Annotated in this window: 65 protein-coding genes (2 of these 65 only partly in view); 11 read left to right on the forward strand and 54 right to left on the reverse strand. The window is 59.2% G+C overall.

The features are described 5' to 3' along the window. Positions 1-1845, reverse strand: partial view of a potassium transporter Kup gene (locus tag AB7M22_RS20510; RefSeq protein WP_008010134.1) — the 5' portion only. 57 nt of this gene lie to the left of the window's left edge; only the first 1845 of its 1902 coding nucleotides appear in the window; it begins with the start codon at positions 1843-1845; the stop codon falls past the left edge of the window. A 289-nt stretch (positions 1846-2134) separates the two neighbouring features. Here AB7M22_RS20510 and rimO point away from each other — a divergent pair, with 289 nt between their 5' ends. The 6 genes from rimO (at position 2135) to tsaA (ending at position 7346) form a co-directional block, all read left to right on the forward strand. Further along, entirely contained in the window at positions 2135-3472 is a 1338-nt protein-coding gene (rimO, locus tag AB7M22_RS20515) for a 30S ribosomal protein S12 methylthiotransferase RimO (RefSeq protein WP_007907296.1), read from the forward strand. A 112-nt stretch (positions 3473-3584) separates the two neighbouring features. Continuing rightward, positions 3585-4058 carry a GNAT family N-acetyltransferase gene (locus tag AB7M22_RS20520; protein WP_454187622.1) on the forward strand — a complete coding sequence of 158 codons (474 nt, stop codon included), beginning with the start codon at positions 3585-3587 and terminating at the stop codon, positions 4056-4058. A 191-nt stretch (positions 4059-4249) separates the two neighbouring features. After that, on the forward strand, positions 4250-4960 hold the full coding sequence (locus AB7M22_RS20525; protein WP_007907293.1) for an rRNA pseudouridine synthase: 711 nt from the start codon (positions 4250-4252) through the stop codon (positions 4958-4960). 75 nt (positions 4961-5035) lie between these two features. Beyond that, positions 5036-5506: a YehS family protein gene (locus AB7M22_RS20530; protein ID WP_008010137.1), complete on the forward strand. Its 471-nt coding sequence runs from the start codon at positions 5036-5038 to the stop codon at positions 5504-5506. A gap of 179 nt (positions 5507-5685) precedes the next feature. Beyond that, positions 5686-6456, forward strand: a complete 771-nt coding sequence (locus tag AB7M22_RS20535) for an SDR family oxidoreductase (protein WP_454187623.1) — start codon at positions 5686-5688, stop codon at positions 6454-6456. Positions 6457-6641: 185 nt separating this feature from the next. After that, positions 6642-7346: a tRNA (N6-threonylcarbamoyladenosine(37)-N6)-methyltransferase TrmO gene (gene tsaA / locus AB7M22_RS20540; protein ID WP_454187624.1), complete on the forward strand. Its 705-nt coding sequence runs from the start codon at positions 6642-6644 to the stop codon at positions 7344-7346. Between the two features lie 98 nt (positions 7347-7444). On the opposite strand, the gene fpr is transcribed toward tsaA, so the two are convergent. After that, positions 7445-8224 (reverse strand): ferredoxin-NADP reductase, encoded by a 780-nt coding sequence (gene fpr / locus AB7M22_RS20545; protein ID WP_003443014.1) that lies wholly within the window; start codon positions 8222-8224, stop codon positions 7445-7447. A gap of 121 nt (positions 8225-8345) precedes the next feature. Here fpr and AB7M22_RS20550 point away from each other — a divergent pair, with 121 nt between their 5' ends. Further along, positions 8346-9272, forward strand: a complete 927-nt coding sequence (locus AB7M22_RS20550) for a LysR family transcriptional regulator (RefSeq protein WP_007907288.1) — start codon at positions 8346-8348, stop codon at positions 9270-9272. Here the strand turns inward: AB7M22_RS20550 and AB7M22_RS20555 are convergent. From AB7M22_RS20555 to AB7M22_RS20565, 3 genes are all read right to left on the reverse strand, one after another. Beyond that, positions 9269-9631, reverse strand: coding sequence for a diacylglycerol kinase (locus AB7M22_RS20555; protein ID WP_019580981.1), 363 nt, complete (start codon positions 9629-9631; stop codon positions 9269-9271). The genes AB7M22_RS20550 and AB7M22_RS20555 overlap by 4 nt on opposite strands. Positions 9632-9706: 75 nt before the next feature. After that, positions 9707-10357 carry a response regulator transcription factor ErdR gene (erdR, locus tag AB7M22_RS20560; protein WP_007907284.1) on the reverse strand — a complete coding sequence of 217 codons (651 nt, stop codon included), beginning with the start codon at positions 10355-10357 and terminating at the stop codon, positions 9707-9709. A gap of 240 nt (positions 10358-10597) precedes the next feature. Continuing rightward, entirely contained in the window at positions 10598-11341 is a 744-nt protein-coding gene (locus AB7M22_RS20565; RefSeq protein WP_008010147.1) for a tRNA-uridine aminocarboxypropyltransferase, read from the reverse strand. A 189-nt stretch (positions 11342-11530) separates the two neighbouring features. Here AB7M22_RS20565 and AB7M22_RS20570 point away from each other — a divergent pair, with 189 nt between their 5' ends. Continuing rightward, positions 11531-11956 (forward strand): PA3611 family quorum-sensing-regulated virulence factor, encoded by a 426-nt coding sequence (locus tag AB7M22_RS20570; protein WP_008010148.1) that lies wholly within the window; start codon positions 11531-11533, stop codon positions 11954-11956. Here AB7M22_RS20570 and AB7M22_RS20575 read toward each other — a convergent pair whose 3' ends face one another. Then, positions 11957-12151 carry a hypothetical protein gene (locus AB7M22_RS20575; protein ID WP_007907277.1) on the reverse strand — a complete coding sequence of 65 codons (195 nt, stop codon included), beginning with the start codon at positions 12149-12151 and terminating at the stop codon, positions 11957-11959. It abuts the gene before it with no gap. 488 nt (positions 12152-12639) lie between these two features. Here AB7M22_RS20575 and AB7M22_RS20580 point away from each other — a divergent pair, with 488 nt between their 5' ends. Next, positions 12640-13758: an LOG family protein gene (locus AB7M22_RS20580; protein ID WP_008010151.1), complete on the forward strand. Its 1119-nt coding sequence runs from the start codon at positions 12640-12642 to the stop codon at positions 13756-13758. Positions 13759-13800: 42 nt separating this feature from the next. Here AB7M22_RS20580 and recX read toward each other — a convergent pair whose 3' ends face one another. The 41 genes from recX to AB7M22_RS20785 form a co-directional block, all read right to left on the reverse strand. Further along, entirely contained in the window at positions 13801-14268 is a 468-nt protein-coding gene (recX, locus tag AB7M22_RS20585) for a recombination regulator RecX (protein ID WP_454187625.1), read from the reverse strand. An 8-nt stretch (positions 14269-14276) separates the two neighbouring features. Then, the gene (gene recA, locus AB7M22_RS20590) at positions 14277-15329 is read right to left on the reverse strand and encodes a recombinase RecA (RefSeq protein ID WP_007907270.1); all 1053 of its coding nucleotides are present in this window, start codon (positions 15327-15329) and stop codon (positions 14277-14279) included. A gap of 83 nt (positions 15330-15412) precedes the next feature. Beyond that, positions 15413-15913 (reverse strand): CinA family protein, encoded by a 501-nt coding sequence (locus AB7M22_RS20595; RefSeq protein WP_454187626.1) that lies wholly within the window; start codon positions 15911-15913, stop codon positions 15413-15415. Positions 15914-15993: 80 nt separating this feature from the next. Further along, positions 15994-16512 (reverse strand): lysis protein, encoded by a 519-nt coding sequence (locus AB7M22_RS20600; RefSeq protein ID WP_454187627.1) that lies wholly within the window; start codon positions 16510-16512, stop codon positions 15994-15996. Beyond that, on the reverse strand, positions 16494-17057 hold the full coding sequence (locus AB7M22_RS20605) for a glycoside hydrolase family 19 protein (protein ID WP_454187628.1): 564 nt from the start codon (positions 17055-17057) through the stop codon (positions 16494-16496). Before AB7M22_RS20605 ends, AB7M22_RS20600 begins: the two co-directional genes overlap by 19 nt. A 39-nt stretch (positions 17058-17096) precedes the next feature. Further along, on the reverse strand, positions 17097-17345 hold the full coding sequence (locus AB7M22_RS20610; protein WP_454187629.1) for a hypothetical protein: 249 nt from the start codon (positions 17343-17345) through the stop codon (positions 17097-17099). Beyond that, on the reverse strand, positions 17345-18505 hold the full coding sequence (locus tag AB7M22_RS20615; RefSeq protein WP_454187630.1) for a glycine-rich domain-containing protein: 1161 nt from the start codon (positions 18503-18505) through the stop codon (positions 17345-17347). Before AB7M22_RS20615 ends, AB7M22_RS20610 begins: the two co-directional genes overlap by 1 nt. A gap of 150 nt (positions 18506-18655) precedes the next feature. Next, complete coding sequence (locus AB7M22_RS20620; RefSeq protein ID WP_454187631.1) at positions 18656-19234, reverse strand: hypothetical protein; 579 nt, start codon at positions 19232-19234, stop codon at positions 18656-18658. A 9-nt stretch (positions 19235-19243) separates the two neighbouring features. Continuing rightward, complete coding sequence (locus AB7M22_RS20625) at positions 19244-19966, reverse strand: phage tail protein (protein ID WP_454187632.1); 723 nt, start codon at positions 19964-19966, stop codon at positions 19244-19246. 8 nt (positions 19967-19974) lie between these two features. Beyond that, the gene (locus tag AB7M22_RS20630; protein WP_454187633.1) at positions 19975-20484 is read right to left on the reverse strand and encodes a phage tail protein; all 510 of its coding nucleotides are present in this window, start codon (positions 20482-20484) and stop codon (positions 19975-19977) included. Further along, complete coding sequence (locus AB7M22_RS20635) at positions 20481-21629, reverse strand: phage tail protein (protein ID WP_454187634.1); 1149 nt, start codon at positions 21627-21629, stop codon at positions 20481-20483. Before AB7M22_RS20635 ends, AB7M22_RS20630 begins: the two co-directional genes overlap by 4 nt. Positions 21630-21640: 11 nt before the next feature. Further along, entirely contained in the window at positions 21641-22240 is a 600-nt protein-coding gene (locus AB7M22_RS20640; RefSeq protein WP_454187635.1) for a YmfQ family protein, read from the reverse strand. Continuing rightward, positions 22231-23271, reverse strand: a complete 1041-nt coding sequence (locus tag AB7M22_RS20645) for a baseplate J/gp47 family protein (RefSeq protein ID WP_454187636.1) — start codon at positions 23269-23271, stop codon at positions 22231-22233. The genes AB7M22_RS20640 and AB7M22_RS20645 overlap by 10 nt, the downstream gene beginning before the upstream one ends. Continuing rightward, the gene (locus AB7M22_RS20650) at positions 23261-23659 is read right to left on the reverse strand and encodes a phage GP46 family protein (RefSeq protein WP_038979177.1); all 399 of its coding nucleotides are present in this window, start codon (positions 23657-23659) and stop codon (positions 23261-23263) included. The genes AB7M22_RS20645 and AB7M22_RS20650 overlap by 11 nt, the downstream gene beginning before the upstream one ends. Further along, positions 23659-24168, reverse strand: coding sequence for a phage baseplate assembly protein V (locus AB7M22_RS20655; protein WP_123501200.1), 510 nt, complete (start codon positions 24166-24168; stop codon positions 23659-23661). The genes AB7M22_RS20650 and AB7M22_RS20655 overlap by 1 nt, the downstream gene beginning before the upstream one ends. Before the next feature lie 135 nt (positions 24169-24303). Beyond that, positions 24304-25347, reverse strand: coding sequence for a phage baseplate assembly protein (locus AB7M22_RS20660; RefSeq protein WP_454187637.1), 1044 nt, complete (start codon positions 25345-25347; stop codon positions 24304-24306). Between the two features lie 3 nt (positions 25348-25350). After that, positions 25351-26589 (reverse strand): DNA circularization protein, encoded by a 1239-nt coding sequence (locus AB7M22_RS20665; protein ID WP_454187638.1) that lies wholly within the window; start codon positions 26587-26589, stop codon positions 25351-25353. Beyond that, entirely contained in the window at positions 26576-28351 is a 1776-nt protein-coding gene (locus AB7M22_RS20670) for a phage tail protein (RefSeq protein WP_454187639.1), read from the reverse strand. Before AB7M22_RS20670 ends, AB7M22_RS20665 begins: the two co-directional genes overlap by 14 nt. After that, complete coding sequence (locus AB7M22_RS20675; RefSeq protein WP_105340307.1) at positions 28351-28536, reverse strand: hypothetical protein; 186 nt, start codon at positions 28534-28536, stop codon at positions 28351-28353. Before AB7M22_RS20675 ends, AB7M22_RS20670 begins: the two co-directional genes overlap by 1 nt. Further along, complete coding sequence (locus AB7M22_RS20680; RefSeq protein WP_007907223.1) at positions 28482-28778, reverse strand: phage tail assembly protein; 297 nt, start codon at positions 28776-28778, stop codon at positions 28482-28484. The genes AB7M22_RS20675 and AB7M22_RS20680 overlap by 55 nt, the downstream gene beginning before the upstream one ends. Beyond that, positions 28775-29122, reverse strand: a complete 348-nt coding sequence (locus AB7M22_RS20685) for a phage tail tube protein (RefSeq protein WP_454187640.1) — start codon at positions 29120-29122, stop codon at positions 28775-28777. The genes AB7M22_RS20680 and AB7M22_RS20685 overlap by 4 nt, the downstream gene beginning before the upstream one ends. Before the next feature lie 67 nt (positions 29123-29189). Then, complete coding sequence (locus tag AB7M22_RS20690; protein ID WP_454187641.1) at positions 29190-30686, reverse strand: phage tail sheath subtilisin-like domain-containing protein; 1497 nt, start codon at positions 30684-30686, stop codon at positions 29190-29192. Further along, entirely contained in the window at positions 30686-30868 is a 183-nt protein-coding gene (locus tag AB7M22_RS20695) for a DUF2635 domain-containing protein (protein WP_007907211.1), read from the reverse strand. The genes AB7M22_RS20690 and AB7M22_RS20695 overlap by 1 nt, the downstream gene beginning before the upstream one ends. Then, positions 30865-31449 (reverse strand): phage tail terminator protein, encoded by a 585-nt coding sequence (locus AB7M22_RS20700; protein WP_008010176.1) that lies wholly within the window; start codon positions 31447-31449, stop codon positions 30865-30867. Before AB7M22_RS20700 ends, AB7M22_RS20695 begins: the two co-directional genes overlap by 4 nt. Positions 31450-31708: 259 nt before the next feature. Then, positions 31709-32725 carry a phage late control D family protein gene (locus tag AB7M22_RS20705; protein WP_454187642.1) on the reverse strand — a complete coding sequence of 339 codons (1017 nt, stop codon included), beginning with the start codon at positions 32723-32725 and terminating at the stop codon, positions 31709-31711. Positions 32726-32734: 9 nt separating this feature from the next. Continuing rightward, positions 32735-32947: a tail protein X gene (locus AB7M22_RS20710; RefSeq protein WP_454187643.1), complete on the reverse strand. Its 213-nt coding sequence runs from the start codon at positions 32945-32947 to the stop codon at positions 32735-32737. Beyond that, positions 32940-33323: a phage tail protein gene (locus AB7M22_RS20715; RefSeq protein ID WP_454187644.1), complete on the reverse strand. Its 384-nt coding sequence runs from the start codon at positions 33321-33323 to the stop codon at positions 32940-32942. Before AB7M22_RS20715 ends, AB7M22_RS20710 begins: the two co-directional genes overlap by 8 nt. Beyond that, the gene (locus AB7M22_RS20720; RefSeq protein WP_454187645.1) at positions 33323-35491 is read right to left on the reverse strand and encodes a phage tail tape measure protein; all 2169 of its coding nucleotides are present in this window, start codon (positions 35489-35491) and stop codon (positions 33323-33325) included. Before AB7M22_RS20720 ends, AB7M22_RS20715 begins: the two co-directional genes overlap by 1 nt. Positions 35492-35619: 128 nt before the next feature. Further along, a complete protein-coding gene (locus AB7M22_RS20725; RefSeq protein WP_454187646.1) occupies positions 35620-36201 on the reverse strand; it encodes a phage tail assembly protein in 582 nt (193 codons plus the stop codon). A gap of 178 nt (positions 36202-36379) precedes the next feature. Then, positions 36380-36886, reverse strand: a complete 507-nt coding sequence (locus AB7M22_RS20730; RefSeq protein ID WP_347929098.1) for a phage major tail tube protein — start codon at positions 36884-36886, stop codon at positions 36380-36382. Further along, positions 36886-38052: a phage tail protein gene (locus AB7M22_RS20735; protein ID WP_454187647.1), complete on the reverse strand. Its 1167-nt coding sequence runs from the start codon at positions 38050-38052 to the stop codon at positions 36886-36888. Before AB7M22_RS20735 ends, AB7M22_RS20730 begins: the two co-directional genes overlap by 1 nt. 2 nt (positions 38053-38054) lie before the next feature. Next, entirely contained in the window at positions 38055-38264 is a 210-nt protein-coding gene (locus AB7M22_RS20740) for a hypothetical protein (RefSeq protein WP_454187648.1), read from the reverse strand. 101 nt (positions 38265-38365) lie between these two features. Next, on the reverse strand, positions 38366-38788 hold the full coding sequence (locus AB7M22_RS20745) for a phage tail assembly chaperone (RefSeq protein ID WP_454187649.1): 423 nt from the start codon (positions 38786-38788) through the stop codon (positions 38366-38368). 2 nt (positions 38789-38790) lie between these two features. After that, positions 38791-40656, reverse strand: coding sequence for a phage tail-collar fiber domain-containing protein (locus AB7M22_RS20750; RefSeq protein ID WP_454187650.1), 1866 nt, complete (start codon positions 40654-40656; stop codon positions 38791-38793). Next, entirely contained in the window at positions 40657-41292 is a 636-nt protein-coding gene (locus tag AB7M22_RS20755; protein ID WP_454187651.1) for a phage tail protein I, read from the reverse strand. It abuts the gene before it with no gap. Then, positions 41289-42284, reverse strand: coding sequence for a baseplate J/gp47 family protein (locus AB7M22_RS20760; protein WP_454187652.1), 996 nt, complete (start codon positions 42282-42284; stop codon positions 41289-41291). The genes AB7M22_RS20755 and AB7M22_RS20760 overlap by 4 nt, the downstream gene beginning before the upstream one ends. Next, on the reverse strand, positions 42281-42613 hold the full coding sequence (locus AB7M22_RS20765) for a hypothetical protein (protein ID WP_008010194.1): 333 nt from the start codon (positions 42611-42613) through the stop codon (positions 42281-42283). The genes AB7M22_RS20760 and AB7M22_RS20765 overlap by 4 nt, the downstream gene beginning before the upstream one ends. Positions 42614-42623: 10 nt before the next feature. After that, the gene (locus tag AB7M22_RS20770) at positions 42624-43235 is read right to left on the reverse strand and encodes a phage baseplate assembly protein V (RefSeq protein ID WP_454187653.1); all 612 of its coding nucleotides are present in this window, start codon (positions 43233-43235) and stop codon (positions 42624-42626) included. Positions 43236-43238: 3 nt separating this feature from the next. Next, the gene (locus AB7M22_RS20775; RefSeq protein ID WP_454187654.1) at positions 43239-43757 is read right to left on the reverse strand and encodes a hypothetical protein; all 519 of its coding nucleotides are present in this window, start codon (positions 43755-43757) and stop codon (positions 43239-43241) included. Positions 43758-43804: 47 nt separating this feature from the next. After that, complete coding sequence (locus AB7M22_RS20780) at positions 43805-44155, reverse strand: phage holin family protein (protein ID WP_008010200.1); 351 nt, start codon at positions 44153-44155, stop codon at positions 43805-43807. A gap of 522 nt (positions 44156-44677) precedes the next feature. Beyond that, the gene (locus AB7M22_RS20785; protein ID WP_454188842.1) at positions 44678-45412 is read right to left on the reverse strand and encodes an XRE family transcriptional regulator; all 735 of its coding nucleotides are present in this window, start codon (positions 45410-45412) and stop codon (positions 44678-44680) included. Positions 45413-45624: 212 nt separating this feature from the next. Here AB7M22_RS20785 and mutS point away from each other — a divergent pair, with 212 nt between their 5' ends. After that, on the forward strand, positions 45625-48192 hold the full coding sequence (gene mutS, locus AB7M22_RS20790) for a DNA mismatch repair protein MutS (protein WP_177318844.1): 2568 nt from the start codon (positions 45625-45627) through the stop codon (positions 48190-48192). A 142-nt stretch (positions 48193-48334) separates the two neighbouring features. Beyond that, the gene (fdxA, locus tag AB7M22_RS20795; protein ID WP_003222178.1) at positions 48335-48658 is read left to right on the forward strand and encodes a ferredoxin FdxA; all 324 of its coding nucleotides are present in this window, start codon (positions 48335-48337) and stop codon (positions 48656-48658) included. Positions 48659-49162: 504 nt separating this feature from the next. Here fdxA and rpoS read toward each other — a convergent pair. The 7 genes from rpoS to fghA all read right to left on the reverse strand — a co-directional run. Then, complete coding sequence (gene rpoS / locus AB7M22_RS20800) at positions 49163-50170, reverse strand: RNA polymerase sigma factor RpoS (protein WP_007907200.1); 1008 nt, start codon at positions 50168-50170, stop codon at positions 49163-49165. A 106-nt stretch (positions 50171-50276) separates the two neighbouring features. After that, positions 50277-51134: a peptidoglycan DD-metalloendopeptidase family protein gene (locus AB7M22_RS20805; protein WP_007907198.1), complete on the reverse strand. Its 858-nt coding sequence runs from the start codon at positions 51132-51134 to the stop codon at positions 50277-50279. A 211-nt stretch (positions 51135-51345) separates the two neighbouring features. Next, complete coding sequence (locus AB7M22_RS20810; protein WP_177318845.1) at positions 51346-51981, reverse strand: protein-L-isoaspartate(D-aspartate) O-methyltransferase; 636 nt, start codon at positions 51979-51981, stop codon at positions 51346-51348. A 41-nt stretch (positions 51982-52022) separates the two neighbouring features. After that, entirely contained in the window at positions 52023-52772 is a 750-nt protein-coding gene (gene surE, locus AB7M22_RS20815; protein ID WP_007907194.1) for a 5'/3'-nucleotidase SurE, read from the reverse strand. Next, positions 52760-53818 (reverse strand): tRNA pseudouridine(13) synthase TruD, encoded by a 1059-nt coding sequence (truD, locus tag AB7M22_RS20820; protein ID WP_454187655.1) that lies wholly within the window; start codon positions 53816-53818, stop codon positions 52760-52762. Before truD ends, surE begins: the two co-directional genes overlap by 13 nt. Further along, on the reverse strand, positions 53815-54288 hold the full coding sequence (ispF, locus tag AB7M22_RS20825) for a 2-C-methyl-D-erythritol 2,4-cyclodiphosphate synthase (RefSeq protein ID WP_007907189.1): 474 nt from the start codon (positions 54286-54288) through the stop codon (positions 53815-53817). The genes truD and ispF overlap by 4 nt, the downstream gene beginning before the upstream one ends. 53 nt (positions 54289-54341) lie before the next feature. Further along, positions 54342-54982: the 3' portion of an S-formylglutathione hydrolase gene (gene fghA / locus AB7M22_RS20830; protein WP_454187656.1), read on the reverse strand. It continues 205 nt past the right edge of the window; the window shows 641 of its 846 coding nt (coding positions 206-846); its start codon lies off the right edge, out of view — the gene reads right to left on this strand; its stop codon occupies positions 54342-54344.

Below are 54982 nucleotides of genomic sequence, written 5' to 3' on the forward strand. Positions count from 1 at the left end.
CCGCAGATTGCCGTTGGCGTTCTTCAACATGAAGGCGAACAACGCCTCGCGCCAGCGGGCCATGCCTTCGAGTTTGGAGGCAATAACCGTCTCGCGGCTAAGGAAGTAAGTGGTGCGCATCGGGCTGAAATTCAGGTCATCCAGATGGCACAGTTTCAAGGCCTCGGGCACGTCCGGCTCGTCGGTGAAACCGAAGTGCAGGATCACCCGGAAGAACCCTTCGCCGTAGGAATCGACGTCGAAACGCCGTTGCGGCGGGACGCGCGGGATGTCTTCGTACACCACTGTCAGCAACACGACTTGCTCGTGCAGCACCTGGTTATGCAGCAGGTTGTGCAACAGCGCGTGAGGCACGGCGTCCGGGCGAGCGGTAAGGAACACAGCCGTGCCCTGGACCCGATGCGGCGGTTGCACGCGGATACTGCTGATGAAGATCGGCAGCGGCAACCCGCCTTCGTCCAGTCGATCCACCAGCAGTTGCTTGCCGCGTTTCCAGGTGGTCATCAACACGAACAGCGCGATACCGGCAATCACCGGGAACGCCCCGCCCTGAATGATTTTCGGCACGTTGGCGGCGAAGTACAGACCATCCACCAACAGGAAACCCAGCAACACCGGAACCGCGAGGATCGGTGGCCACTTCCACAGCAGCAGCATCACCGCCGACACCAGGATAGTGGTCATCAGCATCGTGCCAGTCACCGCCACGCCGTAGGCCGAAGCCAACGCGCCGGAGGACTCGAAGCCCAGCACCAGGAGGATCACGCCGACCATCAGCGCCCAGTTCACCGCGCCGATATAGATCTGGCCTTGCTCGGCACTGGACGTGTGCTGGATGTGCATCCGCGGGATGTAGCCGAGTTGGATCGCCTGACGGGTCAGGGAGAACGCACCGGAAATCACCGCCTGAGAGGCGATTACCGTGGCCAGGGTCGACAACCCCACCAACGGAATCAGCGCCCAGCTCGGTGCCAACAAGTAGAACGGGTTACGGGCGGCTTCCGGATCACCAAGCAGCAACGCGCCCTGACCAAAGTAGTTCAGCACCAGGGCCGGCAGCACCAGAATGAACCAGGCCCGGGCAATCGGCTTGCGACCGAAGTGGCCCATGTCGGCGTACAACGCCTCGGCACCGGTCAATGCCAGCACCACCGCGCCAAGAATCGCGATCCCCATGCCCGGGTGGACCATGAAGAAACGTACGCCCCACACCGGATTCATCGCCTGCAACACTTCTGGATGCTGATTGATGCCATACACGCCCAGCGCGCCCAGCACCAGAAACCAGGTGACCATGATCGGCCCGAACAGAATGCCGATCCGCGCCGTACCGTGACGCTGAATCAGGAACAACGCCACCAGCACGATCAACGACAGCGGCACTACCCAATGGTCGATGCCTTCAAATGCCAGCCCAAGGCCTTCAATCGCCGAGAGAACGGAAATCGCCGGCGTGATCATGCTGTCGCCATAGAACAGCGCCGCACCGATCAGCCCGCAGACCACCAGCAACGTGCGCAATTTTGGATGGCCGGCCGCTGCTCGTCGGGCCAGGGCGGTCAAGGCCATGATTCCGCCCTCACCCTGGTTGTCGGCACGCAGCACGAACATCATGTATTTGATCGAGACGACCCAGATCAGCGACCAGAAGATCAGCGCCAGAATGCCCAGCACGCCGTCATGGTTGACCGGCACGCCATAGCCACCGGAAAACACTTCTTTGAGGGTGTACAGCGGGCTGGTGCCGATATCGCCATAAACCACCCCAACCGCCGCGACCAGCATACCGATCGGCTTCGCCGCCGAATGCTCGGCGCCTGCCACCTGACTACTTGCCTGCCCCATCCAAAACTCCTACTACTCAGACTCGGACTTCTTATAGGAAGCACTATGCTTTGTGGTGCAGCATGCGCTGTTTTACGTATTGTTACAGACGTTTTATTGACTATAGAAAATCGGTAAAGCGTAACGGCGCGAAGCATAGCGCAGCACTCGTCGTATTTCCCTGCATAAAGCTGGTCAAGTGCGCCTCTCATCGCTAGAATTGCGCACTTTTTGACCAGAGGCGCAACATAGCGCCCGTCAGTCGCCTTGCCGTCTTCGGCTGGAGGCGTCCCAAATACCGAGGTTAGACATGTCCACCACTCCTGCGCCGGCCAATCCAAAGGTTGGCTTCGTATCCCTGGGTTGCCCGAAAGCACTGGTCGACTCCGAGCGCATCCTTACCCAGCTGCGCATGGAAGGCTATGACGTTGTGTCCACTTACGAGGACGCCGACGTCGTGGTGGTCAACACCTGCGGCTTCATCGACTCGGCCAAGGCTGAGTCCCTGGAAGTGATCGGCGAAGCCATCAAGGAAAACGGCAAGGTCATCGTGACCGGCTGCATGGGCGTCGAAGAAGGCAATATTCGCAAGGTGCACCCAAGCGTATTGGCCGTGACCGGTCCGCAGCAGTACGAGCAGGTGGTCAACGCCGTGCACGACGCCGTGCCTCCGCGCCAGGATCACAACCCGCTGATCGACCTGGTGCCGCCGCAAGGCATCAAGCTGACCCCGCGCCACTACGCCTACCTGAAGATTTCCGAAGGCTGCAACCACAGCTGCAGCTTCTGCATCATCCCCTCGATGCGCGGCAAACTGGTCAGCCGTCCGGTCGGTGATGTACTGGACGAGGCTCAGCGCCTGGTCAAGGCCGGCGTCAAAGAGCTGTTGGTGATCTCGCAAGACACCAGCGCCTACGGCGTCGATGTGAAATACCGCACCGGCTTCTGGAACGGCGCGCCGGTGAAAACCCGCATGACCGAACTCTGCGAAGCCCTCAGCACCCTCGGTGTCTGGGTGCGTCTGCACTACGTTTACCCGTACCCGCACGTCGACGAGCTGATCCCGCTGATGGCCGCCGGGAAAATCCTGCCGTACCTGGACATCCCGTTCCAGCACGCCAGCCCGAAAGTCCTGAAAGCCATGAAACGCCCGGCCTTCGAAGACAAGACCCTGGCGCGGATCAAGAACTGGCGCGAGATCTGCCCGGACCTGATCATCCGTTCGACCTTCATCGTCGGCTTCCCTGGCGAAACCGAAGAAGACTTCCAGTACCTGCTGAACTGGCTGACCGAAGCCCAGCTGGACCGCGTTGGCTGCTTCCAGTACTCGCCGGTCGAAGGCGCACCAGCCAACCTGCTGGACGCGGCCATTGTGCCGGACGACGTCAAGCAAGACCGTTGGGACCGCTTCATGGCGCACCAGCAGGCCATCAGCTCGGCGCGCCTGCAAATGCGCATCGGCCGTGAAATCGAAGTGCTGGTCGATGAAGTCGACGAGCAAGGCGCGGTTGGCCGCTGCTTCTTCGATGCCCCGGAAATCGACGGCAACGTGTTCATCGACAACGGCAGCAACTTGAAACCAGGCGACAAAGTCTGGTGCAAAGTGACCGACGCCGACGAATACGACCTGTGGGCTGAACAGATCTAAACGCAAAAAATATAAAAAGCCCCGCTCTCCTGACGAGATGCGGGGCTTTTTTACGTCTATCGTTTTGTGAGAGAAAGAACTCGCGTCATCCACGCAAGAGAGGCCAGCGGGCATGCGCCAACACTCGGTCATTCACACGCCGAAACAAAGCGACTACGAAGAACTCACCCAAGTGTGGGAAGCCTCGGTGCGCGCCACCCATGACTTTCTGCCCGACAGCTACATCGACCTGCTGAAGAACCTGGTGCTGACCCGCTACCTCGACGCGGTGATGCTGATCTGCACCAAAGACTCACGCCAGCGCATCACCGGGTTCGCCGGCGTGGCGGCGGGCAAGGTCGAAATGCTCTTCATCGACCCGGCGCATCGCGGCAAAGGCCTGGGCAAGCAATTGCTGCGCTATGCCCTGGAACACCTGAACGCCGATGAGCTGGACGTCAATGAGCAGAATCCGCAGGCCTTGGGGTTTTACTTCAAACAGGGCTTTGAGGTAATCGGTCGCTCCGAGCACGACGGTATGGGTCAGCCGTATCCGTTGTTGCACATGCGTTTGCGTCAGGCGCAACAAAAGACACGCAATGGCTGACACAACATGAAACCCTTGTGGGAGCGAGCCTGCTCGGGAAAGCGGCCTATCAATCGACATTGATGTTGAAGCTGATGACGCTTTCGCGAGCAGGCTCGCTCCCACATTAAAAGCACATGCGGCAAATGGAGCCGGGATTAACCGGCGCCCAGCAGGTACAATGCCCACCCCTTTTTTGTTACGGCCCTGTCATGACTGACCCGATTCGTCTCTCCAAACGCCTCATCGAACTCGTCGGCTGTTCCCGTCGGGAGGCTGAGCTGTTCATCGAGGGCGGCTGGGTCACCGTGGACGGCGAAGTCATCGACGAGCCGCAGTTCAAGGTCGACACCCAAAAAGTCGAGCTCGATCCCGAAGCCAAGGCCACTGCGCCGGAGCCGGTGACCATTCTGTTGAACGTCCCTGCGGGCATGGACGCGGAAACGGCCATGGCGACCATCAGCGCCGAGACCCTGAGCGAAGAACACCGCTACGGCAAACGCCCGCTCAAGGGCCACTTCCTGCGCCTGACCGCCAGTACCGATCTGCAGGCCAATGCCAGCGGTCTGCTGGTGTTCACCCAGGACTGGAAGATCCTGCGCAAACTCACTGCCGACTCCGCCAAAATCGAGCAGGAATACGTGGTGGAAGTTGAAGGCGACATGGTGGCTCACGGCCTCAACCGCCTGAACCACGGCCTGACCTACAAGGGCAAGGAACTGCCGCCGGTCAAAGCCAGCTGGCAGAACGAAAACCGCCTGCGTTTTGCGATGAAGAACCCACAACCGGGCGTGATCGCCCTGTTTTGCCAGGCCGTGGGCCTGAAGGTCGTCGCCATCCGCCGCATCCGCATCGGCGGTGTGTCCATCGGCAAAGTGCCGTTGGGACAATGGCGCTACCTGTCCGGCAAAGAGAAGTTCTAAGACTTTTCACGCCGCCATACATTTCGGCGCCGCGGCTTATGCGGCGCCCACTGCTGAATATCAGGATTGCACACCATGATTCATAACGACGTACTGCGCAGCGTGCGCTACATGCTCGACATCAGCGACAAGAAAGTCATCGAGATCATCAAGCTCGGCGGCATGGACGTGTCCATGGAAGACCTGCTGACGTACCTCGACAAGAAAGAGGAAGACGAGGAAGGCTTCGTACGCTGCCCGGACGAGGTCATGGCGCATTTCCTCGATGGCCTGGTGATCTTCAAGCGCGGCAAGGACGAAAGCCGTCCGCCGCAGCCGATCGAAGTGCCGGTGACCAACAACATCATCCTGAAAAAACTGCGCGTAGCCTTCGAGCTGAAGGAAGACGACATGCACGCGATCCTCAAGGCTGCCGAGTTCCCGGTGTCCAAGCCTGAGCTGAGCGCGCTGTTCCGCAAGTTCGGCCACACCAACTACCGCACCTGCGGCGACCAGTTGCTGCGCAATTTCCTCAAGGGCCTGACCCTGCGCGTTCGTCCACAGTAAATCGCCCACGAACCTGTAGGAGCACAGCTTGCTGGCGAAGGCGATATTCAAAACGCCATCGCCAGCAAGCCGTGCTCCTACAGGGCTGTATAGCCCCTCATTCCTCGCAAAAATAGTGGCTCCGCTTCCAGCGGCTGACGGCTAGGGTGTTCTGACCCTCCGCCCTCAGGACTCGCCCTATGCACCCGTATTTTTCTCTCGCAGGCCGCACCGCTCTGGTGACCGGCGGCACCCGCGGTATCGGTAAAATGATCGCCAAGGCTTATGTCGAGGCTGGCGCCACCGTTTACGTGTGTGCCCGTGATGCCGACGCCTGTCAGCAAACTGCCAACGAACTGAGTGCATTCGGGGTTTGTCACGCGGTAGCTGCCAACCTGGCCCACGAAGAAGGCGTCCAGCAATTGGCTGCGCAATTGAGTGAACAGATCGGTCAGCTGGATATTCTGGTGAACAACGCCGGCACCACCTGGGGCGCGCCGCTGGAGAGTTACCCGGTCAAGGGCTGGGAAAAGGTCATGCAGCTCAACGTGACCTCGGTGTTCAACTGCATCCAACAGTTTCTGCCGCTGCTGCGCAAGGCCGGTTCGGCGGCGAATCCGGCACGGATCATCAACATTGGTTCGGTCGCCGGGATTTCGTCCTTCGGCGAACAGGCGTATGCCTACGGCCCAAGCAAGGCTGCCCTACATCAACTGTCGCGGATTCTGGCGCGGGAATTGGTGAGTCAGCACATCAACGTTAATGTGATCGCACCGGGTCGTTTTCCGAGCAAGATGACGCAGCACATTGGCAATGATGAGCAGGCGCTGGCGGAGGACACGGCGCTGATTCCGATGAAGCGCTGGGGGCGGGAGGAAGAGATGGCGGCGTTGGCGATCAGTCTGGCGAGTACGGCCGGGGCGTATATGACTGGGAATATTATTCCTTTGGATGGTGGGTTCAGTCTCTAGATCGGCGGTGCGGCTATCGCGGGCAAGCCACGCTCCCACAGGTTTTATGCCGTACACAAAACTTGTGTTCACTCGAGAACCCTGTGGGAGCGTGGCTTGCCCGCGATGAGGCCGGCTCTGCCACCACCAGACTTGAGGCCCGTCGGGTTATCATGCCCGCCTCAACTCCGCCTCGACCCCAAACCATGACCTACAGCGTTTCCCCCATCGGTTTCGTGCGCTCCTGCTTCAAGGAGAAGTTCGCCATTCCGCGCCAACCGCAACTGGCCCCGGCCGCTCGAGGCGTGCTGGAGTTGGTGGCGCCGTTCGATCAGGGTGATGCGGTGCAGGGGCTGGAACAGGTCAGCCATGTCTGGCTGCTGTTCCTGTTCCATCAGGCCCTGGAAGAAAAGCCACGCCTGAAAGTCCGCCCTCCCCGCCTGGGTGGCAACAAATCCATGGGCGTATTTGCCACTCGGGCGACGCATCGACCCAATGGCATCGGTCAATCGGTGGTCAAACTGGACAAAATCGAAGCCAATCGGCTGTGGATCTCCGGCATCGATTTGCTGGACGGCACGCCGGTGCTCGACATCAAACCCTATGTGCCTTATGCAGACATCATCGATACGGCGTCCAACAGCATCGCCAGCGCCCCGCCATCGCTGATTCCCGTGCAGTGGACAGACTCAGCACTGCAACAGGCTCACAGCCACGCTCAGCGGCTTGATGAGCCCTTGGTCGAGCTGATCGAACAATGCCTGGCACAAGACCCACGCCCGGCGTACCAGATTCCTACGCCAGAAAGGGAATACGGCGCGCAGTTCTGGGATGTGGATGTGCGCTGGCATTACCCCACGCCTGACCTGATCCGCGTCCTCGAAGTCATTCCCGTCTCCAATCCGGCATAAAAAAGCCCCCATTGCCTGCACAGGCAATGGGGGCTGATCGTTCCCACGCTCCGCGTGGGAATGCATCCAGTGACGCTCTGCGTCACCCAAACAACGGCTTACTTCTCGACGAACGCACGCTCGATCAGGTAATCACCCGGCTCGCGCATCCGCGGCGACACTTTCAGGCCGAAGCTGTTCAACACTTCGCTGGTCTCGTCGAGCATGCTCGGGCTGCCGCACAGCATGGCGCGGTCGTCCTGCGGGTTGATCGGTGGCAGACCGATGTCGCTGAACAGCTTGCCGCTGCGCATCAGGTCGGTCAGGCGGCCTTCGTTCTCGAATGGCTCGCGGGTCACGGTCGGGTAGTAGATCAACTTGTCACGCAGCGCCTCGCCGAAGAACTCGTTCTGCGGCAAGTGCTCGGTGATGAACTCGCGGTAAGCGACTTCATTGACGTAACGCACGCCGTGGCACAGGATCACTTTTTCGAAACGCTCGTAGGTTTCCGGGTCCTGGATGACGCTCATGAATGGCGCCAGACCGGTACCGGTGCTGAGCAGGTACAAATGTTTGCCAGGCTTCAAGTCATCCAGCACCAGGGTGCCGGTAGGCTTTTTGCTGATGATGATCTCGTCGCCTTCCTTCAGATGCTGCAGCTGGGAAGTCAGCGGGCCATCAGGCACCTTGATGCTGAAGAACTCGAGATGCTCTTCCCAGTTCGGGCTGGCAATCGAGTAAGCGCGCATAAGCGGGCGGCCATTGGGCTGTTGCAGGCCGATCATCACGAACTGACCGTTCTCGAAGCGCAGGCCCGGATCGCGGGTGCACTTGAAGCTGAACAGAGTGTCGTTCCAGTGGTGAACACTGAGGACACGCTCGTGGTTCATGTTGCTCATGTACGTGGGACTCCTGGAGATTTGCCTGCGCCGATGATGTGCGCAATTGCATCGCATTCTAATGGCAGCGACAATATCTGTTAAATGGATTATTAAGATAAGGGTTATCGGTTATATCGATATGCGATTTACTCTCCGTCAACTTCAAGTATTCGTCGCCGTCGCCCAGCAGGAAAGCGTATCCCGTGCTGCCCTGACGCTCAACCTTTCGCAATCGGCGGCGAGCACCTCGATCACCGAGCTAGAGCGTCAGTGCAGCTGCCAGCTGTTCGATCGCGCCGGCAAACGGCTGAGCCTCAACGCCCTCGGCAAACAACTGTTGCCGCAAGCGGTGGCGCTGCTCGATCAGGCCAAGGAGATCGAAGACTTGCTCAACGGCAAGTCAGGTTTCGGCTCCCTGGCGGTCGGCGCGACCCTGACCATCGGCAATTACCTCGCCACCCTGCTGATCGGCAGCTTCATGCAGCGCCATCCGGAAAGCCAGGTGAAGCTGCATGTGCAGAACACCGCCAACATCGTGCAACAGGTCGCGCATTATGAAATTGACCTGGGTCTAATCGAAGGCGACTGCAGCCATCCGGACATCGAAGTGCAGAGTTGGGTCGAAGATGAACTGGTGGTGTTCTGTGCGCCCCAACATCCGCTGGCCAAACGTGGCATCGCGACCATGGAGGAGCTGAGTCATGAGGCGTGGATTCTCCGCGAGCAAGGCTCGGGGACACGGCTGACGTTCGACCAGGCCATGCGACACCATCGCAGCGCGCTGAACATTCGCCTGGAGCTGGAACACACCGAAGCGATCAAGCGCGCGGTGGAATCAGGTTTGGGGATTGGTTGCATTTCGCGCCTGGCGCTGCGCGATGCGTTCCGCCGCGGCAGCCTGGTGCCAGTGGAAACACCGGATCTGGATCTGGCGCGGCAGTTCTATTTCATCTGGCACAAACAGAAATACCAGACATCGGCGATGCGCGAATTCCTCGAACTGTGCCGCGCGTTCACCGCCGGGGTTCAGCGCAGCGACGAGATCGTCCTGCCCACCATCGCTTAAAGCAGAATCACCGCCCACACCAGCGCGATCATGCTCAACGCCACGAGTTGAGCAGCGCTGCCCATGTCCTTGGCATTCTTGGACAGAGGGTGCAACTCAAGGGAAATGCGGTCGATGGCCGCTTCCACCGCCGAGTTGAGCAATTCGACGATCAACGCCAACAGGCAGACTGCAATCAGCAGCGCCTGCTCGACACGGCTGACATTCAGGAAGAACGACAGCGGAATCAGGATGGCATTGAGCAACACCAGTTGCCGGAAGGCCGCCTCGCCAGTGAAGGCCGCGCGCAGGCCGTCAAGGGAATAGCCGGAGGCGTTGAGGATGCGTTTTAGGCCGGTCTGGCCTTTGAAAGGTGACATAGAGTAGGCAACTGACCAAAAAGGAATGGGGAAACTAGATTAAGCAAAGTCAAAAAAGCGTGAACACGTAGCGCCTTAGTTGCTCGAAATTGACTCAAGTTGTTGCAAGAGCAGCGCTGCCTGAGTCCGGGTCCGCACATTAAGCTTACGGAAAATGGCCGTGACGTGGGCCTTGATCGTCGCTTCGGAAACGCTCAACTCGTAAGCAATCTGCTTGTTCAGCAAACCTTCACAGACCATGGTCAATACCCGGAACTGCTGGGGTGTCAGGCTGGCAAGGCCTTCGCTGGCGGCCTTGGCTTCGGCGGAAACGCTGACCGCTTCGAAGGCCTGGGGCGGCCAGAAAACGTCGCCATCGAGCACCGCGCGTACGGCTTTCTGAATGACGCTCAAATCACTGGACTTGGGAATGAAACCGCTGGCGCCGAACTCACGGGATTTCACCATGATCGACGCTTCTTCCTGAGCCGAGACCATCACTACCGGAATCTGCGGGTACTGCCCACGCAACAGCACCAGCCCGGAAAAACCGTAAGCCCCCGGCATGTTCAGGTCCAGCAATACCAGATCCCAGTCGGCCTTTTCGTCCAGACGGGTTTCCAGCTCGGCAATGCTCGCCACTTCCACCAGACGGACATCCGGGCCCAGGCCCAGGGTCAACGCTTGATGCAGGGCGCTACGAAAAAGAGGATGGTCATCGGCAATCAGGATTTCGTATGTGGCCATTTTTCAAATGATCCTGTTTTTTTATGGGACGCCTGATGCATTCAGGCCTCGCCAAAACAACTCGAGGTGCAGCCACGCAGCGGCACCAACAGGGCACGTTCAACGCCAATTACGTAAAAAAAGCAGCGTTTCAAACCTTGGCCGCGCCCTAATCGGCGCCAAGCATGCCCAGCGAAGCCGGGGTGGTCAAGTTGCGTGGCCCTGCCAGCAAGCCTGGTTCTTTTGCAGTATGGGCGACTCTCAGCAAACGACGGGCGCCGCGTGCTGCACAAAGGGCATCAGCTCGGCGTGGGCCGGTGTTGCAACATTCATATCCAGCTGATGTTTAGCGTCCAGGTAATGCTGGCTGAACACATCAAAATAAGCGTCCAGCGCCGAGGCAGCGTCTGTATCACCGGCAAGATCGAGACACAGCGCCGCCACTTCGGCCGTGCACAGGTGCTCACTGCGAGTGGACCTGCGCAATCGGTACCGTGAAAGTTTCTCAGGAAGCAGGCTCAGAATCGGGAACGCATCAAAATAGGGGCTTTTACGGAAAATCTTCCGGGCCTCAGTCCAGGTGGCGTCCAGCAGAATAAACAGTGGGCGCTTGGTGCTATCGACCTCGACGCTGTGGGTAACTCGCTCGGGCTCGACGTATTCGCCAGGAAACACCAGATACGGCTGCCATTGCGGGTCGGCCAACAACGCCAGAAGTTGTTCATCGACTTCCGTGCGCGACCAGATGAATGCATGGTTGTCGCGCACCACATCGGCAATCAGCCAACCGGTATTGCTCGGTTTGAACACTTCTTTATTGGTCATGATCAGGCACACGCCGCTACGGGTGTCGACCTGCGGGCGCCAGGCGCATAGGCAGTGACTCTCGATCACACGGCAGGCACGGCAACGGGTTGCTCGCCAGCCACGGGCCTGAATCGGCTTGATGCCCTCTTCCTCTCGCTGATCACGCAAGCGGGCTACGGCGTTGGGGGCGTGGTTCATCGTGAGCAACACCGGCAGACAGGAAAACTCGACACAAACGGCACTCGGCAAGGCAATAAAGGCCAGCAGTTTACCAGAGCGGCCAGCGCAAGCCTGTACCGTCCAGGCGGGCTCCCCTATAATTCGCCGCCACTGAACGCACAGCCACGTGGCTGGTCGAACCACCAGTCACTGAACCAGGAGAGTTTCATGCTGCGCCTTATCGTTCCCACCGCTGCCATTCTGCTGGCGTCGTCCTTCAACGCTCAGGCTGCGTCCTTGAGTGAGCAGAATCTCAACAGAGAGCTGCGAAACGTCGCCGTACAAAGCAGTGTCGGCACTCCACGGGCGATCAACGAAGACATTCAGGATCAGGGTTATACCGTCGAAGGCAATCAACTGATCAACCATCTGAGTGTTCAAAGCAGCCACGCCGACAAGATGCGCGCCGATCCGAAAGCCGTGTACTTCCAGCTTGGCGCCTCCGTCTGCCGAAACGACGGGTTCCGCAAGCTGATGGCCAAGGGCGCGATCATGCGTTACGACTTCACCGAAGTGAAAACCAATCGCCCGGTCGGCTCCGCAAGCTTCCAGGAATCGGATTGCCCGAAAGCCACACCGGCCAAGAAAAAGTAATCAACGGGAATTGGCGCGCCGCTGTTCATCCTCGGCGCGCAATTCTGCCAACAACGCCTGCAAATAGCGCGAACGTCGCTCCCCGCCCTCCAGACGTCGGCAGCACTCCTCTTCGAGACTCAAATGATTGGTCTCGGCTGATAATTTCAGCAATCGATACAGTTGCGCATCGATCTCCAGAGTGACTCTGGGCATGGTTTCCCGCCTCCCTGCACGCATCGATCATCGTTTATCGCGCGAAAATCCCTGAATTGCTTGAACGTTGCGTCCTGCCATTGACGCAAAGTTGTCGTGTCACGCCTGTAACTTAGTAAATCAGAGCGCAGGACATATGGCTTGCGTTCAGACGAGCGGTGAAAGCACCTTGCAAATCGTCAATAAGCGGTTGCCAGGAAAGACTTTGCGGCGCAATGATCGAGCAGCAAAAATCGTTGCGAGGGTCTAAATTCAAAGTGTTCACGTTGTTTTTTTTCAGGGCAGAAAAGGGGCTGCCCATTGCGTGTCTTATTGTGCGAACGTTTCTTTCATTCAAGGGATAAGCAGAGCCCGTATGGATGGCTCGATTGCAACCGAGTCAGGTGGAGCGCCCAGGCAAGGGCTTGGGCAGACAGCGACACAAGGAGTGTCGCGGCGCCGACGATTGTTTTGTCGGGCCAAGGGTTCTGTGCAGAAGGAGAAGTTGAATGCCTTACCAACCGAATGACCTCCTGAGCCGTCATTTTCAAGAAAGCGGCCACGACCTCACCAGCAAGGTCGAAGAACAACTCAACCTGGTTTCACCCAACAGCCCCAACATCCCGATTTACCGCGACATGATCCTGACTGTGCTGCGCATGGCCCAGGAAGATCACAACCGCTGGAATGCCAAGATCACCCTGCAAGCCTTGCGCGAACTCGAACATGCCTTCCGTGTGATGGAGCAGTTCAAGGGACGACGCAAAGTCACTGTTTTCGGCTCGGCCCGCACGCCGATAGAACACCCGTTGTATGGTTTGGCCCGAGAACTTGGCGCCGCTCTGGCGCGCTCGGACATGATGGTCATCACCGGTGCCGGCGGCGGCATCATGGCGGCGGCCCACGAAGGCGCCGGCCTGGAACACAGCCTGGGATTCAACATCACCCTGCCCTTCGAGCAACATGCCAATCCCACGGTCAATGGCACCGGGAATCTACTGCCCTTCCACTTTTTCTTTACCCGCAAGCTGTTCTTCGTCAAGGAGGCCGATGCGCTGGTCCTGTGCCCAGGCGGTTTCGGTACGCTGGATGAAGCGCTGGAAGTGCTGACCCTGATCCAGACCGGTAAAAGCCCGCTGGTGCCTGTGGTGCTACTGGATGCGCCGGGCGGCAAGTTCTGGCAAGGCGCGCTGGACTTCATTCATCAGCAACTGGAGGAAAATCGCTACATCCTGCCAACCGACATGAAGCTGTTGAGTCTGGTCTACAGTGCCGAAGAGGCAGTGGAGCAGATCAATCAGTTCTACAGCAACTTCCACTCCAGCCGCTGGCTCAAGCATCAGTTCGTGATTCGCATGAACCACAAACTCAGCGACCGGGCGCTCGAACACATGCAGGAGGCATTCGCCGACCTGTGCCTGAGCGACCATTTCCATCAGCACGCCTACAGCGGTGAGGAGCACGACGAAGCACAGTTCAGCCATCTGGCGCGACTGGCCTTCACCTTCAACGCCCGTGATCATGGCCGTCTGCGGGAGCTAGTGGACTACATCAACCTGCCGGAAAACTGGGCCCAGTCCAAACCCCAGGCGCAACAACGCACACGGGAACCGTCCAAGGTAACGTGAGGCAAAAAAAACGGCCCGCTATCGAAATAGCGAGCCGTTCATTCAATCGTCCATCCCTCGGCCGCTGAACAAGCGGCTGATCATTTCCATGGAATATCCCCGATAACTCAGGAACCTGCCCTGTTTGGCACGTTCCCGGGCGTCTATCGGTAAGTGCCCGGAGAATTTTCGCCGCCAGGTGTCTTCCAGCTGTTCCTGCCAGTTGATACCGCTCTCGCGCAAGGCGAGTTCGATATCGGTACGTTGCAGACCGCGCTGGCTCAACTCTTCACGAATTCGCAAAGGGCCATAACCGGAACGGGCACGGTAGGAAACGAAGCTTTCGAGGTAACGGGATTCGGACAACAGGCCCTCTTCCGTCAAACGGTCGAGTGCTGTGTCGATCATTTCAGGGAGGGCGCCGCGCTGACGCAGTTTACGCGTCAGCTCGACTCGACCGTGCTCGCGTCGCGCGAGCAGGTCCATTGCGGCTCGCCGCACCGCGACGAGTGTATCGAGTACGGCGGTCATCGGATCAATCAGATATCAGCGTCAGCCAGGTCATCAGCAGTCTCTTTGACTGGCGATGCTTTAACGTCCGGCGCTGGAGTCAGCAACTTGTCACGCAGTTGCTTCTCGAGCTTGGCGGCGATTTCCGGATTGTCTGCCAGGAACTTGGCCGAGTTAGCCTTGCCCTGACCGATCTTGGTGCCTTCGTAGGCATACCAGGCGCCGGACTTCTCAACGAAACCGTGCAGCACGCCCAGGTCGATCATCTCACCGTTGAGGTAGATGCCCTTGCCGTAAAGAATCTGGAACTCAGCCTGACGGAACGGCGAAGCCACCTTGTTCTTCACAACCTTGACGCGGGTTTCGCTACCGACGACTTCATCACCTTCTTTCACCGCGCCAGTACGGCGGATGTCCAGACGAACCGATGCGTAGAACTTCAGCGCGTTACCACCAGTAGTGGTTTCCGGGCTGCCGAACATCACGCCGATTTTCATGCGGATCTGGTTGATGAAGATCACCAGGCAGTTGGCGTTCTTGATGTTACCGGTGATTTTACGCAGCGCCTGGGACATCAGACGGGCTTGCAGGCCCACGTGCATGTCGCCCATTTCGCCTTCGATTTCAGCCTTTGGCACCAGAGCGGCCACGGAGTCGACGATGATCACGTCTACCGCGTTGGAACGCACCAGCATGTCGGTGATTTCCAGGGCCTGCTCGCCGGTGTCCGGCTGGGAAACCAGCAGGTCGTCGACGTTAACGCCCAATTTGCCGGCGTACTCAGGATCGAGGGCGTGTTCGGCATCGACGAATGCGCAGGTCGCGCCGGCTTTTTGAGCCTGGGCGATGACCGACAGTGTCAGCGTGGTTTTACCGGAGGATTCAGGACCGTAGATTTCAACGATACGGCCTTTTGGCAGACCGCCAATGCCGAGCGCGATGTCCAGACCCAGAGAGCCAGTGGAAATAGCCGGGATCGCCTGACGGTCCTGATCGCCCATACGCATTACGGCACCCTTGCCGAATTGACGTTCGATCTGACCCAGGGCCGCAGCCAAGGCTTTCTTCTTGTTGTCGTCCATTAAAGTCCTCACGTAATCAATAAGGCCTGACGGCCAACACCTGTATAAGTAGCCAGTATTATTCCACAGCGTTTCAGGATCGCCTACCCCTGATTTGAGATTTCTCCAGCGGCATGGCGCAGCAGCCCCTCTAGCGCGGCCTTCACCGTTTGTCGGCGGACCTCGTCACGGTTACCGGGAAAGTACTGCACCTCGCTGAACACCTGCTCGCCGATGCCCCAAGCCAGCCACACCGTGCCCACGGGCTTGCTCGGCGAACCACCATCCGGCCCGGCTACACCGCTGACCGCCACGGCAAAACGCGCCCGGCTTTTTTCCTGCGCGCCGCGGACCATGGCCTCGACCACCTCGCGACTGACCGCCCCGACGGTTGGAAACAACTCGGCCGGGACATCCAGTTGCTGGGTTTTCTGGCGGTTGGAGTAGGTGACATAACCGGCCTCGAACCACGCCGAACTCCCCGGAATACGGGTGATCGCCTCGGCAATCCCGCCACCGGTACAGGACTCGGCGGTGGTGACGTGGGCATTGAGAACCTGCAAGCGTCTGCCAAGTTCAGCGGCCAGCTGAGTGATATCTTTCACGGCTCTCTCCTGATCGAGCGGAATGAGGCCTACCGTACACGAGCCGATCACGCTTGCAAGGTTCAGGATCGATCAAAATGTTAGCGAGCGAGGGCTCTGACATAGGCCTGACACGCCTGCAGGGCAATCAGTCCGCTATCGCCTGCGTCGGTGATGGCGATAATTCGTTGAGCATGCGCCGCGTCAAGTCGGGCTCGCGGGGCGCCATGATCCACGCCGCCGGCGCTGGAGGCGGCTGGCACTGCACAGGTTGAGGCAGCGTCATTGGTATCGAGGAGGACTGACAGGCGCACATCAGCAGTGGCAAGACGATCGCGCAGGCGACCTTGATCACGTTCGGCATCGCTAAGTGCTCGATAATGGGTTTGCTCACTGGCCGAAAGCCGCTGCTCCAGGGCCAGACGCTTGTTCTGCTCGGCCTGTTGCTGCGTGGCGGCCGTCTGAGTCAGTTGATTAAGGGTCTCGGCGTGCAGCCTGGCCTGCTCCGCCAGTTGCCGGCCATAGCGCCAATCCTGAAACTGCCAGGCCAGCGCCGCCGAACAACCGGCCAGCACCAGCAGACCGATCAGTCGCCAACCGATCAGACCGACGGCTGGCATAGCACCGCCCTCGCCCGCGCCCAGATTTCCAGTCGATCCTGCAAGCCGTTCAGTCCGCCGTTGATACGACGAGTGATGCTGTTGAACTGGTCGCGGTCGGCCAATTCATTCAAGCCGTTCTGCTCCCAGAACCATGCCGCTGATTCAGCGGCCCATTGGGGTTGTTCCAGCAGTTCAGGCAGAGACAGCAGACGTTCATCGCCGAACAAGCCGAGACTGCATTGACGGTAGTTGTTGCGACCGGTGATCTGGATCAGGCCACGGCCACGGTACTTTTGACCGTCGCCGTCGGGTTCTGGAGTGTTGCCCAAGCGGGCGGCCAGGGTGCCGGTGTCGTATTTGCTCAGGTATTGAGTGCTGCCCAGTTCACGTACGTACTGCAACTGCCCCGACTCGTGACCGACTTGCGCGAGGAAGGCGGCGATGCGTTTTGGGGTGTTGATGTTGCGGTGAGACATGGCGGTGTTCAGGGCGAAAATGAAAACGCCCGCTTGGGAGCGGGCGTTGGGCATTATTCTTACAAGACTGTTTTCAGTGACTGACATAGCGTTCAATCCTGCCTGCATTTTCCGGTCGAGTCATGGTTAGCGGCCTCGACCTGTCAGCCATTTCTTTGCCAGGGCTTTGAGGGTGTTGTTCGGCCCCGCCACTTCGTGCGGCGAATATAGCCATCCGAGAGTACCGAAGTTCGCCGTCCACTCGAGTTGCGGAGCCGGTGTTACATCGGTGATGTCGACCCACAGAAGATCCGGATGAAACATCTCGGCCATATTGCCTTCGGTCGAAAAGAGTTCGACCACGGTGTTCTTAACGATGCGTGCGTAAGTTCTCATCAGGCGTACTCGTAAATGATCACGACACCCGGCGCGCCGGCGCCGCCGGGTCTTCCCGGCTGATTGGGAGCGTTAGCAATTCCACCCGCACCAGAACCGTAGCCGGTTCCCGGTGCCGCAAGTGCCATCGCAACACTGCTGCCGAAACCGCCGCAACCCAGTGGTGAATTACCACCATGACCGGCAAGGGTTGATCCGTTGACGGATATCCCGGGACTACCGGCTGCTCCCGCACTGTTGAGGATGTTTGCGCCCGTGGATGGCGTGCTTGGGAAACCGCCCACGAACAAGCCGACTGCGGGGAATGTGATACTGCCGATCCAAGGCGAACCACCACCTCCGGGAGCAGAAACCAATGAACCGAAAGAACTGGTGCCGCCCGATCCGGCATTCGCCGCAACAGGCCCCGCCGCTCCGCCAGCCCCTACGGTTATGACCTGACTGGCGCCTATCGTTGCAGAGGAAAGCAACGCTTCGGCGTAACTGCCGGAGGCACCACCACCCGTAAGGGAAGCCTGATTGGTCGTCGTTGTCCCGATCCCCGCACTCCCCCCGCCGCCACCCATCACCTTGACCAGCACATTCTTCATCCCGACCGTCGGCACATAAACGCCGGACGAGGTGAACGTGCGCACACTCAACAACCTGCCGCCCGTGGCATTGCCGCCACTTGCATAGACCAGCAGCCAACTGTCCAGCGCTGCGCAATACACCACCGAACACAGACTACCGCCGACAATTTCAGCAGGCCGCAATGCACTTGAAGCCAGATTGACAAGCGGCTTGGGCAACAAGCCATTCGGCGCAAACGTGCTAGCGCCGGTATTGGCATTGCCAGCAGTGAAGCGCAGGACCAAACCGTCTTTCAGCATGGTGATGGCCGGCACGTAGTTGGCCATGTAGAGGTTGGCAGAGCCCACATCCGGGGCATGTTTGTCCTCGCCTGCCTGACTGAGTTTTTTGACTGCTTGCAGCAATTGCGTCGCGTCCGTTTCACTCGGCTCAAGGCCGGCGGATTTGACGACATTCAATAACTCATCAGTAACGTCATTGCCCCAAGTGGCGGGAATCAAGGATCCCGGCAACCCTGCAACGACGTCTTCATTGACAAACTTTCCATTCACCAGCCCTACGCTGGGAACACTTTTTGGATAATCCAATTTCTCTTCTTCCTGTTATTGGGCAAGGCAGACAAACTGCCGTCACACGCGAGAGCGGAAACGAAAACGCCCGCTTGGGAGCGGGCGTTGGGCATGATTTCTTTTAGCTGAATATCCGAGATGCGCATCCTTTGATCCCTAATGAACGCTTCAGTGGATTTGCGGCACAAGCCAGGCAGGAACCACCGGACGATGCTGTGAAGCCGGAAACAATTCCAACTGAGGCCAATCCCGCAGAGCCTGTACGTAAGCAAGCAGCTCAATAAATGCATTCGAGTCCAACGTGTGCACCCTCCCCATCCCACTCTCATCGCGATGGCGCTCAAGCAACCACTGAACACGTCCAATTTCAGTGTTGCGCCATGCCCTCTCAGCCTTGCAAAGCTCAGCCAACTCGAAAGCATCGTTTTTTGCCCATTCCTTACCATTCCAGGCATGAAACTCTGTCGGTCGAGGTTCAAGGGTAAACTCCAAAGGCAAGTCGCCCAGCAGATCCAGTTCGACAGCTTCTCCGTCTTCAGTTCTATACGCAATGCAGTGATGCTCAGGAACAATTTTCCATTGCCCACTCTCTCGAATAGCGCATTCGCCTGCTCTGACAGGAGGCGGAGGGTCAAGATAGGCATCTGCAGGAATTAGCCAGACACCCTCTTCCATAGGAGAGGGGTCCGCCTGACTTGAGAATAAAAACTTCCCCGTGACCGGATCGCAGTTATAAATAATCCTCACAAATCCTCCTTAATACTTAATACAAGCGAGCAGCGCTATATTACGTGGACGGGTTTCCGCACCTCCCACACTGGATGTCGAAAAGGTATAGGGCCCGCTATAAAAATCATCCGTCGACGTAATCCCACCTCCCGCATTGAAGTCGTTTGCCTGGTAGCCCACAACAGTGTGCGCATGGCTTTGAATGGCATAACTCTGAGCGCTCCCAAATAGCCGCCCACTGTCCACCGCACGACCATCGTCCCAGCAGCGTAGAAACTCACCACGTAAATCCGGAAGTTTGAAGGTACTTGTTCCATCCCCCGCCCCATGAGTTGTACCAATAGCCGCAAATAAGGAGGCGTAGGCGACTCGACTGACCAGCGCGCCATTTGCCTTCAACCAACCACCAGGAGGTCCAGGCATTGCGAAATAGGCGACCATGCCCTGCGGAGCCAATATCGTTGCCTGACTGGCCTCAAGCGCGTCGGTTATTCCATAACCATTCAACGTAGTCGGCTTGTTTTTCATTTTAGTGAAATCAACAAGTACACCAACAGCCGAAACCAACTGATCCTCTTTCGTCTCGTCAGGCGTTAATCCCGCAGCCTTGACTACGTTCAAAATTTCCTGCGTAACCGTATTCCCCCAACTGGCCGGGATCACTGATCCCGGCGTGCCGACTTCCGGGTTCTCATCCGCAAACCGACCATTAACCAACCCGACACTAGGCACGCTTTTTGGGTAATCCATACTCCCCCCTACAGGTCGCTAACTAACGTTCGAATAGCCACAATGGCCTCTTCCATGACTTCTTTCGCCAAGTCCATCTTGCCCTTGACGACATGAGCCTTGATTTTCTCTTTGGCCTTCAATCGGAGAGTACGGAGCGTCAGTAAACTTTTATTGAACTGAGCCGTTTTTACGAGAATCTCGTCGGCAGCCTGTTTAGCTGTCCGGCCTTTGATAACCCATGCGGAGACGGCCAGCGGCACGTCTTTTTTCGGGTAACCCGCATCCTGAAAGGCTTGGGCGTCGACGGCGGCCTGGGCGTACTCCATGGCTTTGAGAGGATCACCGGCCAGAGCAGTGCGCGCGCTGTCTGCGGCAGCATCGACTTTGGCGCACAGGCGTTCGGTTTCCTGTTGTTCCAGCAGGGCGACTTTCGCGGCGTCCAGCACCCATTGTTCACCGTCCCAGTCATGGGCGGCGGAAGGCTGTGCGGGACGTAGTCCGTCCTCGAACTGATGAAGCTCTTGAATAACGTTCATCGAATCAACTCCCAGGAAAGACTGACATTGACTGCCGCCGAGAAGTTGACCGCGATCCCAGTGGCGTAATCAGACACGGGGTGGTTTTTGATCCCCATACTGAACAGCAATTCATCGCTGACGGCGCTGGTCGAACCGAGCATGTGTTCGGCCTGGTAGGACTGCCACAACGAGCGCAATTGCAAATGGTCGAAACTGGCGGTCAGGGTCGTGACCGTGGCGTCGTTGACAAAGTTATTGGTAAAGATCACGCACGGCATCGGGTTCGTCCAACCACCATCGTGATTGGAGCTTGTGGTCAGCACCGGAGAGAGAAAGCAGTAATTGCCGCCAACCCAACCCGTTGGCGCAAACGACACCCCAGTGATCTCGGTCGCCGAAGGCGTCGGGTTCCCCACCACCAGACGTGTCGCCCGGGCATGAGGATCCAGAGGCAGGTAAACCACACCGCTGCCGTTGACGGTTTGCGTCCACGCCAATCGGTTACGGTTGTAGATCGGCCTGACGACTGGAACGGACCCCGGTGCTCCCGTCATTATCCAGGCAATGCAGATGTCCAGCGGCGTGGATTGAAAACCGCCCCCCGCTCCGCCATTGACAGTGCCCTTCAGACCTTCGGGCGCGACGTCATAGATTGTTCCTCGTTGCGCGTAGAACGTCAGCGCACCACCGATCACCTGCGCCCGCAGGAAGTAGCTGGAGGTCGCCAACAAATCACTGCTCCACGCTTGGGTGGTAAACGTCCGCGCCCTCCCCAACTGCCCCGCGACGACTTCCTGCCCAATGCTGACCAATACCCCCGCCGGAATCGACACCCGGCCGCCGCTGGTCGAAACTGCCGCCGGGGTTACCGCCAAACGCCCATCCGCTGTAGCCACCGTGGCCGGCGGCAACGAGCCGATCGGCAATGCCGAATCCAGATTCCAGCCCTTGGCGGACACGCTCTGAATTGCTTGCAGCAACTGATCGTACTTCGTCTCGTCCGGAGTCAGATCCCCGGCCTTGATGACGTTCACAATTTCCTGCGTTACCCCATTCCCCCAGTCCGCCGGAATCAACGACCCCGGCGTCCCGGTCAGCGGGTTCTCATCCACAAACTTCCCATTCACCAACCCGGCGCTGGGCACACTGTTCGGATAATCCATCTCTCTACCCCCTAGTCATAATTGATGTGCACCTTGGTATGCGCCGGTGCGCTGCGATGGATCTGGCATTCCAGGGCCGAGCCCGGGTTCATGCCGAAGCGTTCGCCCCAGTAGCTGGCGCCGAAACGTCGGCCCAGCAGCAGGCGGCCACCGGTGTTGAGCGTCCACATGAAATGCGCCTGCCATGTTCCGAAGTGCGCCTGGCCAAACCGGGCCCGTCCCATGCGCGGGACTTCAAGCTCGGTGATGGTGGCGTTCGGATAACCCTGGCTCTTGGCGATCTCGACGTAGTAGCTGATGGCTTGGCTGCCAACAGCGAGCAGTCGCCGGCGTACGGCAAGGCGGCGGTCGTCGAACAGTGGCGTCGCGCCCAGGCACGGGTCGGGCAGGTTCATCACCCGCTCCCAGTCCGGCACCAGTTCACTGACGCCAGCCGGGTCCATTTCGTTGAGCAGGTCAGCGGCGCGAGCGTCGAGGAGGGCCAGTTCCTGGGCGACGCCTTCAAGGACTTCTTCGAGTTCCGGGACCCGCTCGGGGTCCCACGCCGGGCCGCTGGGCAGCAGGCTGCGCAGTTGGGCGTGGTATTGCGCGGCGGTTCTGATCACTGCCATACGCAACCTCCGAAGGTCAGCAACTGGTTGCTCTCGGCTCCGACGTCGGCGGTAGGTGACTTGAGATCGTGATCACTTTCGCCGGTCGCGCTGCTGATGGCTTCACGGATGTGACTCACCAGCAGGGTGTCGCCCAGGCCGCCTTCGCGGTTATGCAGATCACGCAGTTGCGCCTCAACGGCAGCGCGCACGGCCGTGGTGTCGGGCTTCAGGCTCAGTCGGTAGGTCACCGGCACTTGTACCGGTGGCAGCACACGCAATTCGGCGGTGACTGGCCGCAGAGGTTCGATGTAGGCCTGGACTTCAGCCAGTCGATCGGGATTGGGGACGGGTTGCGTATCGTCGTCACGCATGATGTACAGACTGACAATGCCGGGGCCGGGATAGCTGCCGCGACACCAGGCACGGGTCACCCCCGGACATTCGAGCGCCCAGGTTTCGTAGTCTTGTGCCGAACCGCCGTGAGGAATGATCCGGTAAGAACGAATCACCCGGGACCGCAGGGACTCCAGACTTTCCCGAGCGATTCCGCCGGTCAACCCCGGCGCCAGAACCGTGAAGCTGTTGCCGATAATGCCCAGAATCGGCTGCACCGGAATCAGCGTCATGCCAGCCTCGGCGTTGCCCAGGCTGCCGGCCTCGAGCGCGGCGATGGTGGTGCTGTTGAGGCCATTGCTGGTGGTGCGCGCGGCGGTCACTTTGTAGGTGCGACCGTCGCTCGACTGCAGCAGGGTGTCGACGTCCAGCACGGCACCGGCGCTGGCGGTAAAGCTGACGCTGCCGCTGGCTGCTTGTGCGGCTTTGCGTGGCTGATTCAGACGCAGTGCGGCGATCCGTTCCAGGGTCGATTCATCGGCCTTGTCCGGGAGGATCTGCTCGGCGATCCAGTCCAGATAGCCATACAGGCCGTAGGCGGCGCCACCGAGGGTGCGGGCCAGCACTTGCGCATCGGACTGGCGCAGCGAATCGCTGGCCAGATCGCTTTGGGTGCGCTTGATCAGCACCGGCAGCGAAGGGGTTTCAAACGGCATAGATCACCTGCCAACTGTTATCGGGGTTGATGTCCAGGCGTTCGCCGTCGGCCAGGGTCAGGACCGTGCGCAGGTTCAGGCGCTGGGCGTCGAGGCGTTCGCTGATGATGTCGATGGCGCTGCAATGGCCGTCATCGATCAGCCATTGCAGGGCTTCGCGGGCATAGAACTCGGCGTCCATCTGGGTCTGTCGGGTCAGTTTGACCCGGCGCAACAGCCACAGCCGCGAACCGATGCGGTCGTCGGCAACGGTAGGAAACGTGTCGCCCCACCAGCCGAAACGCTCTTCGTCGTCGAGGGCATCGTCATCGGCGGCGCGGCGCCAGGTGAACAGGCTGATCAGCACTGAACGGGTCAGTGCGGCGTGGAGGTTTTGGCTGATGAACATCACTGCCCTCCTGCCGGTACGCCGGTCTGGCCGTTGCCCGCTTGAACGCCGACATGCACGTGTTTGATCTGGCTGATGCCGCCGGCAATCTGGTCGCCCTGGGAGACGATCTTGCCGGTCTGGTTGATAGCGGGCGTGTCGATGTTCACCGCGCTGCTGGCGCGGATGTTCAGGGTGGCGGTTTCGATGTCGATGATCCGGCCACGCTTGAAGTGAATTTTGTCGCCTTCGTCGGTGTAGATCGCCACTTCGCCAGCGGCCAGGGACTGCAGGCGATAGCGACGGTCGGCGACCACCAGCACGATGGCATGGGAGCGATCACCGCCCAGAAAGGTGGCGATGCCTTCGGCACCGGCCAGCGGATTGCTGGTGAAACCGTAGGGTTCGAAGTGCTCCATGTCGTCGTTCACTTCGCCGGCGGTGAGGCGCATTTGCAGCGATTGAAGCTTGGTGGCCGAGTTGGCGAGCACGACAGTGCCGCGCGCCAACAGGCGTGTCAGTAGGCTCATTGGATTTTCCTTGAAGGCGACCGCCGCTCTTGTGGGAGCTGGCTTGCCTGCGAAAGCGGCGGATCAGTCACCTTGATGTTGGATGTGCCGCCGCCATCGCGGGCAAGCCCGCTCCCACAGGGTCGGGTGCCGGGATCAGGCCTTTTTGGGAGGCTCGGGATTGGCGTCGAAGGTATGCGGCGGTGCGACTTGCAGGGTGGTGACCGAGCCCTGCGCCGACAGCGAGTAGGTCACCTTCGAGATCAGCATGTCGTCATCGAACCCGAGTACCGGATCCTTGACCCTGACCAGCATGTTGTGGCGCCACAAGTCGCCGTTCGACTGTCGCCAGCCTTGAACCTGGTAAGTGGTGGTCAACGCCTTGCCCACGCGGGTGGCGGCTTCCCAGTTGGCCCGTTGCAACGCGAGTTCGGGAGTGATTTGCATGCCTTCGTTGATCACCGTGACCCGCCGACGCTTGTAGCCCAGGTCGGCGGACACCGATTCAACCTCGCTGACTGCTGCCCCGCTCTTCTTGTCGGTGCCCTTGTGCTGACCGATCACCCGGTATTCGGAGAACACCTGGCTGTAATCCATCGGCGCGTTGGCCGACAGAATATTTTTGCCCAACTCCAGCGCATCGCTGGCCCGGCCACCACTGCCAGGCCTGGCCAGCACCAGCCGCCCCTGGGCATCATCGGTAGAAAATACCCGGAACAAGGTCAGCAAGCGGTCGATGGATTGAAACACCGTTTCCCCCGGCACGATGGTGTGACTGCTGAGCCGGGCGGTCTCGGGAATTTCGCTGACCACAAACACCTTGTAGGTGATCGCCAGCGCTTCGACGATGCTCAACAGCGATTGCTCATGCCATTGGTTCGGGCGGTTGGTCGCGGCGCAATCCACCAGGTCCTGGGTGCAGGAACTGCCTTCGATGTTGAGGCTGATCTGCCGCCCGTCATAACTGATCGGGGCCTTGAACACATACCCGGTCAGCACCAGATCCTGGCCGATGCGCACTTCACAGGCGTCACCGGGCTGGATCCGCTTGTCCACGGTCTGCCCCGGCCATTGCCAGGTGATGTTGAGTTTAAAGGTGCGGAACTGACGCTCCAGATCCGCAGTGATTTCCACGCTTTTCCAGCCACCGTATTCCAGGCCGCCGACGGTCAGGGTGACCCGGTTATCCATGTCGTTCATGGTTCACTTCCCGGAAACTTTCACATCGTTCGGCGGCAGGAACAACGGATGGGCAACACCGTTGCGTTGAGTCACTTCCGTGACCCGCGTGGCATCGGCAAATTGCCGATAGGCCACGACGACAGCAGGCAAACTCTCCTGAAAGGATTTACTGACCAGCCGCACGCCGGACGACGCCACCGCCTTGAGGTGCGCATTCAAGTTCTGCTTCAGGTCATTGATGGCCTGATAGTGCGCGGGACTGGCCTTGTTCAGTGCCAGTTGGATCGCTTCGTTCAACTCCTTTTGCAACAACTGCAAATCGTCGGTGACCGGCACTTCCTGACGGGTAACCGGCTGCAGCGTCTGATGATCCAGCGACGGCTGTGACGTCAGTTTCACCGGCGTCGACGCCACGGGCATCGAGGCGACCCATTGCGCCACCTTCACCAGCAGCGTGTCTTGCACCAGATCGGCCATGGCTTGCGCCGCGGCCGTAGTGTCCTTGCCGGTGGTGAGCTTCGGTGCATCAGTCTTGCGGATGGCTTCGATCTGCTGGGAAACGTTGGCAATCACGCCACGATAACCTTCGCGAGCGAAGTCCTTGAGTTCCTGGATGTCGCCGAGCAAGCCCTTGAATTCCGCCGCCACTTCCTTGGGCAATTCCTTGACCGCCTTGACCAGCTCGCTGATCTGCCGGTACTCCTCGATCAACGGTTTGAGCTGTTCCTGGATCACTTCATAGACCCCGGTCAGGCTGTTGCGCAGATTGGCGATACCGATCCGCGCGGCCTTGATCAGGGTCATGGCCTGTTCGAAACGCGCCACCGCCGAGCCCAGCAGCGTGTCCGCCGATGACAGCAGCACCTTTTGCGTGCTGACCGTGGCCGTCGGAAATTGCAGGGGTTGATCGGGGTAGAACTTCAGGGCAAAGGTCACCAGCCCGCCGTCCTGGCGGGTGTGGGTCATGTCGCATTCACCAACCTTGACTTGCATCCGCCCCAACCACGGGTGGACCAGTTCACCACTGCCCTGCTCCAACGCCTTGAGCAACTTGTCGCGCTGCTCCAGGCAATCGGCGCCGACAATGAATGCCGTCAGGTCGTGGATCTTCGCCTGCTGGCCAAGGCCCTCGAAAAACGGCTGGTCACGCTGTGGATACTCATGCAACTGGCCCTTGTGGCCGACAGGAGTTTTCGCCTGATCGACCCAAAAACCGACACCCCGAAAGGACGCCGGCAACAAACGGTCACGCCAGTTCATTGGAACCTCCCAGAGACAGCGAGCGATAGCCGATGCGCGAATTGAGCGACAGCCCCGGTTGATTGGTTTGCGGTTGATCGGTGCGCAGCCCGGCCGGTGCGTTTTCGAAGCGCACGGTCAAGCCGCCTTCGAGTTGCGTGCGGTTATTGGCGGCGCTTTGCTGCACCAAGGCGTTGGAGCCTTGGGCCAGGTTGTTCGGCAGCAGCGCCGTGTCATTGCTGGCACCAAAGAACGCAGGTGAGAGCTCGCCCTTGCCTTCGGCATTGGTTTTCCGTTGCGCTGCGGTCAGGCCTTCGACCTGACCGGTAACACTGGCAATGAAACCGCCAAAGCCACCGTTGAACATTTCCTTGATCGGCGCGATCAGTTCTTGCAGCTTGCCCCACCAAGTGGAGAACCACTCGGTGACTGGCTCCCAACCTGCCTTGAACATGTCCAGGGGTGACCAATCAAAGAGCCCCTTGAAGTAATCCACTGTCGGTTGCGCCAGCACTTGCAGGTTCTGCCACATCCCCGAGAAGTAATTGCTCACCGGGTCCCAGGCTGCACGAAACACTTCAGACGGCGACCAGTCGAACAGACCTTTGAAAAAATCCACTGTCGGTTGCGCCAGCACTTGCAGGTTTTGCCACATCCCCGAGAAGTAATTGCTCACCGGGTCCCAGGCTGCACGAAACACCTCAGACGGCGACCAGTCGAACAGGCCTTTGAGAAAATCGACCGCCAACGCGGCCAGCGCACGAAGCACATCCCATGTTGCCGAAAAGAACGCAACCACCGGTTGCCAGGTACGGGCGACGTTGTCCAGCACGCTCCAGTCAAAGAGCTTCTTGAAAAAGCTGATCACCGGCACCGCCAATGCCCTGAGCAAATCCCAGAGCGCGGAAAACAACCCCACCAGTGGCTGCCAATTACTGGCAACCATGACAAGCGGATGCCAGGAAAACAGCGTCTTGAAAAAATCGACGATGGGTGCGGACAGGTTTTTTACTTCCTGCCAGAGCGAACCGAAAAAGCCACTGATCGGTGCCCACGCCTCCTTCAGCGCCTCGAGCGGCTTCCAGTTGAACAGGCTCTGGAACGCTGCAAACGTCGACTCCGCCGCCCCTTGCATCGCTTGCCAGATACCTTTGAAGAATCCCGATATCGGCTTCCAGTAAGCCACAATCAAACCCGCTGTCAGGGCAATCACTGCCGCGACGATGCCAATCGGCGAAGTCAGCAGCCCCATCACGGCAACGAGCCCCATGGCCCCTGCGGTGACCACCGTAAAGGCCACGGCTGCCGCCGCCAACCCTTCGACCAGTGAAGGGTTATTGGCGACAAATTCGCCAACGGCAGTGATCAACGGCATCAGGCCGGTGACCACACTGTTGACGGCCGGCAGCAGCGCCTGCCCCATTTTCAAGGAAATACCCTCTACCGCATCGTTGAACTGCTTGAGGTTGGTCGCTGTATTACCGAGCGAGACCTCAGGCGCTTTCAGCGTCGTGGTTTTATTGGATTTTCCCTCAAGTTCATCTTCTGCCTTGATTGCCTTTTTGATGCCGCTGATGAAGGGTTCCAGCAGCCCGCCCCCATTGATGAAAGCGCCCGCATCGAGAGTGCCAAGACTGTCCTCGATGCTTTTCTTGAATTCGCCGATCCTGGCCTTGATGCCCTTGAGCTGGGTGTCCAGCTTCTGGGCGTTAATCACGACCACGGACATGTTCACCGTGGTCTGAATGTTCGTCAGGCTCATGCTTTGTTGTATGTTCGCCATCACTGCACCTGCTGCATCGCATTGATCCGTTGCGCGTGCTCCAGCGATTCGCGGAGCACATCCAGTGGCCTGGCCATCATCTGTTCGGGGTCAACCTTCCAGAACCAGGCCAGGTCATAGGCGACTGCGATCAGGTCGGTGATGGCGCCGACGCCGCACTCATGAAAAAACTCGCGACGGCCCAACTCAGCGCGTTGAGGTCAGCCAGGTCCAACTGGTTGACCGACGACGGCGGGATGCCGGCGCACACGGCGATGTATTTGGCCGCGACGTCCATGTCGAGGCTGACCTCTTCGCTCTTGTCGATCTTGTACGGCAGCGCCTTGATCGCCCGCACTTCCTGCACCGTCGGACGGCGCAGGTTGAGTTCGGTCAAGGGCTCGCCGTGGGCTTCGATCGCAACTTGAAGCTTCACGGCGTTGCTCATTGCCAGGTCCCCTTGATGCCTTCGAATTTCAGTTCGATGGTGGCGTCATCGCCTTTGGATACCGGTTCTTCCACCAGGTAGGCGCCAGCCAGCACAAAGACTTTGCCGTTGCTGAATTCGCAGGTGACGGTCATGTCAGTGCCTGCGATCAGTTGCTTGAGCGGGAAGTCCGCGGTGTGCAGCGCCGTCACTTTGAACGACGGCGCGATGTCGGTTTCCTTATAGAAGCCCGGTACGACGGTTTCCCGTTTAACGGCCATCAATGGCGCTTCGCAGCCGCCGTTGATGGTCAGTTGAGCGCCGTCCACTTTGACGTAGCAGGTGCCCGCAATCAGTTGACCCATGGTGTTTCTCCCTTCAAATAAAAAGCCCACGCGCGGTGGGCTGAAATCACACAGTCAAAGGCAGCGATCAGGCTGCGTCGTCGTACTGCAGACGGAACTGGTTAAGCAACGCGAACACGCGCAGGCCGTTGATGTAATCCGGCGGGAACAGCACGTTGACCCGGCTCGGGTCCTGAACATCGCGCTCGACGATCAAGTGTTCGGCGAACAGCTCGGCGTTTTCCACGTGGCCTTCCAGTTCGAGCTTGGCGTACTGGGCGATCAGCTCACCGCGAATGGTGCTCGGGGTCACGATCGGCTGGCCGGCGCCGAAACGGGTGCCGTCGGAGGCCAGTTTGTGGCGACCGTATTTGCTGGTGATCACGCTTTGCAAACGACGCACGATGAACGCCGACTGGTGCATGGTTTCGCTGTCCAGATAGGAGTTATCTGCCTGGCCGTAGGCGTTCTTCTGATAGGTGGTGATCGAACGCTGGATGCGCACGTAGCCGCCTTCGTAGTACGCGGTAGCGATGCCGTAGTTGAGCAGCGACTGACGCTCGGTCAGGGTGAAACGCTCGCTCGCCGGTGCCGGGTCGAGACCGGGCAGGCTGCCGCTTTGAGTCGGACGGCTGGCGTCGGCAGAGATGAATACCGAAGTACGCGCAGCCAATGCGGCGGCCTGCACCCAGAACGGTTGCGGTACGCCCGGTTCCAGCGCCTGAATGGTCATGTGCTGATCGTTATGCGCCTGACCGGCCGCCACCAGAGTACCGATGGTGCCGCGCTTGGCGCTGTAGACGTGACCGAACAATTGCTTGGCCCAGGACCAACGACCGGTGCTGTCATCCATGACGGCTTGCCAGGTGTTGAGGGTCGACAGATCCGACCACGGCATGCAGATGAACTCGAACGGTTCATCGCCCAGCGCCGCCACGGCGGCCACTTGATCCGGCACACCGGCACCGCCGGTCATGGCAGTGATGGCCGAGGTCAGGCCTGCCGGGGTTTCTTCGCCGTTGCTCTTGCCCAGGCGATTGAATTGCAGGCTGATGTCGTTGCCGCTGTCGCCAGTCCATTTGGCGCTCAGAGTGACCACACCGTCGACGGCTGCAGCGCTGACCGGCAGATCGGCGGATGCATTGATTTTCAGTGCCAGGGCCGTGGCCGCTTGCGCCGCAGTGGCACCATTGACGATGGCCGCCTGAACGCGAACGCCGCCGACGTAAAGGTTGAGCACACCGCTCTGGGTCGCCGCACCGGTCAGGGTCAGCACGCCTTTGGCAATGCTGCCTGCAGTGTTGTGCAGCGGCAGGCACCAGATTTCGCCGATCGGGTCGGTCTTGCGCCAGGTTTCATACATCGAGGCGAGCATCGAGCCCTGGCCGCCAATGCTTTTGGCCAGTGCCACGCTGGACACCAACACCAGTTTGCCGACATCGGCCGGCGCGATGTTGTCGTTGACCTGAGCGACGATCAGGCGGCGCATGGCCGACGACGCGCTATTGGCGGCCGAGTTGTCCATTTCGGCATAGAACAGCGGAACACGAATGTCCGCGGGGATGTTGCTGAATCCGATCGCCATTATTTGGCTCCCTGTGGTTTCGCCGCTTTCACGGCTTTGGTAGTGATATCGCCATCGGCCAGACGTCGACGCCACCAGGCGTTGTCCGGCACTTCACGGCCCTCGAGGGGCAACAGATCGCCCGCTTCCGGGTCCGGCACGACACGGCCCGGGGCCGGCAGCACGGTGATGCGTTTGCTCATGGGGTTACGTCTCCAGAGAAAGTCAGTTCCAGGCGCCCGTCGGGGCCTGGGCGTTGCAGATTGGGGTCCGCCGGATCGATCGCATCGACCCGCACGGTGACCCCGGTAAAGGACGACAAGCCGTCCAGTTCACGCTCGTGCCAGCTCTCCGCCGGTTGGCCCGGCAGATTGCGGCCGAGCTGGAATTCAGCAAAAAAGCGCAGGCGATACAGCACACGGCTGCTGTTGATCGAAACCAGTTCGCCGCCGTCGTACTCGATGGCTTCGTAGTCGCTGCCGGGCTTGAAACCCACCAGTGCGCGCCACAGCTCGGCGCGCAAGTTGTGCAATTGATCCAGCGCTGCCGCGGCGTCCGTGGTGTCGAGCACCAGGGTCACCTCGAAGCGGTCGCGGATGGGTTGCAGCATCAGGTTTTGCGCGAGGCTCTTGCTTGCCACATCGGCAATCGGCACCACATAGGCGCAGGGTGTTTGCAGCGGGGTGTTGGCTTGCAGCGTGGCGAGGTCGATGCCGGCGGCCACGCGATTGGCCAGGGTTGGGCATTGCTCACGCAGCTGCGTGAGGATCGGAGTGATCTTCATGAGGGCGCTCCAGTTGTATGGAAGGTGCAGTCAGAAACCTGTGGGAGCGAGCCTGCTCGCGATGGCGGTGGGTCAGGCAACATCGATGTTGAATGTGCTGCCGTCTTCGCGAGCAAGCCCGCTCCCACAGGGGATCTCGGTTGTATGCAAGGGTTGTGCGGACACACTGGCTTGCTCGCGAAAGCGGTGGGTCAGTCAACATTGATGTTGGATGTGCTGCCGTCTTCGCGAGCAAGCCCGCTCCCACAAGGGATCTGCATTACGCCTTGGCGTCCAGGCAGGTCGCCTCGATCGTGCAGCGATAGCTTTTTTCCCGGTCGCCGGTGGCGGTGACCTTGTCGATCGACCAGCGACCGCGCATGAAATCCGGCCAGGAGGGGTCCAGCAGCACGATCCCTTCAGCGGACAATCCCGGGTTGCCAGGGCATGCGATCGTCACCTTGAGTGCTTCACGCATCATCCGGCGCACCTCACCTTCGCCGGCGGCCCGGGCATCGTCTGCGCTCTGGTAACGCTGGCGAAGGGTCTTGAACGGCGCGATGCCGCTCTCCTCGACACGCACTTTGCCGGCCGCCGCATCCCACCAACTGGTCTTGCAACCCTGGTATTTCGCCCGGGCGGTTTCATCCAGGACGGCGGAGATAAAGGCCTGATCGCCTGGGCGATTGTTGGTCGTCACCGACAGCTTTATGGTCGGCAGGACTTTGCCCGATAACGACTTCGCCTGCCCTCGCCGAGCCAGCACATACAGCTCGTTGACCGGTTTAGCGACGGCGTCATGCAGGTAGGCCAGTCGCGTCAGAAAACCCATGTCGGTTTCGTTGGACTGATCGATGTGCTCGATTTTTATCAGCGACAGGTCCGGGGCCACACGAGGGGAAAAGCCGTGCCTGGACGTCAACTGGCGAAACAGCGCACCCAAGGTCGTCGGGCCATGACTGACCGACCGGCGCTGCTTGAATCCGGTCTGATCCGCCGCACTGAATGGCGCCGCCGTGGCCACCAGCGTCAGACGCAGGGGAAACAGGGTCGGGGTGCGCCGGGTAATGACGAACTCGCCTTTATCCACCAGCCCCGACTCCAGATAACCGACCCGAAGACCGATTTTTCCGCCGAGACTCGGTAATCCTTCAAGCCCATCCAGACTGATCGTGAGCGTCAGTTGATCGGACTCGATCCCCGCCGCATCGATGTGCGTCCAACTGAGCAACCGTTCGTTGAGCAGCGCAGCGTTCGCGCCGTAAATTTCCACCGCAGGCGTGAAACCCAGTGACATGCAGCCTCCTTAATCCCAGGCCGAAACCGGTGTGGGTGCAACGGGTTTTGAATCCACTTCCGGCAGGGCAACCCACACTCCCGCCGGCAATACCGGCCCCCATTCGGCAAGCGTCGGATTAAGATGCCAAAGCGCTTGCTCGGCGGCATCGTCACAACGCTCAAGCTCGCGATACAGCAACAGATTCACCGAATCACCGGCAATACTTCGAACCCTACGCATTGGCAAACTCCGTCAATTCGATCACCCAGCCGACCACCATCGCGGTGCCGTCATCAATGACGTCACTTTGGGTTTCCGACACCTTGTTGATCTGCCACAGGCCCCAGTTGCGGCCGATGCCGTCAACCAACGGCACAGGGACGCGCAGCGCCTGCAATGCACGTAACTCATCGAGCCGATCCATGGCCGTCGCGTACATCGACTTACCCGTTATCGTCAGCCCTTGCAGGCCTTGGCCGATCTGACTGGATTTGGGTTTACTGGTGAGAATATCGATGCTCTTCCAGCCGCCATCCGAGGTGCGCACCAGGCTGTGGTAAGCGAAGTTTCTGGACAGGCCGAAAATGAAACTGCCCAACGCCATTTGCTGACGCATCACGTACCTCCGTCGGTCAGGGCCGCGTCACTTCGCATGGCGAGTGAGTTGGGCATGGTCATCAATCCGAATTGGCCGGTAATCTGTTGTACAACCAGGTTCGCCAACTGACTGGCGCTGGCCTGATCCTGGCCATTGATGTAGATGTTCGCGGTCATCGCATTCTGCTGATTGCTTGTCTGGGCGTTGGTCAGGTCTTTGCTGATCTGGTCTGGAGCGGCGAGCTTGTCGGCGGGCGCGGCGAGTTTGTCACCCAGCCAGGAACCCGATTCTCTACCCATCCAGCTTCCTGCCAGTCCGCCGACGACCGCGCCGACCGCCCCGCCAATGGCAGTGCCTAAGACCGGACCGAAAAAGGTCCCCACAGTGGCGCCCATGGCAGCACCTGCCGAAGCCCCCGCCCAACCGCCGCCAGCGGCTCCCAGGCCAGCGCCTACCATCCGGGCGTCGCCGCTCATCGCGCCTTCAACCACCTCGGGGGCGGCACTTAACGCGAATGCTCCAGGTATAAAACGGGTAAGCGAGCGCAATGAAGCACTCATGCCTCGCAGGGAACCGCTGGAACTCACCCCGGCCTCAGCTTTCACAGGGTTCGCGGGCTTGATAACCGGCTTGGCCGTACGATTGGTATTTCTGAAGTCTTCAGAGATCACCTCACCCAAACGGCCGGGGAGACGAGGAGCCACACCCCCCAATACTCGCTTGGCCACCTGATTGGTCATCTCATCCACTACGGCTTTGAACAGCGCCCCCACCAGCGGTTTGAGCGCCGCTACAACAAGCACAATTGCAGCGGTGGTTTTCGGGGAGGCTTCAGCCAATTCACTCAAGCCATCAACCAGCGAACCAAGCGAGTGGAGCGAGCTATCCGTCGCCGGCGCCAACGCATTACCCGTGGCCACCGACAGACGATCATTGCGTGCGTTCAAGACGTTCCACTGGCCTTGCCGGGTTTTCGACTGCGCGAGTGCGTCTTGCCTCACCGAGCCCTTGTCACCCAACTCCGACGTGGCGTACTGCGCTTTGTCTTTTACCTGCCAGAAGGCGCCATTCACATCGGCAAGGTTTTGCGCCATGCGCAGCGCCGCCTCATCACCATTGCCAAATAGCGTGGAGGCAAGTGTCGAGCGTTTCTCGGCAGGTTGCGCGTTCAACGCCGCAAGCACCGACATTACCGTGCCAGGCGCCGCGTCCTTGTCACGCAAGCCGCTCGCCACCGCTTTCGGCTCCAGGCCCAGCTGCTTCCAGGCCGCTTGCTCGGTTGCCGAGGCCTGATCACCCTTGCCCATGACAGTGGTAATGCTTTTTAGCGCTACGCCGGCATCAGCCTTTTGCGTACCGGTATTGAGCAATGCCGCTGTCAACGCTGCGGCTTGCGCAGGGGACAGGCCTGCTGCCGCAGCAGCAGCACCGTCACGCTGCAAGACGGCACCGATGTCAGCCGCTTTCGCACCACCGGGGATCTTGCCCAGATGGTTGGTTGCATCCGCCAGGTCAAAGGCTTGAGCGCCGTTGAGCTTCATGGAGGTGCGCCAGCCGAGCATCATCTCGGCGACATCCATGGCCGGCATTTTCAACGCCGACGCGGCGACGCCAGCGTCACTGGCGAAGCGCAGCAGCTCAAACTGTCGGTCCGAGGCATTGGGCAGATCGCTGGCGATCCCTGCCTTGGCAGCCAGACTTTCAATTTTCACCAGATCAACCGCTTTGGTCCCACCGGCCGCCACCAGCGGAGCGCTGGCGATGTGTTGGGTTGACAGTGCCATCTCTTCGCTCTGGCGCGGGGTCAATTGGGCTGCCTGCTTCAGATCGGCCCTGGCCGAGTCCATCGCTATCGCGGGTTTAAGCAGGTCCGGCGGTTCGATACTGCTACCCGACTTGCCCGAACTGTTTTGCTCACTGGCCGGCTCACTCTTGGCACCGGCTCCCGTTGTCCGGGATAACGACAGTTTCAAGGTCAACGACTCAATCGCCGTCGTCAGCAGACTGAGCTTGAGCCCGACGTTTTCCAGCGCCAGACCGAGGCCAGACATCTGATCCCTGGCGGACGTGCCCGTACCTTGTGCTGACACAACGCTCGTGACTGTCGTGGTCAGGCTGGTATTACCGAACGCCAACCCACTATCGTTGAAGGCTGCGTATTTGAGCGAATATCTATCGTCCGCCATCCCGCTCTACTCCTGTTTCACGCCAAGGCGAGTGATCGCGATGTCGTAACGGCGCAATGCCTTGCCGGCGTCCCACTCCAGAATTTCCGCTTCACTTACCGAGTAAATGAGCGGCACTACATCGAGGATTACTTCGATGTCGCGCTCCGAAAGAAGTCCGCCGGTTTGTTTAAAAAATCGTCAATGCGTACCTGAAGCTGTGTCCAGTCGGGCACGGTCAGCAGGTCCAGATCGGGAAGCATCAGCCCGGTGCAATGGGCGGTGATGAACTCGGCACGTTCCTTGGCCGTTTTCAGTTTCTTCATCGCCTTGGTGGCGCGCAGTACCGGCATTTCCAGGGTCAGCGAAGTCATGCTGCGGCCCGCTGCGCTGAGCGGTTGCAGCAGTTGCACTTGATCGGGGTCTACCGATTGTTCGCCCTGCGCTTGCTGTTCAAGAAAGTACGCAGCAGGGCGAGTCGACATCTCATGCACGTACTGCGCAATGCTCACGTAGTCGGGGCGTTTGAGCTGGTCGAGTTCCTTGACCGACAACCCGGTGGCCAGCCTGGCCAGTTCGAAGAACTGATCGTCCTCATCATCACCGGCGCGGGCCAAGGCTTCTTTCTGCGTGGCGTAGAACAGTGGTTTGAGCTGAATCTGCTCGATCGTCGACTGATCGTCAGCGGTGATCGGCGACAACAAGACGTGAACAGGAGGCGTCCAGGACATGAAATGAATTCCTTGGTGAATCATGGAAGAGTGCTGTGCAGGGAACAGTTCGCCACAATCCTTGTGGGAGCGAGCCTGCTCGCGATAGCGTCGGGACAGTCAACAATGATGTTGAATGTGATTCCCTCATCGCGAGCTGGCTCGCTCCCACAGGTTGTATGCCCTGCTGACCTTGGTGTTACGGCAGCAACACAGCCCGGCGGGCGTCGCCGAGAATGTCGACGCCGTTAAGCACGAACTTCTGAGTGCGCACATCAATGTCGATCACCGGGATGCCATTTTCCAGACGGTTGTAGGTACGGCAGGACAGCTCGAGGGTGGTCTTGGGCTTCTCGTTCATTTTGAGAACGGCTTCCTCAAGGGATTTCAGCTTGCCGCCGACGGTGTGGTAGGTGAACCAGGTGTTGCCATCCTGATCCTGTCCGGCTTCACGCACGTTCAGCAGAATGTCGTCGCCCAGTTTCACACCCAGGGCGAGCATGATTTCTGGACCAGCGCCTTGCAGAATCAGCTTGGAGGTCAGCGCCTTGCCGCTTTTGGCCATTTCCTCGCCGATGAAGCGGCCGCCGACCATGTTTTCCATCTCGAATTCGATCTTCGGCGGGGTGAATTCTTCCACAGTCGCCGACAACGGCAGGCCTTGCAGGGTGGCCGCGATGGCCTGTCTTACGCGGTTGGTAAACATTAGAGAACGTCCTCCAGGAACTGCTCGATGATTTCATCGCGGGCGTTGAGTTGATAAATCATGTGTTCGTTCGGCGCGTAGCGGCCGTAGTCGATGACCACGTACCAGGTGCCGTTTTTGTACTTCTCGACGCTGTTCAATTCCGGGTGCAGGTACACGCTGCCGCCCGGGATGGTTTCGTCGGCGACCAGGGTTTGCAGCCAGTCGTTGATGCGCTTGACCTCCTGATCCATGAACGACTTGGTCAGGTTCTTGGCCATGGCCTTCTGGCCGGCTTTCACCAGCTTGCGACTGATCGCATCTTCGAGGCCGACGTAGCTGATGAACTTGCCAGTGATGGAGCGGTTACCCAGCAGCGAGAAGCCGCCAAGGATGGTCCGGGCGTAGTAGCTGATACCGTAACGGTTGAGCAGATCGCCTTCGGTGGAAGTGTCGAGGATGTTGTATTCCACGACTCGCGAAACGTCTTCGGCGTAGGTCACCTGGTTGCCCGGGCTCTCCCATTGCTTGACCTTGGCGAGCGCGGCAATGGCCAGGCTCGAAGGCGCAAGAAACACGTTTTTCTTCGCGGCTTTGGAGTAAACGGCCGGCATGTTGTGCACCACCAGGCAGCGGTCGAAACCGAGGTCAGCGCCGCCCAGTTCCTGACTGTAAGTCACTTGATCGGCGACTGAGGCGTCCTTGCCATCCAGCACCACACGGGCCTTGATGCGCTTGCCGAACGAAGCAAACTCGCTGGCCACAGCCTTAGTGCCGGTGAAGCCCGGCGCGCCAATGATGGTCAGGTCTTCCGGGACACTGCCCAGCGCGGCCAGACCCAGTTTGCGACCGGTCAGAGGCTCAACACCGCCGATGACATTATTCAGCGTGTCGGCCGGGGTCGCGCCCTCTTCGACGATGACCACGTAGACCGGCACCTTGACCACTTTGAGGATCTGGAACACCGCATGGAACAGCGTGCCCGACTCGGTGCCGGTCGGATCCAGCAGCGCCTGGGTGGTGAAGCTGTTGATGCGGAACGGCGTATTGCGCGGAATCAGCAGATCCGCTTTCGGCGCGGTACCGACCAGACCGATGACGTTGTCACCCAGGCCACCCATGGCCTCGGGAGATTCAGTGGCATTGACGGTAATGCCGTTGTGCTCGAAGTTCAAAACCTCAGCCATGGTTATTCAGCCTTCTTGGCAGCGGCCTTCAAGGCCTTGGTGGATGTAGAGGCCGATTCGGCGGCCTCAGTTTTTTTCAGCTCCAGACGGCCGGCGCTGCGTAACGCACTGGCCTCCACATCGAGCAGGTCGAGTTCTTGGCCGACGCTCGACCAATGGCCACCCCCGGTAGGGAATGGGAGGAGCACGGTGTAGGTTTGGCGTTGTGCCATTTGGGTTTCTCCAGATACGAAAAAGCCCCTTTTGAGGAAGGGGCTGTCGGGTGTTGTTTGGTGTTTGACGGATAAGAAAACGCCCCGTCGGTGCGGGGCGTTTATTGGGTTTGCTCGGAGATCCAGGCAGGTTGTACCGGACGGAACTGCTCGGCGGGAAACTCCTGCTGTTCCGGCCAATCGCGCAGCGCCTGCATGTAATCCAGCAACCCCGAAAATTGTTCCGACGTGATCGAGGACGGCCGACTCAGCTCTTGCTCGTCTCGGTACCGGTCACGAATCCATTGCACCCGCAGAATTTCGAAGTTGCGCCAGGCTCTCTCCGTCGCGGCCAGATCTTCGGGTGGCGGATCGATCAGGATCGGCAATCCGTCAGCATCATGACCGCGAACCTTGCCCGGCACCGGATTTGCCAATACAGCTTGATAGTGCTCCTCGGTAATGGGTTTAGCGTCCTCGGGTATTTGCGTGTGAAAGCCGTGGAGATAAGTGCAACCGGTAGACTGGCTGTAGAAACGCTTCATGCTCACACTCCAAATGCCCATGCGCGGGAAGGCGCGGTAATTGCCCCCCAGTTGTATAAGTTGACACCCGTGGTTGAAACGGCACCCGGCACGATATTTCCCGCCGAAGTGTTAGAGGAGTTCCCAACAGGACAAGCCCCCCCAAAGAGACACGCGGTTCGGAAAGCAATAGGCCAGGCAACAGACCCTGATGCACCCGCTGGAATATTACCGACAGTGGTCCACTGGATAATGAAGCTGAACATCCACGTCGGGAAAATGATGTAGCCGTTCGCGTTAAGGCTGGCGGTTATTCCCCAACGCATTTTTTTTGGCGTGATAAAGGTAGCGTCATCGCTTCCGACATCCGCCTGATTCTGCGTAGCGACCTTGGCTGTACCCTGATGGGTTTCAGTAGCGGGAGCAGCCAACGCAGCCAGCGCCGCGACATCAATATTTCCCTGATTGATCGGCGCATTCCAGGCCTTGATGCACCACATAACCGCCATGTTTCGCGGTCGAGCCTCCGTCCCTCCAGAGCTATTGAAGCCTGTACCGAAGTTGAGGGTTACGGCCATGTTGCCGTTGTCCACGACAACCGCCGCCGGATTACTCCCCGACGCATTGGCGAAGGCCTGCATCCGGGTTACGGTATGGGAGTGCGCCTTGTTGTCATCAGCCTGCCAACTGCCGATTGCACGGCCAGCATCGACGCCGCGCCCATGATCCCAACCGCGTAAGAACTCGCCGCGCGATTCTGGCAAACGGAAATTACCGGCCCCCTCATCCCCCTTGTTGAATACCGTGCCGAGGAACGCAGCGAGATCCGGATAGACCGCAATGCTCTTCACACTGCCATCAATTTCAAGAAACCCCGGCGGGATCTTATCTAAAGGAAACGGCACCATCGCACCGACCGGCAGCGCCGAAGCCTCGGCAATCATCGCCTCGATTTGCGCCTTGGTGTACGAGTCCTTGATACCGAACCCGGCCAGCGTTTCAGGATTCGAACCGCCGGTTGCCCGACCGTACTTATCCACAGTCAGACTCTTATAAGTCCCCGGCTGAATCCCCGTCCGCCCCGCCAACATCTCAAACGTCAGCGCCGTCGTGCCTAGGGTGATGGGCCCGTTGGTGGTCAGGTGCCACAGCGAATCACCATTCACCGCGCCCTCTTCGACCATGACGGTCAGGCCCGGCGTAATTTTCGCACTGGTATTGGCATCGCTCGCCCGTACCCAGTCGCCGTTGGCAACCACCCACAGGCCGTTGTCCTTGGCCAGCGTCTGGTTCGGCAACAACACCCGATCACCAGCAACTGCCGCGATGCCATCGATCTGCTGCGCGCCGTTCAACACCACATTAGCGGTGGCGGCTACCCGCACCGATTGCTTGCCGTCGAGTTTGCCGAGTTCTTCGGCGAGGTAACTCATCACCCAGGCCCGCGTTGCCTTGACCACGGTGTCGTCAATCAACAACGTCACCAACGCCGCATTACTGGTCTCGAAAATAGAACGAATGTAGAACTCTTTCCCCGACCCCGACGTCGCCAACACCGGTTTGAACGATTCCGGATACTTGACGATGGCGTACAGAATGCCGGTATCAGTCCACAGCCCGGCCTCACGCACATACCAGCCACCGACGTCAGGCGGGATAGTCACTTCGGCCAGCAACCAGCTCGGGTTTTGCTCATCCTGGAACAGCGCATTGAGTGGCCCACGCCACACTTCACGTTTGAGCGCGGTGGCCGTGGCGGCCGGGTTGTAAACCGCGCCCCCGCCGTCACCGACGGAAATTTGCGACAACTTGATCGGTACGCCCGCCGCCTTACAGGCGGTTTCGTAGGCGATCCCCGCGTTGGTGAGCAGGGTGTAATAGTCGGCCATTTAGGACCCCTGTGGATAAATAGTGGAGGTTTCGACGGTGTAGAGCCCGGCGGCCATGAAGGCCTGACCCGACTCTTCAAGCCCTTCGATGACAATCGGATAAACCGTGGTCAGCTCACCGCACACGGTGGCGGCGCCGATGACGTGAGTGCCGAATGCACTCAAGCCTACCGAGACCGACAAGATGTCCCGTTCGCTTTTGGCATCGGCCAGGCGACGGTCAAGGCGGGCGTCGATCTCTTCGCTGTAAGGCTGTTCGGTAAAGGCCCTGACGGAAAAACTGTAAGGCTGGCCTGGCGGCGTTTGCTCATACCAGGCGCGCACCTCAGGCATCAATTGCAAACCTTTGGCCGCGCTCTCCAGCGCCTTTCGCGTCCCGGCCTGTCGTGCAGTTGGCCAGGCGAGCTCTACTGTCAGGCGTTTTTCCTCCTCGGCCGCCTCGGAGCTCCATTCGCTGACCCCGCGATCCGCCGCCAGATACGGCAAGAACGCCAAGGGCGTTGCAGTCGGGTTCATCAGCTCGGGGAACGGCGGCGCGATGCGATCGAGCAACGTGCCGAAACCGATATCGAGGGCCTTTTCCAAGGGTGAGCTGTTGACTGGCAGCAGGCTCGGGCGCGACGTTTGTTCATTCATAACGTGTCCACCTCCACCTCGACGCCGGTGCAATACGGGGCCTCAAAGGCCGTCGTCACTATCGGCGCCAGCGGCTCAAGGATTTGCAACTGAACCGCGCCAGCGCTGTGCAACGTGTAGTCGATCCAGCTCGGGTCCACCCGCCCTTCCAGTCGGTGACAAGAATCGGCATACGCCTGCAACTGCTGTTGCGCGGCAACCTTGGTCAGCCCCGAATCGGGACCGGCGTTGATCTTGGCCACGACCCGGATTTTGTAGTTCTTGATGTGCGCGCCCTGCACCGTGACAAGGTCTGTTTCGGGTCGTACATCAGGCCGGGAGAAATGCTGGCGAACACCGTCGAGCAGCGCTTCGGATGGTGTGCCATCGCCCTCTCGGGAAAGCACCGTGACCGTGACTTCGCCTGGAGCGGTGCGGCGCCCGTTGCCGTCCTTGACCTGCGCCGCGTAACCGTCCGGGTCGAAGGTGTAAGTGACCGTCACCACACCCGCCGCCGCGGTTTCCACCTTCACGGCAGGTCGCTCGCCAAGGGTGAAGATCTCACGCCGATACTGCATGCGAGAGCCAGCCGCCGGGGCATGCGGCGCCAGGTAATAACGCAACCGGGCGTCGTCATCGCTCTCAAAAATTGGGGCAACCGGTGGGAACGCCGCCGGGTCGCCCGGGTCCAGCAACTGGCGCTCAAGCCCCATGTCTGCGAGGCGAGCATCGAGATTGGTCCCGGTAGCCCACCACGCCAGCATCTGCTTGATGCGGGCGTTGTATTTGCGTTCGTGGATTTGCAGACGCACACAAAAGGCTTCAAGGGCCAGGGTCAGTAACTCGCTTTCATTTTCCAGGCTGACTGCAAGCTTGGCCGCGCTCTCGGGGGAACGGGTGCCGACGTACTCGACGACGAAGGTTTTGAACTCTGCGAGCAAATCCTCGAACGCTTCGATCGTGACGATTGCCGGTTCGGCCAACTGGTTCTGGCCGGGGATCAACATGCTCATGCCATTACCTCGAAAGTCTGTTGGCGATTTTTCCAGGTGCCAGCGAAACGCAGCAGCAGCCCGGCACCGCGGCGACTGGCGACAATGACTTGTGGCTCGAAATCGTCGATGCCGTTGTACTGGTTGTAAAACGCTTGGGCCGCATGGCTTTGGGCAAGAATCAGCAGGTCGTCGCCGAGGTTCTGCCCCAGCAATTCAGTGAGTGCACAGCCATATAAAGGACGCTTCTGACGAGTGCCCAAAGGCGTGGTCAGCGCCCGGGTGGCGCGCTGCACAAATTGCAGCCAGTCGTCGACCGTCGCGCCGGTGTTTCTATCGATTCCGATCATGGGAAGCTCTTTATGCAGTACTGATGACGCGGCCCTGGTGATCCACCAATGGGCCGCTCAGATGCACACCGGAAGCGTCGAGCCGCAGGCCGACGGCGCCCAGTTGCAATTCGATGGCCTCAGGCGTCATCGCCAGCCTCGCCGGGCCGATGCTCAATTCAAGCTTTTCGCGAGAACCGGTAAACGCCGCCGGGCCGTTTTTCCAGCGCAGAACATGACTGGCGTCGTCGTAACCACTTTCCGTGCCGTCCTGATAGAGGCGACGCGTCAGCGATGCCTGGGTCGAGACGGGCGGAAACTGACCGCCGTTGAGACCGAACAACGCGACCGACTGCCCGCCGCCCTCACCGCCGCCATGGTTGAGCAACAGACACTGCTCGCCCACGGAGGGGATCCGCGACTCGCTCTGTGCGCCGGCACTCGGATTGAAAAACCGGATTGCCGGGGTGAGCAGCTCACCATGACTGACCTTGCAGGTGTTACTGGCCGCATCGACCTCCTGACAAACGCCGATGCGACAGAAACTGTCGGCACGCCGGTGCAGGTCTTCAAGCTCGGTTTCCATCTCGGCCAGACGCTCGATAATCGGACCCAGCTGCATACGTAAAAGCGCATCAAACATGGGTCAGGCCTCGAGTGCGGTGTATTGATCCGGGTCGTCGATGTTCGACACCTCCCAGGTGCGGGCGAATTTCGCAATGCCCAGCGGGTCCTCGAGCAGCGTTGGGCCGAGGTACAGGGTTTGGGTAAATGAAACGGTCCAGGCGGTGTACTCCTGTGTTTCGCTGATGAACGCGGATGGGATGCCATCAATGTTCATGGGCAAATCACATTGGTCGCCCGACAGACTCCAGCGGTTGTCGGTGACCAGGTTTTTCAATTCGCTGGCCAGGTCGCAAGCCGCCAATCCTGTGCCTGTGCCGGGCAATACGACTTGCAAGGAAATCGTCAGGACATGAGCGATACGTCCGTCGTTGGCACGATTGCCCGGCGCATCGCGTTCGATGGCGATCAGCACCCAAGGCTGATCGCCGGTGCCGTCGAAGTCTTGATGACTCCCGACATTCAAGCCGGCAATGGTGATGCGCAATGTCTCGGCAATGGCGGAAAACAGCTGCGACGGTTTTTCGATGACGGCGGGCATTAATGGCCTCCTGTTCCTGTAGCAACGCGAAGATCAGCGAGGCCGGTTCACTGTTGATCGGGGCGAGAATCGCGCGGTGGTACTTCGCAAACGCCAATCCGCTTGGCGGCCCAGCGTTCATAAAGCCCGATGGCCACGTCAGCCCCGGCCATCGCCGTCAGGCAGCCAAAGGCACCGGCGGCCCAGATCGACACACCGGCGGCGTACAGCAGCATGATTGCCGAGACGCCGCAGATCATGCAGGCCCCGGAGCGCAGCGCCAGACGACGCAGCAGCGACCAGCCACGGGCGCCCTCCTTGTCGGCACGCCACATTTCGCCGGACACCCCGCCCACCAGGGCGAGAACGATGACCAGCCAGATCGGCATGTCCAGCAACGCTTGTTGCTCGTTTGTCATGTCACGCCTCCTGGGGGTGATTGATGAGTGATGTGTGTTGGATTCAAGCGATGTCTCTTGAGGTAGGCATTCCAAAAAGCCCGATGTTGGCCGGGCTTTTCAGTAATGCGGTCCTTCGCCTTCCTTTAATCCTGTGTACAAAAAAGGAAGCTGATCTTTCGGCGCTACTGGCGCGGTACGGATCGATTCAAATTGTTTTTCCGACCGCGGTCCCTGCCCGCCGGATAACTGCTTCTGGTGCTTTACGCTGCACACCCGGGTCAGTTGCCAACCCTCTGAACCGTTGAGGCCGGTTCATCGCTGCCTTTGTGGTGGAACTAAAGAGCTTCGTTTCGAGCCGCCTTGTTGGGCGGCTTGGGACAAAGAATATGCATGGATGCATATACAGTCAATGCATAAATGCATTTATTTATGCATTCGAAATGCACAGACGCATGAAAGCCCCGCAGACAAAGGCGCTGGTGGTTTTTGGCAGACGAAAAAAACCCGCTCAGTGGCGGGTTTTATCTGACAGCGGTGAGGTTAACGGGCGTACATGCCCCACCAGAAGACGTGACCGAGGATGACAATCTGCTCTTCCTGGATCTCCTGGAAGCTGTAGTCCTCGTCCGGATGCTCATCGCGATTGAAGCTGCGCAGGCGAATCCCTGTCGGCAGGCGATAAAGCTGTTTCACCCGCAACTGGCCATTGTGGTTGATGGCGTACAGGTCGCCGTCGACGATGTCGCCAATCCCGCATTTACCGGCATTCACCCCGACCGTGGCGCCATCGCGCAGTACCGGCAACATGCTATTGCCGCGCACGGTCACGCATTTGGCCTGATCGAACTGCACGCCGTTGTGGCGCAAGCTGCGCTTGCCGAAGCGCAGGCTAGAGCGCTCGCTCTCTTCAATGACGAATCTTCCTGATCCAGCAGCCAATTCAACCTCGCGAAGAAAGGGGACCGACACCTCGTCATCATCGACTGGCGTATCGTCGTCCCACAGGCTTATATCCTTGAGTTCCGAGTGCGACTCATCGCGCCCAGCGTTGGCGGCGGACGAGACATCCGCACGGCCACGCAACTGATCGGTGCTCACGCAGAAGTATTCGGCAATCTTCGAAATATGTTTATCCGAAGGATCGACGATCTTCCCGCTGAGAATGCGAGAGAGAGTGGATTGAGGCACGCCGGTGCGACGGTGAAGCTCCGTGGGGGAGATCCCGTGCTGGTCGAGCAGTGCTCTTAAGACGGTAGAAACATTGCGTTTTTGCATAACGCGCATAGTGCTTGATCTTTTTTCGGAAGACAAATGCTGATTTGCATAGATCGTGCATAGCCAGCAGAAATGTGCCTTGGCGCTTTCATGCCTGCGTAGGTCGGACTGCCCATGTTAACCTTGCGCCCATCGCGGAAAAGCCGGGCCGATGCCCCTCCTTTGCCCTACACCTTTCAACGAGTTTTCCTGAATTTCCGATGAATAAAGCCATTTCCGATCTGTCCTCCCACACCCCGATGATGCAGCAGTACTGGCGCCTGAAGAACCAGCACCCTGACCAGCTGATGTTCTATCGCATGGGCGACTTCTACGAGATCTTCTATGAAGACGCGAAGAAGGCCGCCAAGTTGCTGGACATCACCCTGACGGCTCGTGGGCAATCGGCGGGGCAGGCGATTCCGATGTGTGGGATTCCTTACCACGCCGCGGAAGGTTACCTGGCGAAACTGGTGAAGCTCGGCGAGTCGGTGGTGATTTGTGAGCAGGTCGGCGACCCGGCCACCAGTAAAGGCCCGGTGGATCGTCAGGTAGTGCGGATCATTACCCCCGGTACTGTCAGCGATGAAGCGCTGCTGGATGAACGTCGGGATAACCTGATCGCAGCGGTGCTGGGTGATGAGCGTCTGTTCGGTCTGGCGGTGCTGGACATTACCAGCGGCAACTTCACCGTGCTGGAGATCAAGGGCTGGGAAAATCTGCTGGCGGAACTGGAGCGGGTCAATCCGGTAGAGCTGATGATCCCGGACGACTGGCCGAAAGACCTGCCGGCGGAAAAACGTCGCGGGGTTCGTCGCCGTGCGCCGTGGGATTTCGAGCGCGACTCGGCGCTGAAAAGTCTTTGTCAGCAGTTTTCTACCCAAGACCTGAAAGGTTTCGGCTGCGAGAACCTGACCCTGGCCATCGGCGCTGCTGGCTGCCTGCTCAGCTACGCCAAGGAAACCCAGCGCACTGCCCTGCCGCATTTGCGCAGCCTGCGTCATGAACGCCTGGACGACACCGTGGTGCTGGATGGCGCGAGCCGTCGCAACCTGGAACTGGACACCAACCTGGCCGGCGGTCGCGACAACACCTTGCAATCGGTGGTCGACCGCTGCCAGACCGCCATGGGCAGCCGCTTGCTGACTCGCTGGCTGAACCGTCCGCTGCGGGATTTGACCGTATTGCTGGCGCGTCAGAGTTCGATCACCTGCCTGCTCGACGGTTACCGCTTCGAAAAACTGCAACCGCAGCTCAAGGAAATCGGCGACATCGAGCGGATTCTGGCGCGGATCGGCCTGCGTAATGCCCGTCCTCGTGACTTGGCGCGTCTGCGCGATGCCCTCGGTGCACTGCCAGAGTTGCAGGTAGCGATGGCCGAGCTTGAAGCCCCGCACATCATTCAACTGGCGGCGACCACCAGCACCTATCCGGAACTGGCGGCGTTGCTGGAAAAAGCCATCATCGACAACCCGCCCGCAGTCATCCGTGACGGCGGCGTGTTGAAAACCGGTTACGACAGCGAACTCGACGAACTGCAATCGCTCAGCGAAAACGCCGGGCAATTCCTGATTGATCTCGAAGCGCGTGAGAAGGCCCGCACCGGCCTGTCGCACTTGAAGGTCGGCTACAACCGAATTCACGGCTACTTCATCGAGCTGCCGAGCAAGCAGGCCGAATCGGCACCGGCGGACTATATCCGTCGCCAGACCCTCAAAGGTGCCGAGCGCTTCATCACGCCGGAGCTAAAGGCGTTCGAAGACAAGGCGCTGTCGGCCAAGAGTCGCGCCCTGGCCCGCGAGAAGATGCTCTACGAAGCGTTGCTCGAAGACTTGATCGCCCAGCTGCCACCCTTGCAAGACACGGCCGCCGCATTGGCCGAGCTGGACGTGCTGAGCAACCTCGCCGAGCGCGCACTGAATCTGGACCTGAACTGCCCGCGCTTCGTCAGCGAGCCGTGCATGCGCATCACCCAGGGTCGTCACCCGGTGGTCGAGCAAGTACTCACCACGCCGTTCGTGGCCAATGACCTGAGCCTTGACGACAATACCCGCATGCTGGTGATCACCGGTCCGAACATGGGTGGTAAATCCACCTACATGCGTCAGACCGCGTTGATCGTGCTACTGGCACATATCGGCAGTTTCGTGCCGGCGGCCAGTTGCGAATTGTCCTTGGTGGACCGAATCTTCACCCGAATCGGTTCCAGCGATGACTTGGCGGGCGGGCGGTCGACCTTCATGGTTGAAATGAGCGAAACCGCAAACATCCTGCACAACGCCACCGAGCGCAGCCTGGTGCTGATGGACGAAGTCGGTCGCGGCACCAGCACCTTCGACGGTCTGTCCCTGGCCTGGGCCGCTGCCGAGCGTCTGGCGCACCTACGGGCCTACACACTGTTCGCTACCCACTATTTCGAACTGACAGTACTGCCAGAAGCCCAGCCACTGGTGGCCAACGTGCACCTCAATGCCACCGAACACAACGAACGCATCGTGTTCCTGCACCACGTGTTGCCTGGGCCTGCCAGCCAGAGCTATGGCCTGGCGGTTGCGCAGTTGGCCGGTGTGCCGAGCGAAGTGATCGTGCGTGCTCGTGAGCATCTGAGCCGACTGGAATCCACGGCGCTGCCTCATGAAGTTCCGAAGCCGGCCAAAGGCAAACCGGTCACGCCACAGCAGAGCGACATGTTCGCCAGCCTGCCGCATCCGGTGCTGGATGAACTGGCCAAACTTGATCTGGACGACATAACACCGCGTCGTGCACTCGAAATGCTCTATACACTAAAGACACGGATCTAACGCACTTGCCTGCAAGCTGTTAGAATCTCGCGCGGTTTGGGATGCTGCAGGCTAATAGCCTGACCTGCAGACTATCGCTCTCAAACCTGGCGACCCCAACGTGAAGGGGCTCCGCTGCCGCCGCCTGAGGAGAAAATTAGAAATGACCTTCGTCGTCACCGACAACTGCATCAAGTGCAAGTACACCGACTGCGTAGAAGTCTGTCCGGTGGACTGCTTTTACGAAGGCCCGAACTTCCTGGTGATTCACCCGGATGAGTGCATCGACTGCGCACTGTGCGAACCAGAATGCCCTGCCGTGGCCATCTTCTCCGAAGATGAAGTTCCGGAAGATATGCAGGAATTCATTCAGCTGAACGTTGAGCTGGCGGAAATCTGGCCCAACATCACCGAGAAGAAAGAATCGTTGCCCGATGCCGAAGAGTGGGATGGCGTCAAAGGCAAGATCAAAGACCTCGAACGCTGATTACCCCCGCGTTCTCGAAAAGGCCCCTTGTGGGCCTTTTTGCTTTTCCAAAGATCTTTTGCTTTTCTGCAGGCAAAAAAAAGGGGCGGTATGACCCGCCCACATTTTTTCCCTATTCCTTGTGTTCCTTTTCATCGTCCTGATGAATCGCTTCCTGCGATATCCATTCCCCTCATCCTTGAAGGGCGTGTCTATCCGTCGACACAGTTCAGATACTAGAGAATTCCCCACCAAGAGCAATCGGCCTTTGTCGCTGAAATCGCCTGTCACATGCCGTTAATCTAAAAATATATTCATATAAATCAACAAGATAAATAAACACCACAGGTTAAATAGACAACTGCCAGGGTGTAAAAATAACGAACACTTACGAAAGAGTAAGCAAAGACTTACAGCACGAGACTACAAACCTGAGGTGGTGCAAAAAACAACGCACCTCCCATATTCCCGGCAACAAAAAGCCCCAAACCAGTTGGGGCTTTCTGTACCGGCTGAACGAATTGCTTATTGGAACAGCGACTCGCTCGACAGGCCGTTTTTCTCGAGAATTTCCCGAAGCCGCTTGAGGCCTTCAACCTGGATTTGCCTGACCCGCTCCCGGGTCAAGCCGATTTCCAGGCCTACGTCTTCAAGTGTGCTGCTCTCGTGACCTCGCAAGCCGAAGCGGCGTACGACCACCTCGCGTTGCTTGTCGGTCAGCTCCGAGAGCCACTGATCGATGCTCTGTGACAGGTCGTCGTCCTGCAACAGTTCGCATGGATCGGTCGGGCGGTCGTCGGTAAGGGTGTCCAGCAGGGTTTTATCCGAATCCGGACCCAGCGAGACGTCGACCGAAGAAACCCGCTCGTTCAGGCCGAGCATGCGCTTGACCTCGCCTACCGGTTTCTCCAGCAGGTTGGCGATTTCTTCGGGTGAGGGTTCGTGATCGAGCTTTTGAGTCAGCTCCCGCGCAGCTCGCAAGTACACGTTGAGCTCTTTGACCACATGGATCGGCAACCGGATGGTCCGGGTCTGATTCATGATCGCGCGCTCGATGGTCTGACGAATCCACCAGGTGGCGTAGGTCGAAAAGCGGAATCCACGTTCGGGATCGAACTTTTCTACTGCCCGGATCAAGCCGAGGTTGCCCTCTTCGATCAGGTCCAGCAGCGACAGCCCACGATTGACGTAACGCCGGGCGATTTTCACCACCAGCCGCAGGTTGCTTTCAATCATGCGCTTGCGTCCGGCCGGATCGCCACTTTGCGACAAGCGCGCAAAATGAACTTCTTCCTCCGGGGAGAGCAATGGGGAAAAGCCGATTTCGTTGAGGTACAGCTGAGTGGCATCGAGTGCCCGTGTGTAGTCGATGTACTTGTGTTGCTTAAGCGAAGCGGAGTGTTTGGATTTGGCACGAACGGAAGGTGGTGCATCCCCTTCATCATTCGACATCGAATCCGTGGCGATGCCGGTCTCCATCAGGAGAACCTCATCGTCGATGTCAAACTCCGGCACTTCTTTACTGAGAGCCATTGTTATAGTCCTTTGGTGAGTTCGACCTCAAGCTCAAGCGGCGCCTTGATCCTTGGCAACGCTGGAGCCTGTTCCCTCTACGTGACGGAACAGGCTGGCTAACAAATCAACGACGTGGCAGGAATTGCAGCGGATCTACAGGTTTACCTTGTCGGCGAATCTCAAAATGCAGTTTCACCCGGTCTGTACCCGTTGACCCCATTTCGGCAATTGTCTGTCCGACTTTGACCTGCTGCCCCTCCCGAACCAACAGCCTGCGGTTATGTCCGTAGGCACTGACGTAGGTATCGCTGTGTTTGATGATGACTAATTCGCCGTAGCCCCTTAAGCCACTCCCGGCGTATACCACCGTCCCATCAGACGCAGCTAAAACAGGCTGTCCCAAATCTCCGGCGATATCAATTCCTTTATTCAAACTACCGTTTGAAGAGAATTTACCAATCAGAATGCCATTAGAAGGCCACCCCCAGCCCGTCGGGGCCGGACCGGCGGGAGGCAGTGGCGCGGGTGCCGGCTTGTTGGCGACGGACGGTGCAAGCACTGTTGTAGTGGTCGTCGCGCCATTTGCCTGGCGCCGAATGACTGTGGTTTTACTCGACGACGAAGGCGAGGAACTGGACGAACTCACTACCGCCGTCGGCGTTGAACCGCTGCGACCGTCGAAGCGAATTGTCTGACCCGGATGGATCGTGTAAGGCGTAGGAATGTTGTTCCGTGCCGCGAGGGCTTTGTAGTCCCAACCGTAGCGAAAAGCGATGGAGAACAACGTGTCCTTGGGGCGGACAACGTACTGTCCGGTGGTCACGGCCGGACGCTGGGCGACCGCGTTGTTGCGATCGACGACGCTCGCACTACCTGATTTGGTGCTGGAACAACCAACCAGCAAGGTACTCAAGACAAGGCCAGTCACCAGACGCTGAAAGCTCGATATACCCATTCGCTGCGCAATGACTGTGAGACTCACCCGCCGCTCCCTTTGTGGTGGCTGAAAATATGGATTGCCGTGCTCAGGCACGAAATGTCGCAAGTATAACGGGCCGAACAGGCTTTACCTTTAATGAAGCGAATTCGCTTCGCGCACACGTTTGCTGCCTGACGATGAATTCTGTTTAACCAATCGATGCCGCTGTAAGACCCGGGCAATCGAAGAGAATTCAGCGTGCTTAAACAAATGCTCAGGCCAACGGCCCATTGAGCAATGGCACAAAGCGCACAGCCCCCAGAACACGTCTGGAAAAGCCCTGTTCTTCACGGATGATCAACATCAATTGTTGAACTTCACCGGAGCCGACCGGAATCACCAGTCGCCCACCCGGTGCCAACTGATCGAGCAGTGCCTGAGGCACGTCGGTGGCCACGGCGGTGACGATGATGCCGTTGTATGGCGCCAGTGCCGGCCAGCCTTCCCAACCATCGCCCCAGCGAAACACCACGTTGCGCAGGTTCAGCTCCACCAGGCGCTCCTTGGCCCGGTCTTGCAGAACCTTGATGCGCTCCACGGAAAAAACCCGCTCGACCAATTGCGACAGCACGGCCGTCTGGTAACCCGAACCGGTGCCGATTTCCATCACCTTGTCCAACGGACCGGCCTCCAGCAACAGCTCGCTCATGCGAGCCACCATATAAGGCTGGGAAATGGTCTGGTTATGCCCGATCGGCAACGCTGTATCTTCATAGGCGCGATGAGCCAGCGCCTCATCGACGAACAGATGACGCGGGGTGCGGCGGATGACTTCCAGCACCTTGGCGTTGGATATTCCCTCTTCATAGAGGCGCTGAATCAGACGCTCACGGGTCCGTTGGGAGGTCATCCCGATACCGCGATGCAGAATATGGTCTTGTTCACGAGACATTAACGCAGACCCTCCAGCCAGCCATCGAGACTTCTGAAGGCATCATTAAAGGTGCGGTCCAGTTGCAGTGGCGTGATTGAAACATAGCCTTGCATCACCGCATGGAAATCGGTACCCGGGCCACCATCTTCAGCGTCCCCCGCCGCGGCGATCCAGTAACCGGATTTACCACGCGGGTCGACCACTTTCATCGGTGCCGCGGCGCGGGCGCGATGGCCGAGGCGGGTCAGCTGAATACCGCGGATGTGCTCCAGCGGCAAGTTGGGAATGTTCACGTTCAGTACCGTGCGCGGTGGCAGATCAAGGTCCGCGTGAGCCTCTACCAGTTTGCGCGCAAAATAAGCGGCTGTGGGAAGGTTCTCTACTTGCCGTGAGACGAGCGAAAAGGCAAACGAAGGACGCCCAAGGAAACGTCCCTCGAGGGCCGCCGCCACGGTGCCGGAATACAGCACATCATCCCCCAGGTTGGCCCCCAGGTTGATGCCGGAAACCACCATGTCCGGCTCGAGCTCCAGCAAGCCGTTAAGGCCCAGGTGCACGCAGTCGGTGGGTGTGCCGTTGAGGCTGATAAAGCCATTGGCCAGAGTTTGCGGGTGCAACGGACGATCGAGCGTCAGCGAGCTGCTGGCGCCGCTTTTGTCCTGGTCCGGGGCGATAACCACACATTCGGTGTAATCCGCCAGCGCAGCATAAAGCGCGGCGAGACCGGGTGCAGTTACCCCATCGTCGTTAGAAATCAGAATACGCATGGGCTGTCCGTCTGCCCCACCGGCACCAGATCGACGAGTTCACGCACCAATACGGTGGCGAAGCATCCGGCCGGCAGGACGAATTCCAGTTGCAGAATGTCAGGTTCGGGATAATGCCACGTCAACCCACCAATGGGCAGCCGCAGGATGCGACGTTCGTGGCTCATTCCGGCGTTAATCAACCAATCGCGCAGATCCGCTTCGCGCACGGCGATTGCCTGCTCCAGTTCATGGACAGCGCCTGACGTCGGCGAGTCACCTTCGCCCCACTGCGGGCCGGTCGGGTGCAGGTCGAGAATCGCCAGACGAGGGTCGCTGCATTCGGCCTCACCGGCCGGGAAGAAACTGCGGCTGTCGGTGAACGCCAGCAGATCGCCCACCTGAGCGCGCTGCCAAGTGCCATCGGCGACGCGCGCCGCCAACACTTGATTGAACAGAAAGCTGCGTGCGGTGGAGAGCAGCCGCGAACGTACATTGCGTTGTTCCGGCAGGGCCTTGCGCGCCGCCCAGGCACGAGCATCGACCACGTTACCGCCGTCAAAGCCGAAACGCTGGGCGCCGAAATAATTGGGAATACCTTGCTTGGCGATCAGTTGCAGACGCTCTTCGATCGCCGCCTTGTCACCGGCGAACTGGGTCAAGCGCAAGGTGAAACCGTTGGCCGAGTGGGCACCGCGTTGCAGTTTGCGTTTATGCCGACCGGTCTTGAGGATTTTCAGCGTGTCGTTTTCCGCCGCCGACAGATCAGGATCGGCCTTGCCTGGCAGTTGCACGCTGAACCACTGGCGAGTCAGCGCCTGACGGTCCTTGAGGCCGGCATAGCTGACGGTGCGCAACGGCACACCCGCCGCCTTGGCGATGCGCCGTGCCGCTTCTTCGGTATTCAGGCCGCGCTTTTCCACCCAGATCCACAGGTGTTCGCCATCACCACTGAGGGGGATATCAAGCACCTCATCGACCTGAAAATCTTCCGCTGTAGCTTTCAGTACCGCGGTACCGAGAGCCTCACCATAGGCCCGGGGGCCAAGCAATTGCAGATCGTTCATGCGCGCAGCAACAGGGCAACGGAGTGCACGGCAATGCCTTCTTCGCGACCGACAAAGCCGAGCTTTTCGGTGGTGGTAGCTTTCACGTTCACTTGATCCAACTCAACTTGAAGATCCGCGGCAATCAGCGCGCGCATCGATTCGATATGCGGGGCCATTTTCGGGGCCTGGGCGACGATGGTGTTATCGACGTTGCCGACTTTCCAGCCCTTGGCGTGGATCAGCGCGACAACGTGACGCAGCAGCACACGGCTGTCGGCGCCCTTGAATTGCGGGTCGGTGTCCGGGAAGTGCTTGCCGATATCACCCAGCGCGGCAGCGCCGAGCAAGGCATCGCTCAAGGCGTGCAGCAGGACGTCACCGTCGGAGTGAGCGAGCAGCCCGAAGCCGTGTGCAATACGCACGCCGCCCAGAGTAATGAAATCGCCTTCAGCGAAACGGTGCACATCATAGCCGTGGCCAATACGCATAAAAAAACGCCCCGATTTTTGTCAGGGCGTGATTCTACCTGCTTTGTCGGACATTAGGCGCTTAGCGCGCGCGCATGATGTTGCAGGTGGTCGTCAATGAAGCTGGCGATGAAGAAATAACTGTGGTCGTAGCCCGGTTGCAGACGCAACGTCAGCGGATGCCCCGCCAGTTTGGCGGCCTGTTGCAAGGCTTCAGGCTTGAGCTGGGTGGCCAGGAAATCATCGCGATCACCCTGATCGACCAGCAACGGCAGCTTCTCGTCAGCCTCGGCGATCAATGCACAGGCATCCCATTCGCGCCACTTCGAACGGTCTTCTCCCAAGTAACGGGAAAAGGCTTTCTGGCCCCAAGGGCAATCCATTGGATTGTTGATCGGCGAGAACGCCGACACCGACAGATAACGCCCCGGATTGCGCAACGCACAGACCAACGCGCCATGGCCGCCCATGGAGTGACCACTGATGCCACGCTTGTCCGATGTCGGGAAATGCTCTTCGACCAATGCCGGCAATTCCTGCACGACATAGTCATGCATCCGATAGTGCCGGGACCAGGGTTCCTGAGTGGCATTCAGATAAAAACCGGCACCGAGACCGAAGTCCCAGGCGCCATCTGGATCACCCGGCACATCAGGACCGCGAGGGCTGGTGTCCGGTGCGACGATGATCAGCCCAAGCTCGGCAGCCATGCGCA

Source organism: Pseudomonas sp. ADAK2 TE3594 (genome assembly GCF_053628675.1).

Coding starts and splice junctions, on each gene's coding strand:
- AB7M22_RS20660 (WP_454187637.1), bottom strand. CDS start 25,347: ATGAACGACATGGATAACCGGGTCACCCTGACCGTCGGCGGCCTGGAA.
- AB7M22_RS20770 (WP_454187653.1), bottom strand. CDS start 43,235: ATGTTTGATGCGCTTTTACGTATGCAGCTGGGTCCGATTATCGAGCGT.
- AB7M22_RS20710 (WP_454187643.1), bottom strand. CDS start 32,947: ATGCGTAGGGTTCGAAGTATTGCCGGTGATTCGGTGAATCTGTTGCTG.
- AB7M22_RS20525 (WP_007907293.1), top strand. CDS start 4,250: ATGACTGACCCGATTCGTCTCTCCAAACGCCTCATCGAACTCGTCGGC.
- AB7M22_RS20725 (WP_454187646.1), bottom strand. CDS start 36,201: ATGTCCTGGACGCCTCCTGTTCACGTCTTGTTGTCGCCGATCACCGCT.
- rpoS (WP_007907200.1), bottom strand. CDS start 50,170: ATGGCTCTCAGTAAAGAAGTGCCGGAGTTTGACATCGACGATGAGGTT.
- AB7M22_RS20645 (WP_454187636.1), bottom strand. CDS start 23,271: ATGCCGTTTGAAACCCCTTCGCTGCCGGTGCTGATCAAGCGCACCCAA.
- AB7M22_RS20600 (WP_454187627.1), bottom strand. CDS start 16,512: ATGCCAGCCGTCGGTCTGATCGGTTGGCGACTGATCGGTCTGCTGGTG.
- truD (WP_454187655.1), bottom strand. CDS start 53,818: ATGAACGATCTGCAATTGCTTGGCCCCCGGGCCTATGGTGAGGCTCTC.
- AB7M22_RS20570 (WP_008010148.1), top strand. CDS start 11,531: ATGCTGCGCCTTATCGTTCCCACCGCTGCCATTCTGCTGGCGTCGTCC.
- ispF (WP_007907189.1), bottom strand. CDS start 54,288: ATGCGTATTGGCCACGGCTATGATGTGCACCGTTTCGCTGAAGGCGAT.
- AB7M22_RS20520 (WP_454187622.1), top strand. CDS start 3,585: ATGCGCCAACACTCGGTCATTCACACGCCGAAACAAAGCGACTACGAA.
- AB7M22_RS20745 (WP_454187649.1), bottom strand. CDS start 38,788: ATGAAGCGTTTCTACAGCCAGTCTACCGGTTGCACTTATCTCCACGGC.
- fpr (WP_003443014.1), bottom strand. CDS start 8,224: ATGAGCAACATGAACCACGAGCGTGTCCTCAGTGTTCACCACTGGAAC.
- AB7M22_RS20670 (WP_454187639.1), bottom strand. CDS start 28,351: ATGGCGAACATACAACAAAGCATGAGCCTGACGAACATTCAGACCACG.
- AB7M22_RS20785 (WP_454188842.1), bottom strand. CDS start 45,412: ATGCAAAAACGCAATGTTTCTACCGTCTTAAGAGCACTGCTCGACCAG.
- AB7M22_RS20530 (WP_008010137.1), top strand. CDS start 5,036: ATGATTCATAACGACGTACTGCGCAGCGTGCGCTACATGCTCGACATC.
- rimO (WP_007907296.1), top strand. CDS start 2,135: ATGTCCACCACTCCTGCGCCGGCCAATCCAAAGGTTGGCTTCGTATCC.
- AB7M22_RS20705 (WP_454187642.1), bottom strand. CDS start 32,725: ATGTCACTGGGTTTCACGCCTGCGGTGGAAATTTACGGCGCGAACGCT.
- AB7M22_RS20775 (WP_454187654.1), bottom strand. CDS start 43,757: ATGCCCGCCGTCATCGAAAAACCGTCGCAGCTGTTTTCCGCCATTGCC.
- AB7M22_RS20535 (WP_454187623.1), top strand. CDS start 5,686: ATGCACCCGTATTTTTCTCTCGCAGGCCGCACCGCTCTGGTGACCGGC.
- AB7M22_RS20565 (WP_008010147.1), bottom strand. CDS start 11,341: ATGAACCACGCCCCCAACGCCGTAGCCCGCTTGCGTGATCAGCGAGAG.
- AB7M22_RS20780 (WP_008010200.1), bottom strand. CDS start 44,155: ATGACAAACGAGCAACAAGCGTTGCTGGACATGCCGATCTGGCTGGTC.
- AB7M22_RS20810 (WP_177318845.1), bottom strand. CDS start 51,981: ATGACCTCCCAACGGACCCGTGAGCGTCTGATTCAGCGCCTCTATGAA.
- AB7M22_RS20735 (WP_454187647.1), bottom strand. CDS start 38,052: ATGGCTGAGGTTTTGAACTTCGAGCACAACGGCATTACCGTCAATGCC.
- AB7M22_RS20555 (WP_019580981.1), bottom strand. CDS start 9,631: ATGTCACCTTTCAAAGGCCAGACCGGCCTAAAACGCATCCTCAACGCC.
- erdR (WP_007907284.1), bottom strand. CDS start 10,357: ATGGCCACATACGAAATCCTGATTGCCGATGACCATCCTCTTTTTCGT.
- recX (WP_454187625.1), bottom strand. CDS start 14,268: ATGACCGCCGTACTCGATACACTCGTCGCGGTGCGGCGAGCCGCAATG.
- AB7M22_RS20715 (WP_454187644.1), bottom strand. CDS start 33,323: ATGCGTCAGCAAATGGCGTTGGGCAGTTTCATTTTCGGCCTGTCCAGA.
- recA (WP_007907270.1), bottom strand. CDS start 15,329: ATGGACGACAACAAGAAGAAAGCCTTGGCTGCGGCCCTGGGTCAGATC.
- fdxA (WP_003222178.1), top strand. CDS start 48,335: ATGACCTTCGTCGTCACCGACAACTGCATCAAGTGCAAGTACACCGAC.
- AB7M22_RS20765 (WP_008010194.1), bottom strand. CDS start 42,613: ATGATCGGAATCGATAGAAACACCGGCGCGACGGTCGACGACTGGCTG.
- AB7M22_RS20720 (WP_454187645.1), bottom strand. CDS start 35,491: ATGGCGGACGATAGATATTCGCTCAAATACGCAGCCTTCAACGATAGT.
- surE (WP_007907194.1), bottom strand. CDS start 52,772: ATGCGTATTCTGATTTCTAACGACGATGGGGTAACTGCACCCGGTCTC.
- AB7M22_RS20700 (WP_008010176.1), bottom strand. CDS start 31,449: ATGAAGATCACTCCGATCCTCACGCAGCTGCGTGAGCAATGCCCAACC.
- AB7M22_RS20760 (WP_454187652.1), bottom strand. CDS start 42,284: ATGAGCATGTTGATCCCCGGCCAGAACCAGTTGGCCGAACCGGCAATC.
- AB7M22_RS20650 (WP_038979177.1), bottom strand. CDS start 23,659: ATGTTCATCAGCCAAAACCTCCACGCCGCACTGACCCGTTCAGTGCTG.
- AB7M22_RS20610 (WP_454187629.1), bottom strand. CDS start 17,345: ATGAGAACTTACGCACGCATCGTTAAGAACACCGTGGTCGAACTCTTT.
- AB7M22_RS20550 (WP_007907288.1), top strand. CDS start 8,346: ATGCGATTTACTCTCCGTCAACTTCAAGTATTCGTCGCCGTCGCCCAG.
- AB7M22_RS20640 (WP_454187635.1), bottom strand. CDS start 22,240: ATGGCAGTGATCAGAACCGCCGCGCAATACCACGCCCAACTGCGCAGC.
- AB7M22_RS20630 (WP_454187633.1), bottom strand. CDS start 20,484: ATGAACGTTATTCAAGAGCTTCATCAGTTCGAGGACGGACTACGTCCC.
- AB7M22_RS20655 (WP_123501200.1), bottom strand. CDS start 24,168: ATGAGCCTACTGACACGCCTGTTGGCGCGCGGCACTGTCGTGCTCGCC.
- AB7M22_RS20665 (WP_454187638.1), bottom strand. CDS start 26,589: ATGAACTGGCGTGACCGTTTGTTGCCGGCGTCCTTTCGGGGTGTCGGT.
- AB7M22_RS20635 (WP_454187634.1), bottom strand. CDS start 21,629: ATGGATTATCCGAACAGTGTGCCCAGCGCCGGGTTGGTGAATGGGAAG.
- AB7M22_RS20740 (WP_454187648.1), bottom strand. CDS start 38,264: ATGGCACAACGCCAAACCTACACCGTGCTCCTCCCATTCCCTACCGGG.
- AB7M22_RS20580 (WP_008010151.1), top strand. CDS start 12,640: ATGCCTTACCAACCGAATGACCTCCTGAGCCGTCATTTTCAAGAAAGC.
- AB7M22_RS20680 (WP_007907223.1), bottom strand. CDS start 28,778: ATGAGCAACGCCGTGAAGCTTCAAGTTGCGATCGAAGCCCACGGCGAG.
- AB7M22_RS20575 (WP_007907277.1), bottom strand. CDS start 12,151: ATGCCCAGAGTCACTCTGGAGATCGATGCGCAACTGTATCGATTGCTG.
- AB7M22_RS20690 (WP_454187641.1), bottom strand. CDS start 30,686: ATGGCGATCGGATTCAGCAACATCCCCGCGGACATTCGTGTTCCGCTG.
- AB7M22_RS20605 (WP_454187628.1), bottom strand. CDS start 17,057: ATGTCAGTCACTGAAAACAGTCTTGTAAGAATAATGCCCAACGCCCGC.
- AB7M22_RS20755 (WP_454187651.1), bottom strand. CDS start 41,292: ATGAATGAACAAACGTCGCGCCCGAGCCTGCTGCCAGTCAACAGCTCA.
- tsaA (WP_454187624.1), top strand. CDS start 6,642: ATGACCTACAGCGTTTCCCCCATCGGTTTCGTGCGCTCCTGCTTCAAG.
- AB7M22_RS20685 (WP_454187640.1), bottom strand. CDS start 29,122: ATGGGTCAACTGATTGCGGGCACCTGCTACGTCAAAGTGGACGGCGCT.
- AB7M22_RS20750 (WP_454187650.1), bottom strand. CDS start 40,656: ATGGCCGACTATTACACCCTGCTCACCAACGCGGGGATCGCCTACGAA.
- AB7M22_RS20625 (WP_454187632.1), bottom strand. CDS start 19,966: ATGGATTACCCAAAAAGCGTGCCTAGTGTCGGGTTGGTTAATGGTCGG.
- AB7M22_RS20695 (WP_007907211.1), bottom strand. CDS start 30,868: ATGAGCAAACGCATCACCGTGCTGCCGGCCCCGGGCCGTGTCGTGCCG.
- AB7M22_RS20730 (WP_347929098.1), bottom strand. CDS start 36,886: ATGTTTACCAACCGCGTAAGACAGGCCATCGCGGCCACCCTGCAAGGC.